The sequence below is a fragment of the Streptomyces sp. NPDC050564 genome, assembly GCF_044457265.1.
GTDB lineage: Bacteria > Actinomycetota > Actinomycetes > Streptomycetales > Streptomycetaceae > Streptomyces.
Map to the genome: position 1 here is coordinate 111,112 of NZ_JBITGS010000012.1, position 56,173 is coordinate 167,284.

Sequence of the window (56,173 nt, forward strand, 5' to 3'; positions counted from 1 at the left end):
GAACCGCCGGGTGGTGACGTACCGGGGTGGTGACGTACCGGCGTGTGCGCTCTGTGACGGGCGTGGGATGCGGAGCGTGGGGCGTGAGGCTGAGTGGTGGGCGCCGCTCGGCGCTGGGCCGGTGCGGGGTCGGTGACCGTTGTATCCGTTATGGATGGCCGTACTGGCTGGTCGTGCTCGTCCGCGCCGGTCATTCGCACCCGTCAGGGAGCGTTGGCGGCGACGGTCATACACGCCTGTCGGGGATTACGGGCCGTCCCCGACAGCGACAGTCATGCGCGCCCGTCAGTTACCGGCGCGTCCGGCGCGCTCGGTTTCCTCGACTCCGGCGGTGGCCCCGAAGGCGTCCTCGAACGACGGCGAGCCGTCCTCACCACCGCCCCCCGCACTGCCCCCACGCCCCCGCCGCTCCAACAACTGGCGTACGAGCCGCACGAGTTCGGCAGGCTCGAAAGGCTTGGCGAGAAAGGCGTCGACACCCACGCCCAGCCCGCTCTCGACCTCGTACTGAGTGCAGGCACTCACGATCGCGAGGGGAAGATTTCGGGTAAGGGGATCGGCACGGAGCCGAGCGGCGGTCCGCAGCCCGTCCAGCCGAGGCATCACCACATCGAGGGTCACGACATCGGGCCGTACCTGATGCACGATGTCCAGGCACTCGGCACCGTCGGCCGCGGTCACGACCTCGAGACCCTCCAGTTCGAGGTTGACCCTGATCAGCTGCCGGATGACCTTGTTGTCGTCCACAACAAGCACCCGACCGGACGCGCCTGGCACAACTCGAGAGTAGGTCCGCGCCCACCGCCGCGTCCGGGTTTTCCCCACTTCCGCCCCGTGCGGGGGTCAGGTTCCCACCCGCATGGGGGTCACGCACTGGGCTGCCCGCGCCGCCACGACCACTCCACCCGCGCCCCGCCACCGCTCCGCCCGGACCAGGCCCTCACTCCGCGAACAGACCCACCGCCCCCTCCCCAGAACCCCACCCCGCCCCACCAAAACCCGTGGCAATCACCCCGGAAAGAGCTGGTAGGGTTCTACCCGTCGCCGCGAACACCGCGCCCGACACGCCCCCGTAGCTCAGGGGATAGAGCAACGGCCTCCGGAGCCGTGTGCGCAGGTTCGAATCCTGCCGGGGGCACCCTTCATGAGGTGCCCAAAGACCCCGCCATCAGCGGTTTCGCTGAGAACGGGGTCTTCGCGTATGTGCAGCCATATGCAGCCCTGCGCGGCCCTACGTCGGCATCTGTGGACTATTCGTGGACAGGATCTTCGACCGTAGACCCAGGTCAGAGCCAGGCGTCGGGCAGGTCGAGCCACGTGCCAAAGAGACTCTTCCCGTCAAAGCGGTCCACGATCAGCTTGGCGAGAGCGTTCGACTCGATGATCGAAGGCGCATCGATGACGAGGAACTCCGGACGCTCCGGGTCGACATGGAATCCGCACCCAGTCTCGCGGAGAAGAGGTTGCAGCCACTCGGCGCGTTGACGATCAAGAGCCGCATAGACGACAGGCAGATCTGCCCATCGATGTTCCGAGATATGCCCTCGACAGCTCGCAACCGGAACGCCGCCAACGTAGGAGAGCGCATGAGAGAGTGCGGCGACTCCGACCTCCAGACCTCCGAGGTCCGCGTAATAGTCGTCAGTCTCTTCGGAAAGACTCGGAATCCTCTGCAGGAGTTGGTGGCGGAGACCCTCGTCACGGACGCCTTCGACGAGGCCGGTGTCACATGCGCTGGCAACCTGCTCGAACAGGGCCGGAGTCTCAGCCAGGTCTGCAATGACCTCAATCTGGTCGCTCTCCAGCACGACCATTGAACTGGCCTCCTCCGCCGTGACACCCAGGATCATCCAAACGCCTCGGAAATATCCGATCCCTTCGTCCTCGGGAATCTCCTCTTCGGAGGGCATCCAGAACGTGGCTTCGACAGGAAGGTCGCACGAGCTGGAATCCTCGCTACGCGGAATCATGGTCCCCCAGATCTTGACCCTGCCCCTAGCGGCGTCCTCATGCTGTCCTGCGAGGCGGCGGATGAGCAAGACGGCGTACCCGTGCGAAAAGGCCCAGGTCATGGATGACCTGAGCCGATTCACCACAGCACGTAACCGTGCAAGTAGACCCAACTACGCCCTATCGATCAGTCTCCTCTGAGCCTCACTCATACTCGCGCAACAGCTCTTCGATCTTGCGGTTGGCGATCTCCTGCCGGCCGTCGATGCACTTCACATAGCGGCTCAGCAGGACCTCAACGCTGTTACCCGCGCGTTCAGCGACCTCAGTTGCGTCCACGCCGGAGTTGAGCCAGGTCGACAGCGCCGAGTGACGCAGGTCGTACGGACGCGCTGCGAGCGGGGAGGCGACCGCAGCCGGCGGGAGCGCCACCGCACGGGCCTCCTGCCACACGCGGTAGTACGTGGACGAGCCGACCACTCCCCCACGCTCGTTGGTGAACAGACGACCGTCGTCCGCAGTGCCGAACGTGTCGAGGTGCTCCCGGAGGATCCTGACGAGCTGAGGCGGGATAGGGACGGGGCGGACCTCTTCCACGGGCCGATTCTTGAGCCCGCGGTCATCGTGCGTTTTGCCAGAGTCGGTCCACCGCTTGCCCACGCTGGGGCGAGTGCGATTCAGCAGTGCCGTTCCCCAGCCCGTTTCCGGCAGCTTCAGGTCTGCTTCCTTGAGGCCGACAGCTTCGGCCGGGCGGAAGGCTCCGTAGTACATACAGGCGAACAGGCCGACGAGTCGACGGCCGCGCGCCCGGCCAAATCCGCCGATGTACGAGACCGCCGTCAGCAGGGCGCGAGCCTGTTCCGGGTTGGCCACCACCCTGGGGTCGACTTCTTTGACCACCTTCGGTTTCTTCCAGCGGACCGACGTAATCGGGTTCTCTTTGAACTCGCCGAGATCCACCGCATAGTGCATCGCGTTGACGAGTGTCCGCCGCTTACGCCGTACGGTCTCCGCCGCTGCCGCCGTGCCGTCGAGCTTGAGTTTCAGCGAGTCGAGAACGGCGCGGCCGAGTGCTGCATCGGCAAGGTCCGAGAGGGGACGCGATGCCCTGGCCACCCAGTGCAGCGTGTTCGCGACCTCTGTCGGCAGCTCGCGGCCATCGGGGCCGGGGAGGACGAAGGCCCACCTTCGGAGAGCCTTCCTGAGCAGATCGTCGGATGGCCGTCCCGGGCGATCATCGAGGAGAGCTACGGTCACGGCGGTCAGCGCCTCGTTGATCCCGTCTCGCGTGTTCGGCGCAGCGTGCGGCCACTTCATGGCAAGGTACTTCAGGGCGAAGGCGTACCACGTCATCGAAGGCGCCTTTTCGACCATCGAGTCAGGCAGCCCCGTTGTCGTGTCGAATTCCTCGCCATCACGCGCAGCGCGGAGAAGCTTGGAACGGTAGTTGTCCGCAAGCCCCTTGGTGCGAAACGATTCGGAGAACACCTTCCCGGCAACAGCCCATCTGACGTCATATGACGGCTTCTTGGTGTCCCTCTTCCGAACACCCCAGACCTTCACGTCGAGTGACTTCATGCTGCCGCCCTTTCTCGGCTGTTCAACCACGCCGTGAAGTCACTCCGCCACACCCTCAGTTCGCCATTGGGCAACTTGAATGCCTGCGGAGCTTGCCCCAACTCGCGCCAACGGTAGAAGGTCCGGCGTGAAATGCCTTTGAGCTCAGCGAGGATTTCCGGAACGGTCATCAACTCGTCTTTCACGTCGTCTCTCCCCCCAAGGCTCGGTTGTCTTGCAGGGCTTCGCGGGCGGTTTCGCGATTGGTGCGGATGCCGTCGGCGATGGTGGCCGCGAGGGCAGATTCGCCGGAGGTGTGCCCGTGGCCGGCGTAGCGCCAGTGGGCCAGGACGAGAGTCGTGCCGGGGTCGGGCAGGCCGAGCGCTTCTCTTTGCTGGCAGGCGCGGTAATTGGCGCGGGTCTGGCGGAGTGCGGTGAGGGTGGTCGAGTAGCGGCGGGACTTGGTGGAGAAGTGTCCGCGGAAGCCGAGCATGTGGGCCCAGCGCGCCAGCATCCTTTTGGGGTAAGCGAGTTGGAGATCAGCGCAGGCCAGCATCAGGCGGCGGATGTGGTCGGGGACGTCGAGCGCGTCGAGGTTCTGGCCGATGCCGGTGCCCTCGCAGGTGCGGCAGTGCACCGGGGCGCCGTCCTTGCGGTGGATGGTGGGGAAGCCGCCGGTCCCGCGGCAGGTGCGGCAGTGCACGGGCCGGTCCGTGGCGCCGGCGGTCTCCGCGGCCTTGGTGGCGTACTTGGCGACATAGGAGGCCACCGCCTGTTCCGTGATGTCGGTGCCGCCGCCGAACGCCTTGATCGGCCGGATGTCGAGCTGCGCGCCCCAGCGCAGGGTCCGAGCCGGCTGTGTGTCGATCGCGGGCACGGTCACCGTCACGTACGGGTGGGCGATCGCGGCACGGATGACGTCGGTGAGCAGCTCGACCGTGGCCCACGCAGGCGGGGTGCTGTCCGGGCCGTCGGGTCCGTCGAGGCGGATGACCGCGTGGAAGTGGATGGCTCCGCGCTTTTGGAACTCGGCGACCTTGCCGTAGGACAGCCGCAAGTGGTCGCAGAGCTCCTTCTGTTTGAGGCCGGCGCGCTGGGCGAGTTCGCGGCGCAGCCGGTTGACGAACCGGTGCCACAGGTCACCCGCGTGGTTGTTGAACAGCACCGCCGCCGCGTAGTCGTACGACTCGACATCGAGCGGCGTGCCGAGCGCGGGATCGTCGTCTCGGTGGCGGATGCCACAGCGGCAGCGGCCAATAGCGGGCCGGTTGTGGACGGGCCCGAACGAGGGCGCCGTCAGGGTGGCGAACACCCGCGGGTGATCCCGCACGGTGGCCGGGATGCCCTTGGCATCGTCCCCGGCGAGTCCGGCCCGAATGAGGTGGTAGGTGTCGCCCGCGTACAGGTAGGAGCACGGTTCGCAGCGGGAGGCGCGGCGGTTGCCGCAGGCGATGCGCAGCCGTCCGCCCGGCTCGCCCTCGGTCGAGTAGTGGTGCAGGGTGCGGCCGGTGGCCTGGTCCTGAACGACGCTCCAGCCGGTGAGGTGGACGGGGTTGGCACAGCCGCCCGTACGGTGGATCTGGTCCTGCCAGCGGTCGAAGTCGGGGGCTGCGGCCACCCGGAGCACGTCACCCAGAACAACCGGGTCCATGGTCAGCTCAGGCACCGGCGACCTCCAGCACGGAGGCGACCAGCGCCGGGGCGGGCGTCCACAGACCACGCTCGCCGCGGCAGTCGAGCGGCTTCGACAGGGTCCGGATGTCGGTGAGCTTCCAGTGCCATTGGCCGGGGGCGGACCACAGGGTGCACCAGCCGTCGTCCTGGTGACAGTCGGCCAGCCGGGCCACCGCGAGCACAGCACCCCGAGGCTGGGGACGGCGCAGGAACGGGCGGGTCAGCGGAACGTCCCAGGCGTGGCGGTCGGTGGTGCGTCCGGCATGGATGAGGACGATGCCGCGATAGTCGGTGGGCCAGGTGCGGTTTTCTATCCGCTTGGTGCCATACGCGATGCAGGAGGCCCAGGGCTGCCACAGGGTCAGGGCCCGCACCTCGGGGAACTCGGCGGTGGTCATGCGGCGACCTCCGCCCGGTGGTGGTCGAGGAACTGTTCGCCGAGGTGTTGGGTGTAGGCGGGCGGGATGGCTTCGGCGATCTCGCGGCGCACGTCGGTCCAGTCGATGCCCATCGCGGCCTGCCACTGGCGAACGGTGCCCTTGCCGCCGCCCTCGCCGTACACGGCGTAGTAGGGGCCCTGGTACCAGGTGCCGTGGCGCATGCCGGCGACGCGTCCGCGGTGGCGTAGGTGGGGCATTTGCAGGGTCGGGAAGCCGTGGATCTCGAAGTTGCGGTGGCGGATCACGGCCAGGCCGAACATCTCGCCGCACAGGGTCAGATCCCGGCGGATCGGGGCGCCCTGCACGTTCTCGATCACGTAGGGGCGTCCGGTGGCGAGCATCGCGGCACGGCCGGCGGGGATCAGGTCCGGGTAGGTGCGGCCCTGGTTGGTGCCTTTGGTCAGGGCGGTGTGGTGCTGGCACGGCCAGGAGGCGTGGATCAGGTCGAAGTCGGCTCCGTGTTCGGTGACGAAGGCGATCGCGTCCGCCTGGTGGAAGGTGAACGGGTAGTGGGGCTGCGGGTGGAGGTCGACGCCGACGACGTCGAAGCCGGCCAGGTGGTAGCCCATGGAGGCTCCGCCAGCTCCGCAGCACAGGTCCAGGACGCGCAGCCCAGCACGCAGAGCGGTGGTCATCCCTGCACCTCCGAAGTGTCCGCGGTCATGGTGTCCAGGAGGCCCGCGGCTTCCAGGGCTGCGGTGGCGAGGGCGCGCAGGGCCGCAGAGGTACCGGGGCGCGCGATGAGCGCGATCTCGACGAGGTCGCCACCGATGCGGAGGCTGATGAACGGTTCGCTGAAACGTCCTCCATCGGCCGCGAAGGCAGTGACTCGGGTCTTGGTGTCCGGCTCGATGTGCGCCGAGGTGGTGAGGGTCTTCATGCGGCCACCTCCCACTGGGCGGTGTTCAGGCGGGTGCGGAGCGGCAGCGTGCCGAGGCCGTGGCAGGCCTTGCAGTAGACCGGGATGGTGCGCAGGTGGCCGTTCTTGTCGCGTCCGCCGAGGGTGACGGCGGCGGAGGCGAATCCGTCGCAGTCCGGGCAGATGCGGGCCGGGGCCGGGGCGCGGTCGGTCATGATGGGGTTCCTTCCGGTTGAGAGATCGGGTAGGGGCACGGCGCCCGGAGCGGACGAAGTTTGGCGACAGAGGCCGCTCCGGGGGCCGGTCAGCGCTGCTTGGCCTGGGTGGTCACCAGAGAGCGGATGACCACGGCGCAGATCGCGACAGAGACGCCGGTGATGGCGACCGCGAGCAGCAGCGACACGAGGACCGCGCCGACGATGAGGACCACGGCCGTTCCGCCGCCGACGACGGTGAGCAGGGCGCCGGGGCTGAGCTGGACGGTGGGCCGGCACGGCGCCGGGGCAGGGGCCTGGTGCGGGCAGGCGCAGGCGGTCGCCGGCGTGTGGTGCTGTTCGATCGTGGTCGGGGTGACCACGGGCACCGGCTGTGCGGTCGGGGTCGGGTTGACCGGGATGCGGGGCTGGAACACGGCTGAACTCCCTTCTGAAGTCGGTTACTTGGTGGCGGTGTCGATGGCGGGGGCAAGGAAGCTGTCGGCCAGCAGGTAGCCGCCGATCAGCAGGACCAGGACGAGCCAGAGCGGTGGGCGGACGAGCTTGATGCCGACCCATCCGATGCAGGCGATGAACAGCCACAACGGCACGGACATGAGCTGATCTCCTCTCTTCGGGTCAGCGGACGCGGCAGCGGTGGCCCTGCGCAGCGACCATGGCGGCGGAGACTTCCTCGTACTCGGCCGACCAGCCGCAGTCCTCGGCGGCGCAGGCGGCGACGTAGGCGATCTGTCCGCGGCGTCCGTGTGCGGTGCCGACGGTGACGTGTCCGACGCGGCGCAGTTCGCGGAAAATCTGGTAGATGCCCATGGGTAGTACTCCTTTTGAGGTCAGGTGAGTTGGGCGGCGATCGCATCCGCCATCGGGGCGGGGACGCCGAGGCGGGCGCGCAGGGTGTCGGTGTCGATACGGGAACCGGTACGGGCCTGGTGGTCATCGGCGACCTTCCGGGCATGGGCCACCAGCGCGGCCGGAACGGGCGGACCCGGGTCGGCGGCGGACAGAGCCGGAGTGTCCTCGGCAGCGGCCGGAGGTACGGCCTGCGGCTCGGGGGCGGGGTCCGACCTGGAGGCGCGGGCGGTGGGCGCCGACGGAACCGGTACTCGGTCCTCGGCGGCGTTCGAGTGGGCGAGGAGGGTGCCGCCGAGGAAGGCGAGCGCGGGCCAGCCGGCGACGCCGAACCGCAGCCAGGCCGGGGGGTGTTGAAGGTCGAGAAATCCGGCGGTGGCGACGTTGGCGCCGAGCGAGGCGACCAGCGCGATCAGGAACCAGGACCAGGCCAGCCGCGAGGGACCGGAGTTGCGCAGCCGACGCCACGCGGCGACCAGGAGCAGGTCAACCGAGATCGGGTAGGCCCATGCCTTCCAGCCGTCTTGCCCGGCGGCTGCGGCCAGGTCGTGCAGGTGGGCGAAGGACAGGGCGCCGGCAATCACGGCCTGTACGAGGACAGCGTCCGGGCGGATCGAGCGCGTCATGTCTTCACCTCCTTTGCGGGGTGGAGCCAGGGCGGGGCGGGGATCAGGTCCGGCCGCCCCGTCCTGAACGGGTTTCAGTCGGTAGGGGCTTCGCCGCTGCCCCAGCAGGTGGTGCACAGGGCGGCTTGCTGATCGGTGGTGGCGCGGCTCTTGCGGACGCCGACACGGACGGTCTCTGTGATCTCGCCCTTGCCGTCGCAGTCCGGGCACTTCGCCGGTTCCGGCTTGGCACTCTTGCGGCGGGCGGTGGGCTTCTTCGCAGTAGCCACGCTCACCACCCCTCGCCGGGGTACTCGGGGCCCTCGTTGAGGTCGTAGCCGGGCGGGAAGATGCCGGGCGGCGGTTCCGGCAAGGACGCGGCCAGGCAGGGGCCCACGGCATCGATGAACGCCTGGTCGGCGCCGGTCTGGTCGGCGTAGACGGCCAGCGAGCCGAGCATCAGCACGGTGCGGTGGAAGTCCTCGCAGTGGTCGCACATGAGACGCGTTCTCCTTCTTCGGGCATGGCTCGGGTAGGGACGTGGCGCGAGTCGGTCGCGCCGGCCGGTGATGCGGGGATGAGGTCAGGCGGCTTCGGCCACCGCGGGCGCCTCGACGGGCGCGAGATCAACCAGGGGTTTGAAGCGGGCCAGTTCCGGCAGATCCGGAGCCAGATCGGCGTGCCGGTTGCAGGCGGAGACGGCTTGGCGCATGGAGGTGTGCGGGGTGCGGATGCGGACCCATTCGCCGGTGGAGTAGCCGACGACCGCCATGCCGCGGCGGGTATTGGGAATCTGCGTCGCGGCGAACACCGCGTGCGGAGAGATGTCGCCGAACGCCATCTTCGCGGTCGATTCGTCGTTGACGCGGTGCACCGTCCGGCCGGTCAACTGGGCGCGCAGCATGGTGATGCCGTCGCCGAGTTCGGAACCGAAACGTTGCCCGTAAATGTCGAGGAAGATGCCGGCGGCGCGGCCGAGCTGCGCCAGGCGGACCAGGGCAGTGATGATCCGGTCCCGGCGGGGGTCGTTCCTCTTGGTGCTCAGGACGAGTTCGGCGATCTCGTCGATGGTGACCACGATCGGCACCGGGCGCAGCTCTTCGGGCAGGTCCCAGATGTTCGCGGCGATCTCCGCGTCCGGGGTGTCCGCGCTGATCTGCTGCTCCCGGCGGATGGCGTCGTAGGTGCCCTCCATGCGGGACAGCAGGGCTTCGAGCAGATCGGCCGCATCGTCCTGGTTGTCCGCCAGGGCGGAAAAACGGCGGGCGAACGGGCCAAGTTCGAGCTTCTTGCAGTCGATGCCGACCAGCGCGACCGGCTGCGCGGCGAGTTCTTTGATCACGGTGCGCTGGAAGACGGACTTGCCCGACTGGGTAGCGCCGACCGTCACCGAGTGGGGGATCTCGCGGTAGTCGCGGTAGTGGACGGTGCCGTCCTCCACCAGCGCGACCGGGATCCTCAACAGACCGCGGTCAGTCCTGGCCGGCATCTGCACGTGCCTGAGCACGTCGTAGCCGGTCAGCGTGATCTCGACGACGCTGGGCTTCACTTCGCGGGAGGTGACCTGATGGACAGCGAAGGAGTGGCGCAGCCGGTCGGCTGCGGCGGAGAACTCGAACGCGTCCTGTCCGGGCCGCATCTTGATCCGCAGCCGGATCCCGGTCCGGGTCGGCTTGAGCCATAGCAGGTGGGGCACCCGCTGGCGGGGGATCTGCCACTTGAACATCCGCGCCACCGCGAGCCGGAAGCGGGAGGCCGGCACCGTGAGGTGGCAGGCGTCCATGACCGAGGCGTAGCGGAAGCGGATGCGGAGCGCGGCGAGCAGGATGCCGAAGGTTAGCCAGTACCAGGCGGGGCGGCGCCACTTCAGCAGCAGCGCCAGCCCGACCACGACCGCGAGAGCGATCAGTATCCGGCCCATGATCAGGCCGCCTTCGGCTTCGAGGCCATCTCGGCGAGCGAGGTCACGGCAACCGCGCGGTACGAGATGCCGTGCCCGAAGTCGTTCTCCCACGGGCGGGCCATCAGACCCGGCAGCTCCACCGGCATACCGGGGACCAGGTCCGGCTGAATGCCGTCCTCGGCGACCATGATGGTCACCGCGTCCGGTCGACCGTCCACGATCACGGCCACGTTGACGTTGTAGAGCACCTTGCCCGACTGCTTGTCCACGGCGATCTCACCGGTCTCCCGGTTCTTGACCTTCTTCTCGGGGACCTGGATCAGCATGACCGTCATCGCGGCCGTGTCGACAGGGATCTGACGCATCGTCTGTTCTCCTGATCTTGGAGGGAGTTGAACCCGCCATCGGCGGTGAGATCAGGAAACCGCGAGGGATAGTGGACGCATCACGGTCCGCATGGACGTTTGGGGACGTCTGAGGTACCGTCAAAACGTCCCTGATACGTCCCGGGAGAGGGCACGTCATGGCGAACGAGCGTCTGCGCGCGGCGATTTCGGCAAAGGGCGAGACGATCCAGTCCGTGGCTCAACACGTCGGGATCGACCCGAAGAGCGTGGAGCGTTGGATCACGACCAGCCGCACTCCGCACCGTGGCCACCGTTGGAAGGCAGCGAGTTTCCTTGGCGTCGACGAGGTCTACCTCTGGCCCACCGTCGAGAAGCAGGCAGAGACGGCGAGCACGTCCGAGCTGATCAACTACTACCCGCACCGGGGCGCCGTTCCGGCGGCGCTGTGGCCGTCACTGTTCGAGAAGGCCACAAGTCAGGTCGACATCCTCGTGTATGCCGGGCTGTTCCTCTTCGACGGACATCCCGACCTGCCCGAGCTGCTGGGCGAAAAAGCCAACGCCGGAACTCAGGTGCGCATCCTGTTGGGCGACCCGGACTCAGACATGGTGCGCCAGAGGGGCGAAGAGGAAGGCATCGGCGACGGTCTGGCCGCCCGCGCCCGGATAACCCGCAGCTACCTTCAACCAGTCGCCAAGACACCGGGCCTAGAGATCAAGCTGCATGACACGATCCTCTACAACTCGATCTATCGGTTCGACGACGACGTGTTGGTGAACCCGCACGTCCTCGGAGCGCCCGCCGGGCAGAACCCAGTCCTGCACTTCCGCTACATCCCCGGCGCCCGGACCTTCCGGCACTACATGCGCAGCTTCGACTACGCATGGGACCGTGGACGGTCCGTATAGCCCCTACGGTCCGGCGGCCGGCCGTGCGACGCTGGACGCATGGCTCGCATCGACTACTTCAACGATCCGACCGCCCCGAAGGCGAACAGCATCGTCCCCTCAGTGACCGCCGTGGCCCTCAACGAGGCCGGGGAAGTCCTGTTGATCCACAAGACGGACAACGATCTGTGGGCGCTACCCGGCGGCGGGGTCGATGTCGGTGAATCGGTCGCCGATGCGGCCGTACGAGAGACCAAGGAAGAGACCGGGTTCGACATCGAGGTGACCGGCCTGGTCGGCCTATACACCAACCCCGCACACGTCATGGCGTACGACGATGGCGAGGTTCGCCAACAGTTCTCGATCTGCTTCACGGCGCGCATCGTCGGCGGCGAGCTGCGGACGAGCAGCGAGAGCAAGGAAGTGGCGTTCGTCGACCCGAGCAAGCTGGATGAGCTGAACATCCATCCATCCATGCGGATGCGGATCAATCACAGCTTGGCCAGCCGGCCGAAGCCCTACATCGGCTGACCACCGAGACGGACACGCGTCCGCTCGACAGCAGCGCCGAGATACGGCCGCGCCTTGCTGATCGCGGTGTGCACTTCGCTGCCCGGCTCGTACCGCTCCAGGATCTCATCAATACGTTGATCAAAGTCGAAGGGCTGTCCGGCCGGCCCGGTCGTCATGTCGGCGTAGATCAGCGCATCCATGAGCGGGGAGTCCTCACGCTCGTACACGGCCAACTCGTCAGTGAGGCCGCGCTGCTCCGCCTCGTACACGGCGCCAGAGTGATGAGCGACCAGCCGCACAAGCCGCATCGGCGCACCAAGCCGTTCCAGATGACGGGCGCCATCGACGGGGTGGAACCCCGTGTCTCGCAACTCCGGGGCGTAGCCGATGTCATGTAGCCAGGCGGCGGCGACGAGGAGATCACGATCCGCTTCGGTTACGGCCGCAGATGCCTCACGCGCACGGCCCGCCACCGCCTGAGTGTGCAACCAGCGGTTCCCGAGCGATGGCAACAGAGACTCGGCCAGCTCGGCCGCACCCTGAGGCGTGTCCAGTGCAGAAGGCATGAACCGCACGGTAGCCCAGCCGAGCGGGTTGCCGACAGCCCGGCACCGGACGTTCCGGATCATGACGCGGACAGACTTTCCCTACATCATCAAGGCTCGCTGCGCTCGCTCGTCCGGCGACCGACGGCGCTTGTCGATCATCGCCAACCCGACCGCCGCACACTCCGCCCAAGCGCATCAACGGCCGCTTGTGGCCCGCATGCCACCGCCACCACGATCCGGCCTCGGGAGGGGAAGGATCAACAGCAGCTAGACCCCAACGCCCCGCTTCAGGGGCCACGCCGCACCCCTTTCCACCCGGTTGCCTACACCAGTAGGTCGGATCAACCGAGGGCCGCGCAAGCGCGGCGGCGCCGGCCGGTCGCCGCCGCGCCGCCTCAATGTCTTCGCCACCGGCCGCACGTCGCCGCCCGTCCGTCGCCGCACACAGCGGCCATATCCCAACACGGGCACGGGGACGAGCCGTGATCCCCAACAGTGCAGCTCAAAGACGCTTTGCATTTCCGGAAGAGGCCGGATCGCGGTGGCGGTGGCATGCGGGTCGACGATGCCAGATGCGTGGACGTTCGTACGGCCCACTGATCCCGCACCAGGCCACCGGCCGGACGGCGAGCGCGGCTATGAGAGGGGAGAACCCCGCTGTGGCTGGGGCGGTCGGCTCCACGACTTTAGCCAGCCACTTTGGCGCGAGCCTCGAAGATCATGGCCCCAACGTCGTGCTTTACCGGGCAGGTCCACAGACTGCCCGACGCGCCGGAAGCTTACGGGGCCATGATCACTCGCGCCAAAGCAGCTCCCGGCCAAAGTCGCTACGCCGACCTCGGGATAGCCCACGCGGCCCTCACATCAAGATCAATCTGCGTCTCTAGCCGGACGTCAGATGTCCGCCCACGGCTCTTCTGGCCCGATCGACAAGTTGCTCCATTTGTTTGGTGCGGCGCCTCAAGAACTGTGCCCAATCGGCGGAATCGCGTATGTGCAGCTCTTCACCTCCTTGGCTCCCCTCCAAGTACTCCTTGAGCGCGTCCCATTCCGCCCATGTCGAGCCAGCTATCAACCTCGCAGCTTCAGCAACTTCGGGCGGCCCTTCAAGGTCGATGATGTGCATCGTCTTCCAGAGCTGATCCGCATGTTCCGTCAGTTGGCGCACTGCAGGTTCAGCAGGGGAGGGCAACGGCTCCATCCACAACTGATCCATGAAGCGGTGAGCCTCAGACAGTTGGTCAAGGAAACGTACGTAAACATCACGCCTCACCTCACGATGCCGCGCGAGGCGTTCGTCAAGTCGCCCCTCCCGTGCCTGTTCCCTCTGGCTCGTCGCCTGGGCGAGTGCCGCCCTATACGTGAAGGCACCAGCCAATCCACCGGCCGTAACGGTAGACAAAGCAGTGATCAGGGCTACAGCGACAACATCGTTCATGCCCGCAGTGTGCCGTCTGATCATCCGCAGAGTCGGTGCAGTACAGCACAGATGTACAGCAACCGTGGCCACCGTAGGTGACCGTCCAAAGTCGCCAACACCGTCGTGACCAGGCCGGATGACCTCAGTGACCCTCACGCCAGTAGGCCGGCGAGAGCGCCTTGACTCGGTCATTGCAGCTCCGCCAACCTCTCGCGGTAACTCCGCCCTGTGGTCGTCAGCGCTCCCAGTTGTCCCACCACCAGGGCCGACCGTGATCGGGTCCACTCCGTGCCCGGACAGATGCCAGGACTCGAACTACGGGTCTGGGCCGATCCAGAGCCCGGAACCGTCTTGAAAGCCGATGGCCAAAACACCGTGCTCACTGACATCTACCGAGGTGAGCGACTGACCGAACAGGGCTAGAACGGGGGCGAGGCTCACACCTACGCCAGGGTCCATCTCATGCCAGGCACCAGCAGTGTCCTGGAACAGAAACGGTGTCTCCAGCACCAGGTCGGCATCCAGGCGGTAGCCCTCGTCTGGGTCAAGGCCGCCGAGACTCAGCCGCACTTGGTGATCGAAGGCTATGCGCTCCACCCGGGCACCGATCAAGGCGGTAGGAACCTTCACCCCGCCCCCCACATCCACCGGCTACAGACCACGCTCGATGGCGCTTGACTCACCCATTGACACTCCGCCGACCGCGTGGCCACGAAAAGGCCGTCTGGGTGTCCGGAGCCTGTCGCCCTCTATGACTCTACCGAGGGCGCGCTGAGGAGAAGACTAGAATTTTCCTGAGCCTATTTCGCATAACATGTTACATAGAAAGCGGCATGTTCCGGATCGGTGTTAACCGCGTACGCCCTTCTGGACCCATAGGTCCACCTGCACGCTTCGTCCCAAGTGAGCTCACCCTTTTCTGTTATGGGCTTCGTAGACCCATCGGCGCTCACACATTTCCAGTCCCCGACCTTGTCAACCTCGTTCGGGTAGTTGGATCTCAGGAATCCCTTGGACCTACAGTAGTCCCCCGTGTCCACGCCCCCAAGCTGCGTTGGCGTCCGGTCCTCCCCAGAGTTTCTACCAGCTGCGACAAGCAGGAAGATTCCGAATCCGCAGAACAAGAGCACTGTCGCCGAAATTACTATCTTTCCCCTCCGGCCGGGATGGGGCCGAATTTCGAAATAGGTCAAGATGGGGACAATGGTCCCGCCGATTAGCAGCAGCACACCTACGACGGATTGCATGTCAGACCTCTACACTGCTGAGATCGAACTCTTACGCCTTGCCCGCTGCAAATCGTTCCCATAGTTGAATGCCTGGCGGATTTCAGCCACCAGTGCTGCTCCCGAAGTGTCGCTCGCCTTCACGGATCAACCGTATGCCTGGCGAGTCTCCCGCGCGACTGGGCTCGCAGCAGACAGCGATGAACGGCCCCGCTTGCTCTCAGCCGTTCCACCGCCTGGATGTCCTGGGGAGTCAAGTGCGCCAAGGGCAACGCTGTACAGCAGCGGAGTACAGCAACTACCGCGATCGCAACCACCCGTCACTGATCTCGGCCAACCGGCTGACCAGCTCAGCAGACCCTCAGTAACTGCCTCGCCCGTAGTTCGCATCGAGATGGTCACTGCAAGCCTCATCAACGGCCGGCGCATCCTCAGGAGTTGAAGCCAACCCAGTATTCGTCGTGACTAAACGCGAAGTCACCCGGACGCTCTAGCCGCAGTGCCTCTTAACGGACAGCAAGAACGTCTAGAGCTCACGGAGCGTCTTTAGGCCGCGGATGAATCTGCTTGGCGAGGACCTGTTGTCTGCAACCAAGGTTTGCTGCCGCGGACTACTCGATATGAGGCCGCTCCCGATCGAGCAGGGCGCCCCGGTCTACAGCGGGTACACACGGACACGCAAGACAACGGCCCCCGACCGATTTTCTTGGTCAGGGGCCGTCAAGCCTGTGCGGTGAGTGTGGAGTTTGAACCCACAGTGACTCGCGCCAGGACAGTTTTCAAAATCGTTCAAGTCTTGACTCGTCCATCAAAGACTCCGCCAACCTCGCGGTTTGCATCAGCACCAGCTCCCTCGAGGCGACCGAGTGGTCCACTAGCTGGAACTAGGCATAGTCCTCATCACTCGTACGCTTTCTAATCTCTTCCTCACTCAACAACCGGAACAGGTCTTTACTGTCCAAGTTGTCCAGGAACAGTCCAGGAAACCCAAGGTCGGAACTGACCCTGTGAACCAACTCGCGAACGTATGGGTGCAACGTCGCAAGGACGATTACATCTCCGTATGTCGATGCCATGTCGACCGTGACATCGTCTAGTTCATGTTCGTAGCCAGCCTGGAAAGCACATGAGATGCGGAAGACCTCCTGCTCTTCCGCCAAAGCCGTCACCTCGTACTGAACCTCGAAGGTGATGGTCTTCACCCCGACCGAAACATTCGGAGTCAATTCCGCGACGACATCATAGGGAGGCTCAAGCTTACGATTAATCACCTTCGCCTCAAGTGAATTCAATCGAATGCCGAGCAAGTTTGCGGACTCGTGCAGGGTGGACGCCAGACGCAACGATTCCGTGAATTCAGCAGGAGTCTGCATTTCTAGCGATTCACACCCTCACGCCGGAGCGAGTAAACGGCTGACGACCACACAGCACTCTCACTGAAGGTTGCATCGGCTTCGTCCGTAGACCATGCCACAGCCGTACCACCGGACTCTCGGTGAACAGCACCAACCGCATATGCGCTGCTAAAGCGCCAGTCCCCGCCATCATCCCTGAGGCGAACGTCCAGCCGACAACCTATCGACCTGGCATAGCGTTGCATTGTCGAGAGACGCAGATCAGTTCCCCCCGCTTCAAGCTCAGATACTGCGGACTGAGTTGTCTCCATCCTCTGAGCCACGGTGGCCTGACTGAGCTTACGCGCCTTCCTCCGGGCAACCATGCGGCGGAGAAGCGAACTCCGAGTACGCGCATCATCGAAGGCAGCCTCAAATTCGGGATTTACCAGCTCTTCCTCGATAAGAAGATCGAGGTCGTCCAGTTCGTCTCGATTCATGACACTCCTTAGAGTCTAGTCGCGTGTTTCCCAGTCCTTCAGTCGCTCGATCGCTAGATCTTTGGCTGCCTTAGGGAGCTTTCTATCTTTCTTGTTGATCACATGAAGCGCAAGGAGCACGTGATCATGACTGCCTACCGGAGAATAGAGAACCCGGTACGTGCAATCAGAAAAGAAAACTCGGACGGCAAAAATCCCATTACCGACCGACTCTTGCTCGTAAGGCATGTGTTCCTGCCTCACGACGCGCTTCATGGCATCAAGAATAGCCGCACGGGCCCCCACCCCAAGGCTCTTAAGATCCTCTCGCACAACATCTTTGTCGTTACGGGTCTTATAGAACCGCCATCGTCGACTGGTCAGACTGCCCCCTCCCGCGGACGCGACCCAACACCACGGAAGAGGTTGCACGACGGCGTGAACCCCAACCTTCGGTTGCGTAAGGGAAGTGTAGCTGTGAGTTACCTCCACGGAAGGGGCTTGTTGACTCTTTCGAGAGTATCGGCTAGGACCGATAGCTGCAAGCTACAGAGCGTTGATTTTCCCGCACTTAGAGTGGGCACCACTCGTGTGAGTGATCACGGAGGATCATGTCGACCGCGAACCTCCTGGTCGCACCGTTACAGCCCCGCTCAGCGGGCGGCGCACAAGACCCAAGGGGGCGAGGCTGCTACAGATCAGGGGGTAAGCCCATGAACCATTTGTGGACTAGTGGCCGCCAAGTGTCCAACTAGCAGTCCATGATCTGCGTGTACGTCTGGACCGAAGGGTCCTCCGGAGCGATTGCAATACGGCTGGGAAGCGCGTCAACTAAGCCGACGTCGACGATCCCATCCCCACTCGACCAGCCGAACAGACCCCAGCGCCCCTCCCTCATGGTTGCATCGAGGATCGCACCGATGGGGTTGACTGCAGTCATTGAGATTCCGCCGGCCTAGATCCAAACCGACCAGGCGCCTGCAACCGTAGCGAGCCCAAGACCAGCACCGGCGAGCCAAGCCGGGCCGCGTAGATCATCTATTGCCTGTTCCCATACAAGCCGCTGCGCCCACTCGTAGGTATAAGCGAGACGGCCCATGTTGAAGGCAGGTTCGCGAACTGCCCTCATCGCAGCCGACGGATCATCGTAGGTGCCCTCAGACGCTTGGATGATCTGATCGATTGCAGTGAGGTCGTCCACAAGACTCTTGTAGTCCCGACGGAGAGCGACACTTCCCCAGATGACTGCAACCAGCGGCAGGAGGCCCCCAAGGACGGTCACCAGGGTCAACGTCAGCTTCATGGCCGGACCTTAGCCCCACCACGCAGATCGCGGCAGCGATCACACAAACCCGCGCCCTCGCGTGCCCGATCAGTCGGGATTTGAACCTACGGTGATCCCCGCCATTACGCCTTTCACGATTGTTTGGGCAGTGGCTAGCCGAACGAGGCTCCGTCGATCCCGACCCGCTCGACCAGGAGAAGCACAGACGTCATTCGTCACACAGGTGCGCCTTAGCAGCATCCATGACTTCGCTCTTGTACAGGCCCAACCAGATTGGATCTTGACTCTCAAGATAATTCAGAATGCTGTTCTCTGATTGGCCGTCTTTAAGTTTGCCGCAGATGCCGTAGCCGATCTCTGTCATCTGCCGTTGGCCAGCCTTGTCTACCAGGTCAGATGGCAGGTCAGCGACGTAGTCTGCGTTCCGCTCCTCATAGCTCTTGGTTGGCTTCGAAGCCGCAGACCGCGTCGGCTTGCTGTCGCCGGTGCCGTTGTCGCCACCGCACGCGGTACCTCCCACGAGCAGGGCAGCAACCACTCCAACCCACAACGTCCGGTTTCTGCGCATACCCATGAGAGTGCTCACAGATGTGAGCCTAGTGCGCCACGACGCTCCGCATACAAGAATCAACTCGATCTGACTCACGGCCAGTTGTCGCCCCCGAGGAGCGTGCCAAAGCGCCTTTCGACGACTTACGCGCTGATAGTGGGCCACAGATACCGATTCACCCCGCACTGGGGGCGTACGCCATGCTCAACGTACGCCCCCGGGTTTGATGGGTCGTCTACCTACTGCTTGGGCCCTGTTCGTGAGAAGGCGCTTACTTGCAGGAATCGCTTGCCCCCGGTGCCGTCTGGCAGGTGTAGAGCCGGCGGCTCGTCATCTGTGGTGAACGGCTCCAGCTTCTGGGCACAGATTTGGGCGAAGTCGCAGGTGCGGCATTTCGAGGCGGAGCCACGCTGAGGGAAGTCCCCCTCGGTGATCCGGCCGACAGCCCACTCGACATTGGTGACGGCGGCATCGACCGCATCCGGATCGACGGGCACATTGACTCGCTGTCCGTCCTTGAGGAGGTGGACAGCACCTGTTCGGGCGTTGACTCCGTGGACCAAGTCGGCACCTCGGCCGTACAACTGTACTTGGAGAGAGAGGTCCTCCCAGTTCAGATCCGGATTGTTGGTTGGATCGTCCCCACCCTCCATGGTCTTGAAGTCGATCACCGAGGCCTCGTGGATCTGGTCAGAGTCATCGAGGCTGAGTAGAAGATCGATGGCCCCGGAGATCACGGCGCCTGTTACAGGCACCTCGAAGGGCAGTTCCACCTGACGCTTGCGTTCGAAATCGGTGCCGTACTTGTCCGCATAGTCGGAGACGATGTCGGAGGACTTCTGTTGCGCTCGCTCGTAGGCGCCCGGTCGGTTGACAGGGTCTGAGCTGGGCGCGACATGCTTGAGGTGGAAGAGGTTCTCGGCGATTGCCCGGGCTTCCTCTGCGCTAGGCGCCTTGTCCTTATAGGTCTGGTGCAGCTTCCCCACCGCGGCGTGCACGGCTCGGCCGAAGCCGAAGAGTTCGGGGATGGGCGGAGAGAAGCCGTTCACGACGCTCAGCTTGTACGCCTGGGGGCATCGCATGAACGTGTGGATTTGCGAGTAGGTCGTTGGCAGTACGGACTCGTCGCCTCGCCGGCGAGGTGTTGCCGGTCCGGGCGTCACCCGTGGTGGAGCGGCCGGGTCCAAGAGGTCTCGCCGGATTTCGGAGTGTGTCAGCCGGGCAGAGTACGGTGAGACCTTTGTGAGCCTCTTGCCGCCAGGAAGCTGCGCTGAACCGGTGACGTACAGGTAACGCTCGGCTCGGGTGATCGCCGTATAGAAGAGGCGTGCCTGATCCGGTGCTCCTGTTTGGTAGGAGCCGTTGTCGAGTGCTTGGCGGATCAGGGTCTCCGGGATCCATCCGTCGTAGCTTCGGCGTCGTCCCGGGAAGCGGCCCCCTTCGACGTCGACCACGAAGACCACCGGGAATTCAAGGCCCTTGGCCTTGTGGACGGTCGAGACCGTCACGGCGTCGGGCCTGGCCATCATCTGGTTGTCGGTCTCGTAGCCGTCGCCGGCTACGTTGGCCAGGAAGTTGAGGAGTTCGCCGAAACGCTGGCTGCCGTCGATGGACACGTACACCGTTTCGATGTCCTGGAGGATGCGGCTGAAGGTGCCCAAGTCCGCCATGACTCCGTCGTTGAAACCGCTGTTCGCGACGTTGAGTGCAGCAAGCAGGTCGTGCAGCAGCTGCTGTGGAAAGAGGCGTTGCCGTGGGACGCCCGGTGCGAGTGGGGTGTGGATGCGGCGTCCCCAGTCGGCAAACAGGCGCTTGAGTTGAGCCAGATCTGCGTGAGGGAAGGCCGGTTGCAGCTCCGTGTGGAAGAGGTGCTCAACTTGTGTGCGGTCGGGCGAAGCGTTGCGCATCAGCTCAAATGCGCTGCGCACGGCGGCTGGCTGGACTCGGTCGAAGAGCTGCCCGCCGGCGTTCAGGTCGTAAGTGATGTTGCGTGCGTCGAGGGCGCGAATGTAGGCGGTGTGTCGCTTAGTGTCGTCCTGCTCTGGCTGCTCGGTCGAACGCATGAGGATCGCGAAGTCCGCCGGAGTCAGGCCTCGGATCGTGCCGTCAGACTCCTCATACTCCGTACCGAGCAATTCGCTGATGCGTTCCGCTACGAACTCCGCCTCTGCTGGACGGTCAGGAAAGCTCAGGACGCCGAATTCACGCGGGTCGCGGTTGGCGTGCGCTTTAAGTTGCTTCGGCAGGCGGGAGGCGCCCAGTTCCTGAGCTGCGAAGTCACTTGCCGTTTCGACGATTGCGGGAGTGGAGCGGAAGTTGGTCAGCAGCTTGTGGACCGTTGCGTTCGGGTAGCGCCGGTCGAACTCCAGGATGTTGTTAACGTCCGCGCCACGCCACCCGTAGATGGCCTGATCGTCGTCTCCCACGACGAACAACGTGTCCGAGTTCTCGTGCATGAGCCCGATCAGGCGCTCTTGGACGACGTTGACGTCCTGATACTCGTCGACAAGTACGTGGCGGAGAGGTGCCAGCGCCTGCACTGCGCCTGGTTCACCTGCTTCCAGGGCCTCCACCACGAGTCGCTGCATCAGCGAAAAGTCGATGAAGTTGTCTTGCTCCATGTGCGCACGCAGCCGCTCCAGGGCCTCCCCCAGCGTGGGCTCCTCGGCAGCGATCTGGGCCGGGTCGAGCAGTTCGTCGTTCATCATCTGCCAGGCGCGGCTGAGCTGCTTCAGGGTGTCGAAGTAGCCCCTCGGCGCCCCCTTCGCCGTGGCGTGTTCGTTGCGCAGGGGATTGATGTTGAGCTTGGGATAGCGGGAGATGAGATAGACGAGGAACTGCATCTCATCCAGCACGTCGAACTGGCGATAGCGGGCATCCATGTCGCCCAGGACTCGGCGACACCAAGCGTGGATGGTCCCGATGTACATGCCGCCGACCAGGAGGGGGTCCAACCCGCACACCTGCAAGGCCGATGCCACCCGCGTCTTGATCTGGTCACCCGCCTTGTCGGTGAAGGTGAAGGCCACGATTGCTTCCGGAGCGGCCCCGGTAGCAACCTGATGGGCCACCCTTCCCGCAAGGGTTCGAGACTTACCCGATCCCGCGCCAGCAAGTGCGAGAACCTCGTGCTCGGGCGCGACGGCGGCTGCGTACTGCTCCGACGTGAGCCAACTGCCGAGCGCCTGCTCTGCGTCCACTCTCCTGCTCCCCTCCTGGAGTTCCAACTCGTACTGACACACTGCCAGGCAGGTCTGACAATTGCCCCTGACGTGCAGAAACCACTTCTGGCGCAGGCAGGACTCTGCTATGCGCATCGTGGGCAGACCTGGGCCCGAGTCGGAGCATGCGGATAGGCGTTGTTGAGTTCGACCCCAACTAGCGTTCAGGCGGCTTGAGTCGAGATCACGGAACTGCCGATGATGCATGACACTCGGCAAGTGTCGAGACCACCGACGTCAAGACATGCAGGTCAGAGGTTTCCCAACCATGCAGTAAACGTTTCATGCCTGACGACCCCTTGGTTCCTCTACTAAGGAGCTAGGCCTCTGCGACCAGGCACTGTCAGCGGTCGCCACTACTGTCGGTAGAAGATCGTCCGGTCTGGTCACATGGGGAGGTCCAACTGTGGGAGGCACATTGCGAGTCGGGCAGGTCTTTCGCTACGCGAGCGGCAAAGACCCGAAGCCGCCGACGTTGGATGGCTTCCCGAACTTCCATCACGTGACGCACTCATCAGGTCTCAAGCGGGCGCTCCTGGAGGCTGGCATCAACGGGATGGCCAAGGTCAACGCTCCTGACGGTGTCCGGCGTCCGTCGATCCTGATCCGGTCGAGTCCGTGGAAAGCCGGAACCGAACAGACGCCGTGGCACGACGTGTTCGACATGGACAACGGCCACATCCGCTACTTCGGTGATCACAAGGCTGGCCTCAGCACTGCACCCGGTACAACCACCGGCAACGCTGCACTGTTGGATGCCTTCGCCGGTCATCAAGGGCATACCCCGGAGGAACGCGCTGCTGCCACACCCCTGCTCCTGTTTCGCGCCGTTTCTCGAAATGGCAAACCGAAGGGGCACGTGGAGTTCTGCGGAGTAGGCGTCATCGAGCGGGCCGAGCGACTGGTGCAATGGGGCGGACGCGAGCACACGACGTTCGTCAACTACGTCTACGACATCGCTCTCATCGACCTGACCGCCGAAGACGACGCGGTCGCCTGGGCGTGGATCCACGCTCGCAGAGACAAGGACATGCCTCACTCCCAGGCCCTCGAACTGGCACCACGAGCATGGCGTGAATGGGTCAAGCACGGCAGCTCAGCCCTGCCGAGACTCCGCCGGCGAGTCGCCCGAGCCAAAGTCACCAAAGTACGGGACCAACGCCCCCAGCCCGGCAGCACTGATGCCGCGGACCTGGAATTGGTCCACAAGTACTTCGACGGACGCAAGCACGATTTCGAGGCGTTGGCCGCTGCCGTGGCGGCGCGTGTGCTTCGCGCGGGCGGACACAGTTACCTCGACGGCTGGTTGACTCGCCGCTCCGGCGATGGCGGAGCCGATTTCGTCGGACGGCTCGACCTGGGCAGTGGGTTGGCTGGCACGAGTCTCGTGGTGCTCGGGCAGGCCAAGTGCATCAAACCCGACACCCTCATCACAGCCGAGCAGATCGCTCGCGTAGTTGCACGGCTCCGTCGAGGATGGATCGGCGTCTACGTGACGACCGGGGCCTACTCGGAACCGGCTCAGACAGAGATGGTGGAGGATCAGTACCCGATCGTCCTCATCAACGGCATGGATCTGGTCCGCGAACTTCGGAGCATGGCTCGCGACGATCACGGCGGCGACCTGTCGGCGTGCATCGAGCACGTCCTTAGTGGCCAGGAGACCGCCGTCACCAACCGGCGCCCCGAAGAGATCCTGCTCCAGTAGTCGTCCACATAGGTGTGGACAGTACGCGGACGCGGAGAGGACACGAGACGGAACGCGGGCTTCTGACTTGCGCAAACCTCGTCAGTCACACCGGCCTCCGGAGCCGTGTGCGCAGGTTCGAATCCTGCCGGGGGCACTTCGCTTCAACCAGCCAGATCGTGCGGTTGACCAGCGCAGATGCCAAGCATGAAGAGCGGGATCCAGTCTCACTGGGTCCCGCTCTTTGTCGTTGGTTCGCACTGATCGCAATAGAACTGCGATAGGGCAGCCCGGGCGTCTCGCAGCGGCGCCCGGACAGCGCGAGGGCGCCCAAACGACATGAGCGCACCACGGATTCGCTCCCGTGCGCCCTAGGTGTATTGATCACGAGCGTTGTTGACACGAACGGGCCTTGATCATGGCGAAGACCTCCGGTGGTGTGGTGGAGCTGTCTAGGAACACACCGCACGGAGATCTTCGTGTCCCACCGTAGGCAGGCGGCTGCTGGTCGAACGTGTCTGCTCGGGCCGTCCGGTCGCCCATGTGGCCGCCGAGATGGGCATCTCGCGCGCAACCGCCCACAAGTTAGCGATGGCCGGTGTAGGGGGAGTTGGGGGCAGGCCAGTCCAGGCACAGAACGGTGGCGTCGTCGCGTGGGTCGTGGTTCGAGAGTTCCAGGACGGTTTCGGTGAAGAGGCGTACGGCGTCGCGTGGGTGCCAGTCGCTGGTCTGCTGAATCAGGTCGCTCAGGTCGGCTTCGGTTCCGTGGGGCTCCAGCATGCCGTCGGTGAGCAGGATCAGCCGGTCGCCTTGGCGCAGGTCGAGGCTCTGTAGGCGGTAGCCCGGGTTCGGGGTGACGCCGAAAGGCAGGTCGGCCAGGGGGGTGATCTCCTCGACCTGCCCGTCGCGCAGACGCAACGGCCAGACGTGGCCGGCGTTGACGAAGGTTGTCTGGCCGGTGTCGAGACTGACGCGCAGCAGTTGACCGGTGGCCATGACCTGGCCACCGTGCCGGATGATGGCCTGGCGTACCCGTTCCGAAGGGTCCGCGAACGCCTGGTGCGCTCGGTCTGCGTAGTCCGCGACGGCCTGGTGGGCTTCCTGGGCCTGGTCGAGGAGGCTGCCGCCCGCCCGGCGAGCGTTGCGCAGGGCTCCCACCACCATGGTCGCCACCAGCGCCGCCTGTACGTCGTGCCCCATGGCGTCGGTGAGAGACAGGTGCAGGGCATGACGGTCGAGTGTGTAGTCGAACGTGTCCCCGCCGATGTCGGCAGCTGGTTCCAGTGCTCCCGCGACGATGAACCGGCCGGTCTCGCAGGTGAAGGAGTCGGGAAGCAGACGGTGCTGGATCTCGGCGGCCAGCGACAGACGTGTGGTGCGCCGGCCCCATTCGTACAGATCGGTGAAGCGCCGGTTGGTGATCACCACGTAGGCGAGCACATGGGTGGCTTCGACAATGCGCTGCATCGTCTGGCGGTCGGGGCGGACGGGCACCGTCAGCTCCAGCAGACCAATCGCATCCCCGCGGTCGGACACCGGCGCGATGACCTGGATCGGGCCCGGTCCGCCTTTGCCCTCCCGCTCGCCGCTCGTCACGCGTACTTGCTGGGAACGGACCACTTGCTCGTAATCCGAGCCGCGCAGCTGGATCGGTCGCGGATGCTCCGGCCCGCCCTCCGCAGGGGCCCCGGTCAGCCGTACGACGGCCTTGCCGCCGTGGTCCGTGATCAGAAAGGACACCTCGGTCGCGGCAAGTTTTCCGGCCAGCAGCTGGGCCAGCACGGAGACGGCCATCTCCGGGGGTGCCGACTCCACTGATGTCAACAACTCGCCCAACCACGCCCGCTCATCTGCCACGCGGCGCACCTCCTCGGCGACCTCAGCCGACCAGTCGACCGGCCCCCGGTCAGGACCGCTTGGGACGGCACATCCATCACCGATCGAAGATGTTTGCCCTGATATGCGGAGAATATCCTCCTTGTGGTGCTAATGGTCGCAGCGTGGCGACCCCGAGTCGGCCAGGGGGCCCTCGACTCACCAAGCGCTTGGCGCAGGTTCGAGTCCCGCTGTCCTGTGCCCGCGAACCTTGACTGTTTGCCATCGAAGTCTGAGCGGTGGGGACCAGGCGCCCTCCGGCGAGCTGAGGATGTACCCAGGCGTGACGGCCCGGTCTACCTGACGGGGCCTTCATCTTCTCCTGGCTGTTCGTCATGCATGTCCAGGGTGGCCTCTCGGGTGTACTGAGGGCGCTCTGGGGGTGGGGCCACCCTAGGGACCATGAGTTCGGTGAGGAGCCTGCTCAGGTCATCCGTGGACAGCGCCAGGCCCAGGGTCTGCACGATGCGCAGAGCACAGTCCCGGATGGACTGAGCATCCTTCTCGGGCGCCGCCGTGCTCCTGATCTCGTCACACACTCGGCTGAACTGCTCAGCGCTGATCGTTGGGCGACTTACCGGTTGCGCCATGGTGCGCTCCTCCTGGAAGAGCGGGCCGTTTCCACCCGCTCCTCCAGGAAGCGCTGCGCCCACCCCAACGGCAACTGGAGAGAGCCAGCAAGACGCTCGACCAGAGCCGCTCAGACTCGTTGGCACGCGCTCAAAGCGCGCTGTCACAGGGACACCCGCCGGGGCCGCGCCAGAAGCCCTCAGAACGCGCCCTCACGCAAGTGATCGAACACATGATTGAATCCGAGGTATGGGCGCACAGGACGTTCCCACCCGAGTTGATGCAGACCCAGCGCAACTGGAACCGCACCTATGAAGCCCTCGCCCAGCAACCTCCTCAGACCACAGCGCGGCGCAGACGCTTGCAGGAGCTTTCCAGCCGGCTTGCCTCCCATCCGTACTGGCGCTCACAGACTGGTCGATCGCCAGCGGCCAAGGTGGAACTGCGTCGGCAGGTCCGGTCACGGGAGGAAGGGAAAGCGTCGTGAACGATCACCTAACCGAGCGCCAGGAACGCATCCTGAAGTGCATCAGAGACTGGATCGCCCAGCGCGGAGAAACGCCCCCGGTAAGGGAAATCGGCCAGGCTGTTGGCCTGTCGATGTGGCATACCAGCTCGACAGGATGGAACAGCTTGGGGTCATTGACCGGAGCGTGCGCCGTGCGAGAGGCCGAGGCATCTCGTCGCCGCGATAGTTGACGCGTCAGGTCTCAACGGGCATGGTCCGGAGGCGCATAACGGACCTCGGGGCGAGCCGCGCGCGGGTACCCGACACACCTCCGACACAGTCTGTGTCGTTGGCGCCCTCTGACGGACTCCGCCGCAGGTCAGAGAACTCTGGCCAAGACGGCCAACGCAACGGTCACACCCGCGATCACCTAACCTCGCTTCTCACGCGGTGCTCACTACGAGTCTCCCCCCAACGCATGAGCGCCCTTCCCGGCCGTCTGTTGGGGCCGTGGAAGGGCGCTCCATTGTGAGCAACGTCGACAACTGCCGACAGCTCAGCAGCGGGAGGCCATCGATCAGAAGGAGACGGAGACGCCGGCCTGGTGGTACTGGCCGGCGGCGCCCAGGGCCTCGCTCTTGACTGCGTCGACCTGAGCCAGAATGTCCGAGTCGCTGACCGCCGTGGGTCCGGCGATGACGCCGACGTGCGGGCTCAGGCCGCCGGAGACGTTGTCCAGCTCAGCATCGGAGATCTCAACGGTCTGAACCTGGGGAGCGGAGTTCATGGTGGGACTTCCCTTCGTATGAACGTTCTGCAAGGGGGGAGCGGCCCGTGTGGGGACAAACGGCGAGCCGCAGCCGCAGGCGCGCGACGTCCAGTTACGGGAACCTTCGTACGGCCCTGGCGGCGCAAAGGATCAAATCACGGAGCACGCCGAGCATCCAGTCAAACGGCATTCCCGCCGGGGCAGTTGAACGCGCGGGCTACGCATTCGTGCAGACCCGAACACGAATTGAGGGCAGCTTCTCTACAAGCTGCACGGGTTGGAGGATGACTGGTGCCCCCGCGGCGTTTCCGATTTGACACTCCGCACCGACCGAGCGTCATCCGGCATGCTCTTGTGCAGATCCGACGCCCCCCGTGTAGCGGTTGCGCATTCGATGTTCAGATTCAGGGCGTGGGCGTTCGGGATGCCCCGCATGTCCTGTCGCGTCGGCGAAGGGCGGAGGCCCCCAGGTCACCACGGGCCAATGACCACCCAGACCGTGAGGTGATCGAGTGCAGCGGCCGGAGGGACAGCGGACTGCAAAACGCCGGCACCCACGACGGACGTGCCGGACACGTGCCAGGTCGTGCGGGGAACCACGGGAGCGCGTACTGCCGCGATTCCTCCCACACTCGCCGGTGGGTGGAAGGGCCGACCACTCCCCCGCGTTCGTTGCCGAACGTGTGCCCTTCCTTGGCGGTCCCGAACTCCTTCAGATGGGCCCGGTGCCGCGAGGCGGCGCGGATGGCGTCGAGCGCGAACGGGAGCGGCGTCGGGAACACGCCGGTGGATGACCCTGCGTGAAGGATGGGTGCCTGCTTCGTAGCATGAGCCGATGATCACGTCCGACGGACAGCGTCCTCAGCAGCGGCACGAGCGGCAGAAGGCGGTGCGCCGTCACCGCCTGTTCGCCCTCGGCCTGGTCGGGACCGGTGTGGTGGCCGTTGCGGCGTTCGTGTTCCGTGTCGGCTCCGAGGGCGCAGTCTCCATCGGCTCCGCCCGGGCCCCCCTACGGACGACCGGGATCACGGCGTCCGGTGCGCCGGCGCCGCCGCGCCCTGCCGGCAATGTGCGGATCGCTGCCGTGGGGGACATCGTGATGGGTTCGCTGCCGGACGACCTGCCGCCGGATGGCGGCGCCTCGTTCTTCGACCCTGTCGACGATCTGCTCGCCGGCGATGTGGTGCTCGGGAACCTGGAGGGCACACTCACCACCGGCGGTTCCAGTAAGTGCGACGACATAGAGGGCCCCAACTGCTTCGCGTTCCGCGCCCCGCCGTCCTACGCCCGCTGGTTCAAGAAGGCCGGGTTCACGGTCATGAACACGGCGAACAATCACATCGACGACTTCGGGGCGGAGGGGCGGAGCGAGACGTTCGCCGCGCTGCACTCCGTGAACCTGCCGTTCACCGGCCGCCTGGGCCAGATCACCATCCAGCGGGTACACGGTATCCGGGTCGCGCTGATCGGGTTCGCTCCCGACCGAGGGGCGAGCGACCTCACGAACATCCCCGCCGCAAAACGGCTCACCGCCCGCGCCGCAAAGATGGCGGACATCGTGATCGTCACGATGCACGCCGGCGCGGAGGGCTCGGACCGCACCCATGTGGAGCCCGGCACCGAGTACTTCCTCGGCGAGAACCGCGGCGACAGCTACCGTTTCAGCCGTGCGGTGATCGACTCCGGCGCCGATCTCGTCGTGGGCAGCGGCCCGCACGTGATACGGGGAATGGAGTTCTACAAGGGCCGGCTGATCGCCTACAGCCTGGGCAACTTCACCGGCTACAAGGTGCTCAGCCTCGGCGGCACACTCTCAACCAGCGGCGTGCTGCAAGTCACCCTCCGCGCCGACGGCACCTACGTGTCCGGGCGCCTGCGCCCGACCCAGATCGTGGAGCCAGGCACGCCGGAGCAGGGCGGCGAGGCAATCGACCTCGTCTCCAGCGTGTCGGAGGAGGACTTCGGCTCGCACGCCGCCCACATCTCGGCGGACGGGACGATCCAGCGCCCGTAGTTGGGCGCCGTAGACGGCTGCCTCGCCGAGACCGGCCTGAGCATCAGACCCGCATGAGGCCTGAGCATCAGACCCGCATGACCTGTGCGACACCACGATCTCAACCTCAGTAACAGACCGAGTCGCCCTGTTGAAGGTCACCGCGCACTGATCGCGTGTGAGTGGCGTGTGAGCCAACGGACGGTGCGCGCAAGCCGCTAGTACACAACAGCTCAGGGGCCCTGTGGAGTGATCCGCCAGGGCCCCTGGCCTGCGCATACCGGTCTGTCCGCCCGGGATCGGTTCTTTAGGCAGTCGCCGGCACTCGTCTGGATCTGAGTGCAGTGAAGTGCGCCCAGACGATGACGAACGCGAGGATCAACTCCAGGGCGCCGAAAGAGAGGAATTCTGCCGGCCGACTGGGCAGGCCGTTCAGAGAGATGGAGAGCACCCGCCCGAGGGCCCCGAGGAAGATCGGGGCGGCAAGGAAGTAGATGAGGACCCCCTGCGAGCGGATCGTTCCCGCCTTCCCAGAAGAACAGGGGCGCCCAGCCGATGTAGACGCCTGCCATGAAGCGTGCACGTGGTCCGCGGTCACATCGTCCCCGGGGCTCCCTGCACCAGTTGCAGCCCGGCACCGGCGATGATGACGGCAGTTGTCAGCAGCAGGCAGACACGGACGATGGTCTGGGCTCTGGTGAGAGGGGCATTGGCAGCCATGGCGACTCCTTGTTTGTCGCGCGGTTGAGCACGGGACTTGGTGTTCAGACCTGCTCGGTGGGACGTACGAGCAGCTCGGCGACGGCCACGTGGCGGGGGCGCGTGACGATGTAGCCGACGGTGTCGGCGATGTCCTGGCTCTGCAGCCGCTCGATGTCGCCCAGGGAGGCCGCGATGTGCTGCTGGACGGCCGCCGGGTTATGCGCGCGCAGTTCGGTGTCGACGCTGCCCGGCTCAACGATGGACACGCGGACGTGCCGGCCTGCCAGTTCCTGGCGCAGCGACTCGCTGAAGGCGCCGACGCCGAACTTGGTGGCGCAGTACACGGCGGACATCGCGAAGGCGCCGCGGCCGGCGAGTGAACCGATGTTCACGATGTCGGCGACCTGACGCGGTGCCTCGGCGGCCGCCTTGACCAGGTGCGGGACGGCGGCGTGGGTGCTGTACATCAGGCCCATGAGGTTGATGTCGATCATGCGACGCCAGTCGTTCAGGTCCGCGCCGGGGGCGGGCCCGAGCAGCATGAGGCCGGCGTTGTTGACCAGGGTGTCCAGGCGGCCGAGGCCCTCGACGGTCCGCTCGACCGCTTCCGCGGCGGCCTGCGCGTCGGTGATGTCCGCGGGCACGACCAGGGCCTTTCCGCCGGCGCCCGCGATTTCCGCGGCGAGGTCGGTGAGCCGGTCCTCGCGCCGGCCGACCAGGGCCACGGAGGCGCCCTCGCGGGAAAGCTCCAACGCGGTGGCGTGGCCGATACCGCTGGAGGCTCCGGTGACCAGGGCGACGGTTCCTTCAAGACGACGAGTCATGGTTCAAGCCTTTCGATGAACGGCCACGTTGCTGCGGGCCGCACGGGATGGAGTAGGACGGCCCCATGGGTGGGGCCGTACGAGGGTGAAGGCCGCTCAAGTCCGGGCCGAGGGCACAATGGGGAAGTGAGCAGCACTGGGCAGAAGACCACCAACGCCGCACGTCAAGAGATCAAGAGCGGGGGAGAACTACCGCCCCGCGAACGTCTGGTCCGGGCCGCGTCGCGGCTGTTCTATTACGAGGGCGTCCGCGCGATCGGCGTGGAGCGGCTGATCGCCGAGGCCGGCGTGACGAAGGCGACCTTCTACCGGCACTTCGCCTCCAAGGACGACCTGGTCGTGGCCTATCTGCTGACCAAGGACGCCTACTACAAGGGGGTGGCCGAACCGCTGGCCGCCGAGCACCCGCCCGCGGAGGCGATCGACCTGATCTTCGAGGCGATCTCCGAGCACGCTCGCGAGCGCGGATTTCGCGGATCGCCGTTCCTGAATGCGGCCGCGGAGTACCCGGACGCCGACCATCCGGTCCGCGGCCTGGTGACCTCCCACCGGGACTGGATCCGCACCCTTTTCCAGGATCTGCTCATCCGGCTCGGTCATGCCGACCCGAAGTCGGCCGCCGGTGCGTTGCTGATGCTGTATGACGGCGCGATGGCAGCCGGCTACCTGGATGACTGGTCGGCCGCGCACAAGACCCTGTTGGACGCGGTCCGGCTGATCCGGTCGGGGGGCTGATCCGGTCGAGGGGGGCTGATCCCGTCGGGAGGGGCGCGAAACAGCGGCCCTCTGCGGGGCTCCGGCCAGGCCGGGGCGCGAATTGCTTTCATGGAACCTTTTGATCTCTCTTCGGCGTGCACCGGGGACCCACTGGCACTCCTGTGCCCGGAGGCGGCCCCGCACGGAAGTCCGAGAGCCAGCTCCCCATTAGGTAGGAAGACCGGTCGTTCTACCTCTCGAAGATAGCCTCCTTGGCGGCCTCGCGCCAGTGGTCGGGTCGCTTGTGGGATCCCTCACCAGAGTCGGGCCGCGCGGCGTATCCGCGGGACGGGCTTGGCAACCCGCAGCGAGCGAAGCCTTCTCAGCTGGGCAAACCTGCTGAACTGGGTCAGCCTCCGGAGCCATGGACCATTCGGTCTCCTCCGCCCAGCCAGTCATAGGGCTGTGGCCAGACCGCGCATGGATCCGCGAGTCTCTCGACATGGCGGTGAGTTCCTTGCCCTGACGATCTTGAGCCGAGCGCACAACGGGCGAGCCGCGTCCGACACACCTCCGACACACTCTGTGCTGCTGGAGTCCGCTGCCGGGCTCCGCCGCAGGCCGGCGGGAGGGCGAACACGCGAGTTCCTGCCAGGCCCGCGAGACGTCGAAGAAGCGACCACTCCCCCCTCGCGAGAACAGGCGCCCGTCATCGGCCGTCCCGAAGGTGTCGAGGGGTTCGCGAAGCATCACCACGAGTTGCGGCGGGATCGGGACGCGCACGTCCTCGGCAGGTCGATTCTTCAGCCGACGGTCGTCCGACGGTCGTCGTGGCTCTCCCCGGAATCCGATCAACACCCGCGCACCGGGCGCGCCGCCTATGCAGCGCGTGAGGGGGCTTCCGCCCTTTCTTCGAGGGCGAAGGCGATACCCCGGGATGCGACCCCGGGGGCAATCCCCGGGGGTTTCCCTGGGCCGACGGCGCGCGGGCTCAGCGATGGTGGACGAGTCGCGAGGGGATCGGCGGATTGCCGCCACGGATTCGGTCGCCGGGCCGTACGAGCGCTTCGGTGAGATGCAGCCCTCGAACGCCGTACCCATCCCGGGGTCCTCCCGCAAGAAATGCGCCGGCGTATGCCGCCGGCAGGTAAGAAATCAGATAGCAAGGAGACACAACATGTCTGTCGCCCCCCAGAATTCGGCGATCCGTCCGTTCACGTTCGAGTTCCCAGAGGCGGAACTCGAGGATCTGCGCGCGCGCATTGTGGCGACGCGGTGGCCTGAGAAGGAGACCGTCGCGGATCAGTCGCAGGGCACGCAACTGGAGACGATGAAGGAGCTCGCGCGGTACTGGGCGTCGGAGTACGACTGGCGCAAGGTCGAGGCGAAGCTGAAAGCTCTGCCGCAATTGGTCACCGAGATCGACGGGCTGGACATTCACTTCATTCACGTCCGCTCGAAGCACGAGAACGCGCTGCCGCTGATCGTGACGCACGGATGGCCGGGCTCGATCATCGAACAGCTGAAGATCATCGAGCCGCTCACCGACCCCACCGCCCACGGCGGGAGCGCCTCGGACGCCTTCCACGTGATCATCCCGTCGATGCCCGGTTACGGGTTCTCGGGCAAGCCCACCACGAAGGGCTGGGGCCCCGAGCGCATCGCCCGTGCCTGGGGCGAGCTGATGAAGCGCCTGGGCTACACGAAGTACGTTGCGCAGGGCGGCGACTGGGGTGCGATCATCGCGGACTTCATGGGTGTGCAGGAGCCCGAAGGCCTGGTCGGCATCCACACCAACATGGCCGGCGTGGTTCCGCCCGCCATCGACGCCGCGCTCGCCACGGGCAACCCGCTGCCTGCGGGCCTGTCGCTCTCCGACGAGGAGACGGCGACGGTCGAGCAGCTGGACTTCGTGTACCGGCACGTCTACTTCGCCTACCTGATGGGGTCGCGTCCGCAGTCGCTGACCGGGCTGGCGGATTCCCCCGTCGGTCTGGCGGCCTTCCTGCTCGACCATGACGCGGCCAGCCTGGCCATGATCTCCCGGGCCTTCGCCGGAGTCGACGAGGGGCTGACCCGGGACGACGTCCTGGACAACATCACGCTCTTCTGGCTGACCAACACGGCGATCTCCGCGGCTCGTCTCTATGCGGAGAACGCGACCTCGTTCTTCGGCGTCAAGGGCGTCAAGCTCCCGGTCGCCGTGAGCGTCTTCCCCGACGAGATGTACCAGGCTCCGAAGAGCTGGGTGGAGCAGGCGTACCCGAACCTCGTCCACTACAACCGGCTCCCCAAGGGCGGCCACTTCGCCGCCTGGGAGCAGCCGGAGCTCCTCGTGAACGACGTCCGCGCGGGCTTCCGCTCCCTGCGCTGACCGACCGTTGCCTGACGCCTGTACAGGCGTCGGCCCGGCGGGGCGGCCGAGCGGCCCCACTCCAGGTCCGCTCGGCCGCCCCGTACTCCCTCACCTGTACCCGGACGGTCCTTCGCTCCTCCCGTTCGCGGGTGCCCCACTAATCCGCGAGATGGCAACGTACGCGACCGCGACGCGCATGACCCACGACCGCGCCCACGCCGAGGACCTGGTGCAGAAGACGTATCTCCGAGCTTTCGAAGCGTTCGGGGCGTTGACCGCCGGAACGAGCCTGAAGGTCTGGCTGTTCCGACTCCTGGCCGACACTGCGCTCCACACCTCTGGCACGTGGCAGCGCTCGCCACGCTCAAGCCCCCCGACAGCGTGTCCCTGCCGCCCGTCGCCGGAAGAGCACCACCCGAGACTCGGTGACCCTCGGATGTCCCAGGCGCAGGCCTTGGACCGGCTGCGCGACCATGAGGTGGACGCCGCGCTTCGACACCTCCCCCAGGAGTTGGCGATCGTTGTCCATCTCGCGGACGCCGAAGACTTCTCCCCCACGGAGATCGCGGACATCCTGACCGTCTCCCAAGGCACCGCGACATCCCTATTGCTCTACGGAAGACACTGCTTGCTCCATGCGCTCACCGACGCCGCACGGCGGCACGGCTTTCTCGACTGACGAGCCTTTCGGGGTACTCCGACTGTCTGTGAGACCGGTTGCCATGCCGTCGGCCGGGTCGCCGACTGCAGTCCCTCCGCCATGCCCAGCGCCGGCCGGACCATGCCGCGCGGGGACAGCACCAGCGGGCGCCGCCTGGGCAGCGGCCCGCGCACCCAGCAGCCCAGGGCTCTCAGCATCGCCAAGTGGAACGCATCCGGAAGTGCATCAGGGATGGGATCGCCGAGCGCAACCGCCGCGCACGGAGAGACGCCCTCGGGGCGAGAGATCGGTCAGGCCGTTGGCCTGTCGAGTAAGTCGTCCGTGGCCTACCAGATCGACCGGACGGAACAGCTTCTGAGGGCTCCGCCACAGGTCAGAGAGTTGCGAGGGGTGATCGACGCAATCACTCCGTAGCCATGTGCGCAGGTTCGAATGCGGCCGGGGGTGCTCACCGAGGATCAGCACAGAACACCCGCTGACCAGGGCGAATGCCGAGGCAAGAGAGCGGGAGCCAGTCTCCCTGACGCCCGTTCCCTCTCGTCGTCTGTCACTGTGCGCAAGACGCCTGCGACACATTCCAGCAGGGTGGTCGATCGTTCAAGCGGAATTCACTTGCCACCCCTAGAGCCAAGGAGGCAGCTGTGCAGGTACAGTCCGACCACCTGTTTGAAGGAACATCCGCACGCATCGACTTCCGGCCCGCGGCCATCTGATCGCGCCAGTCAGCGAGTCCGTGCTCGAGGATGTTGAGTCGCCTGGAGCCCGCGAAGTGTCAGCATCGCCCTTGTCCGCTCGGTTGCGTACCGCAGCGGCACGCCTCCTCCTGCCCACGGTGCTCGCGTTGTCGTTCGCCGTTCAGGCAGTGGGTGCCCTTTACCCCAGCGTCCCCCTGCTCGTGGCCTCCACCGCTGTCGGGCTGGCGGCGGACATCGCCCTGCACCGGTGGCAGCGGAACATCACCACTGCCCTCGGGAAGCTGCACGCGACCGTGTTCGTGCGCCAAGTCGTCCGGGACCTTCTGCTGGTGACCGGCCTGATCCGCATCGAGGAACAGGACTACGAGACGAGGTACCTGGCTCTCGTCTGCGGTCTGCTGGTCTTCTACGCCCTGCATTTCACTTGCCAGGCGCTTGCGATCGTCGTACGCCGCACCCGCACCCTGCCCGTGGTGACCCGGAACATCGACGCCTCGGCACTGCGGCTGAGCCCCGCTCTCCCGGCGCTGCTGATGCAGCGCGCCGGGCAGCGGCTCCTCACGTTCGGTCTGCCCTCGACGGCCGGCCTGCTGATCACCGCAGTGACCGGCTCGGCCCGGTGGGCCGCCGCGGGAATCGCCCTCTCCGCTGCCTTCGCGGTGGTGGCCATCGGCATGCTGCTGCTTCGGCTGCTGCCGGGACGCAGGCCGGTGGCGAGCGAGCAGGCGCTGGAGTGGTTCGAGGCCTGGCTCGCGGAGTACCAGCCGACGGTGGGCATGTACTTCTCCGGCGGCACGAGCTCGGCCTATCAGGCGAACATGTGGCTGGAGCCGCTGGCCCGGCTTGAGGGCCGTCCGCTGATCGTGCTGCGTGAGCGCTTCATGGTGAGGCAGATCGCGTCCACCGACATCCCGATCGTCTGTCTGCCGAAGGTCGCCGATCTGATGAGGGTCGAGCAATCCACGCTGAAGATGCTGATCCACCCGTCGAACTCGGGGAAGACCTCGCAGGTGCTGCGCATCCCCACCATCAAGCACGCGTTCGTCAACCACGGCGAGAGCGACAAACTGTCCAGCTGCAATCCGTATGCGAAGGCGTACGACGAGGTGTGGGTGGCCGGTCCCGCGGCGCGCCAGCGGTACGCCCTGGCGGACGTGGGTATCGACGACAGGGACGTCGTGGAGATCGGACGCCCGCAACTGGACGCGATCGAGCCGTATGCCGGAGCGCCCGCGGGCCCGTACACCACGGTTCTCTACGCCCCCACGTGGGAGGGGTGGGACGGCAACCCGGGCAACACCTCGATCATCGAGGCCGGCGAGAACATCGTCCGCGCCCTCCTGGCCGATGCGGGGGTCCGGCTCCTGTACAAGCCGCACCCGCTGACCGGCTCGGTCGATCCCCGGGCGGCAACCGCGAACGCCCGGATCCAGGAGATGATCCGCGCCGCGAACGCTCTCCGTGCCGCGGAACACCCCGATGCGAGACCCGCGCCCTCCGCAGCGGCGGAACTGGCCCAGCGGACCGCCGAACTCGACCGACTGACCACGCCCTCGTTCCGGGCGGGCGCGGACGACGCGGAGCGGATGCTGCTCCAATCCGTCCCGGAACCCGGTCGGGCCGCGGCCGTGGCCGCCGCGACCGCCGCCTGGGAGGCCGCGCACTGGGCCTCGTTCCCCGCGTGGGAACACCGGATCATCGTCGGGGCACGGCCGACCGTCTACGCCTGCTTCAACGTGGCCGACCTGCTGGTCAGCGATGTCTCCAGCGTCATCTCCGACTATCTGGCGAGCGAGAAGCCCTACGCCGTCGCCAACACCAGCGGCCTTCCCGAGCAGGACTTCCGGGCAACCTTCCCCACGGTCCGGGCAGGCGCCGTCCTCACTCCGGACGCCTCCGGCATGCCGGCCCTGCTGGAGTCCGTGCGCCAACCCGAGAAGGACACCTGCGCCGAGGCCCGCACCGAGCTCAAGCTGCACCTGCTGGGCCCCTCCGACCCGCCGTCCGTCGTCCGCTTCAACGAGGCGGCCCGTGCGCTGTGCGCGGCGGCCGACGAGCACCGGGCGGGTATGGCGGTGCGAGCGCTCGCGGCAATCCCGAGTCAGCGAGACGCCGGGGCAACACTGGACAGCGAGCACGTCAGGGGCTGAGGCCGCAGGGTATGTCCGCCGGTGTCCCCGGAGCAGCCGGCATCCGCACCGACTCTTGCGGCGAGGGCGGGTTCGACCGCGAATCGGCGGGTGACCGCCACGGCGATCCCGTCGGTGCGTGTTCCGTGGGACATCCGCTTCCGCGGTGCGCAGCGATGGACCGGGGATCGGACACCGATCAACGCGGCGCTTGCCGCTGTTGAGTACGGCAGGACCGGAAACATGGTCCGCCCCGGCCGCGCCAGTGACGGGCACGGCCGGGGCGGGGTTCTTGGGGCACCTCAGACAGGTCGGCAGGCGGCACCCAGTGGGTCGGCTACGTGCTGACCGGCTGCGGATGGATTCTGGCAACGACGATCGTCACCGGCGTCACCCGCTCTCTCAACCGGCGGTAGGCAGAGGTCGGTGGCCAACGCAGGCCGCCGGAGTCCCCGACCCCGACAAGACCCAGGGCAAGAACAAGAAGAAGTAAGCCGTCCGCTTCGAGCCCCTGCCCGCGGATTCTCCGTTTCGAGCCCTGCCCGCAGTTTCTCCGCGGGCAGGGGGCTGTTCGCGAGGTCGAGCGGCTGTGGGCCGTCAGGCCCGTCCCGTGGACGGGCCCGCTTCGCGGGGGAGGAGGGCCGCGGCCGCCAGGCCGGCGAGGCCGACTGCCGCCAGGACGATCATCGCCGCGGCGTAGGCGCCCCTGGTGAGGCCGGAGACCAGGATGGTGCCGGCGATCGCCGTGCCGAAGGAGGAGCCCAGGTTCGAGATGCTGCGGGACAGACCGGAGATCTCGCCCTGCTGTTCCTCGGGGAAGCTCGACTGGACGACGTTCACCGACGGGGTCAGCATCACGCCCAGCCCGAGGCCGAGGAGCAGGAGACCGGGGGCGAAGGCCCAGGCGGTGGAGAAGCTGCCGGCCAGGGCGACCAGGACGGCCACGCCCACCACGGAGACGACGAAGCCGGTCATGATGAGCGTCCGCTGGGGTCGTCGCTGGGCGAGACGCTCGGCGGCCAGCGACGTGACGAGCAGCCCGAGCGTGGCCGCCGTGAAGATGACGCCGGTCTCGATGGCGTCATAGCCGCGTACGACCTGCAGATAGGCGGCCACCGTGAACGACGCGCCCATGAGCAGCAGCCACTGGACGTTCTGGGTCACGAGCCCCAGGTTGGAGGTGCGGTTGCGGAACAGGGCGAGCGAGAGCAGCGGCTCCTTGCCGGACGCCTCCCTGGCGCGTACCCAGTGGAAGAACCACCAGAGCATGAAGACGCCGAGGAGGAGCAGGCCGAGCATCAGCCACACGTTGTTGTCCGCGGCCAGGATGCCCATGACGATCAGGACGAGACCGACCGCGGACAGGACCGCCCCGACGGTGTCGAAGGGACGGTCCGGATCGGGCGGCAGCGGATCCTCGATCCCGCGGCTCAGAACGACGATCAGCACGATCACCAGAGCCTGGAACACGAAGGCCGCCCGCCAGCTGATGCCCGTCGTGATGAGTCCGCCGATCAGCGGGCCCGCGGCGGCCCCGATGCCGCCCAGCGCCATGATCACCCCGAACGCGCGGGCGCGGGAGGTCATGTCGGGAAAGAGGAGCGTCGTGAGGATGTAGACGGGCGGGATGAGCAGCGCCGTACCGACACCCTCCAGGATCGAGTTGCCGAGGATGAGAACGCCCAGGCCCGGAGCGACGGCGCTCAGCAGCGCGCCGACGCCGTACACGACGAGGCCCACCAGGAGGCACCGCTTGCGGCCGTAGCGGTCGGTCAGCTTGCCGCCGGGGATCATCAGGGCGGCCATGACCAGCAGGAAGATCGTGATCGCCACCTGCACGCCCTGCACGGTGGTGTCCAGGTCGTGGCTGATGTCGTTGATCATCACGTTCATGTTGGAGCCGGCGAAACTGCAGATGAACTGGGCGAGGGCGAGGGCCGCCAGCACCCGTCGATGCCCGCTCCGCTGCTGCGGCGCGACCCTCTCAGCCACCTGTGTCGCCTCGGCCGGTCCCGGTCTCGGTGGGCACCGTGTAGCGGTAGCGGTAGCGGGTCGTCGGGCGCCGGCCGGCGCCGTGTTCCGGCCCCGCCTCCGCCTTACCCAGCTGCTCGTCCAGTGCCATGGCGGCCGTGATCAGGGCGAGATGGGTGAACGCCTGGGGGAAGTTCCCGAGCTGTTCGCCCGAAGGGCCGATCTCCTCGGCGAACAGACCGACGTGGTTGGCGTACGTGAGCATCTTGTCGAAGGCGTACCGGGCCTGGGTGAGCCGGCCGGCGCGGGCCAGGGCCTCCACGTACAGGAAGCTGCACAGGTTGAACGTCCCCTCGGAGCCGCGCAGTCCGTCGGGCGAGGCCGCTGGGTCGTACCGGTAGACCAGACTGTCGCTCACCAGTTCCTCATCCATCGCGTCGAGGGTGCTGAGCCAGTCCGGGTCCCGCGGTGCGAGGAATCCGACCCGGGGCATCAGCAGCAGCGAGGCGTCCAGGACGTCGGTGTCGAAGTGCTGGACGAAGGCCTGTCGCTTCTCGTGCCAGCCCTGCTCGATGATCTGCTGGAAGACCGCGTCGCGGGCCTCGGTCCAGCGGGCGATGTCGGCGGGACGGGAGAAGACGGTGGCCGCGTGGACACCGCGCTGGAACGCCACCCAGGTCATCAGTCGGCTGTACGTGAAGTTCTGCCGGCCCCCGCGGGTCTCCCAGATGCCCTCGTCGGGCCGGTCCCAGTGGTCGGTGAGCCAGTCCAGCACGCCGCGCAGCGACTTCCAGCCGCGGATCGCACCCATGTCACCGGACACGACGAGCGCGTCGGAGGCCTCGCCGTAGATGTCGAGCTGGAGCTGATCGGCCGCCCCGTTGCCCGCGCGCACCGGCCGCGAGCCCATGTAGCCCTCCAGGTGGTCGAGGTTCTCCTCGGCCAGATGCGGGTCGCCGTCGACGCGGTACATGATCTGCAGCGGGTCGCCCGAGGCAGTGCCGCCGGCCTCGATGCGGTCGCGCAGCCAACGGCGGAAGGCGGTCGCCTCCGACTCGAAGCCGAGGTCGATCAGGGCCCTCACCGACAGCGAGGCGTCACGGATCCAGGTGTACCGGTAGTCCCAGTTGCGCTCGCCGCCGACCTGCTCGGGCAGCCCCATGGTGGCCGCGGCGACGGGCGCCCCCGTGGGCGCGTACGTGAGCAGTTTGAGCGTGATGGCGGAGCGGTTCACCACGTCCTGCCAGCGTCCGCGGTACGTGCACGAACGCAGCCACGAGTGCCAGAAGACCCGGCACGCCTCCAGCGCCTGAGCGATGCCGTCCAGCGTCGGCGGGGCCGGAGCGGCACCGCCACTCGCGGTGCTGGTCAGCACGATGGCGGCTACCTCACCGGCGTCGAGGGCGAAGCGGGCGGTGAGGTCGTCGCCGTCGGCCCGGAGGGCGACACCGGTGGTGGACTGCACCTGCAGATCCGTCCCGGGGCCGTGGAAGACGGCGAAGTGATCGTCGCCCCGGGTGAGCGTGTGCGAGGCGCGTCCGTAGTCGAAGCGCGGACGGCAGTCGAAGGCGAAGGACAGACTGCCCCGTACGACGCGGGCGATCCGGACCAGACGGTGCCGGTCCGTGGGCGTCGGGGAATCGGCCGGCTCCATGAAGTCGGCGACCTCGCCGACGCCGCCCGGTCCCATGAAACGGGTGACGAGGACGGCCGTGTCGGACAGGTAGAGCTGCCGGACCGTCATCCCGTTCCCGTCCGCCTGCTCGGCGGCGAGACGGCAGTGGCCTCCTCGTTCGCTGTCCAGGAGCGAGGCGAAGACGCTGGGCGAGTCGAAGCGTGGGGTGCACCACCAGTCGACCGTTCCGCCGGACGACACCAGGGCCGCCGTCTGGAGATCGCCGACCATTCCGTGCTCCGCGATGGGCGGGTACTGGTTCACGAGCCCTCCTCCGACACACAGACGCGCCACTCACCACGGCAAGCGCGTGTGACCGACCGGCACTGGACCAGCGTTCGCCCGAGCCGTCGCCGTGGCATCACCCGCCCCGGGTGAAACCGACTGGAGTCGCGCCGGTGGAGCGCCCGCCCGACGCCCTCCGCAGACCACGGCACTGCAGACCACGGCACTGCGCAGACGCTTGCACGAGCCGGCGAGCCGCCCGGGGAGCGCCCGACGAACGGGTCCGCTTCGGGCCCGCCCGGGGGGGCAGACCGCGGTCGGTGACGAGGGGACGCCCGCCGGCACGGCGCCTTGCCCGCAGTGCGCCGCGTGCGACGGCGCCGGCACGGCTCGTCGTACAGACCCGCCCCGGCACGTCGCGGATCCCGGGCTGACCACGGAACGGCGCGGCCGATGGGGGCCAGGCCCTCGCCGGCCTCCCGACGAGTCTGGGCTGATCCGCTGTACCGCTGTTCCGCTGATCCCGGTGCCGTGCTGGATGTGGGGTCGGAATCCGGCCAATTCGATCGAGCTGCGCGGCATCACTGTCCTCTTGCTTCACAACTCTTCACAGAATTCCCGCACGTTGGGGTCTGCGGGCGTCACGGGGAGGCCTTCGCGCGTTCCGGTGCTCTCGGGGCGCTTTCTTGCCATGTCCTCGACCAGATCTTGTCGGCTGCGCTCATGCCATGGCTAGAGTGACCAGACCCGGAGGGTTAGTCCAGACCAGACAACTCCAGGGTTTGACCATGCACGGGGGGAACGTTCCACAGCGCCGGGACCAGGCGCGATGGGACACCCCCTGCCCTGCAGCAGAAGGAAACAGGGGGAAACACCGTTGCGCCCTGCCAGACCCCTAGCCGCGCTCGCCGCCGCGGTGGCCTCGTTCGCCACCGTCCTCGCGACCGCGCCGTCCGCGTCCGCCGCGACCTCTTACGCGGCTGACGCGTGCAGTTCCGCCTACAACCGGGCCTGCTTCCGCATTCACTTCAACTCCCGTTCCGAGACGACGCAGTTGTCCCAGAGCGCCTGTTTCATCAGCAACAAGTCGATCAAGGACCACTGGGGTTACTCCCCGAACGGGGCCTCCATCGTCCGGTACACCTTCAGCGGATTCCCCGGCTACTACACGGACCCCGATGGTGACACCCACAAGGGCATGTCAGCACCGTGCGACGACACGGGCAACGGGCAGTACGCCACGGACAACGCCGCTTCCGCCTACAACCAGGACCCGTCCCACTCGTACACGGTCTACAGCAACGCCGGATACAGCGGCAGCAAGAAGACGATCCCGAAGTACGACGGCATCGCCCGCAACCTGGGCAGCGGCCTGAAGAACAAGAACTCGTCGAGCAAGAGGAACTAGCTATGACCAAGAAGTGGATACGTTCCGCTGTGCTGGCCGCCTCGTGCTCGGCGCTCGCTCTGACCGCCGCCTGCGGCACCCAACACGCGCAGGGACAGCAGACGGTGAAGACCAGGAGCGAAGCCGGCTCCCTGCCGGATGCCACAAGCCGAGCGAAGTGGCCGACGGCGCGGGTGGAGAGCGGCCTCGCGGCCGGGATGCGACTGCCGCTCGAGGACTACATGGTGTCGTACCCGGACGAGGTCGACGTCGAGAACGCCAAGGACAAGGTCAAGACCGCGTGCATGGCGCGTCTCGGGTTCACGTTCGCCCCGCCCGCCTCCGGCACGACCCCGGCCCTGTCGTACGACGGCATGAACATGGAGCGCCGTTACGGCATCACCGACGCCAAGACCGCGCAGACGTACGGCTATCAGGTGGCCGCAGCGGCCGAGGAACCCGCGGACGACACCGCCGCGGAGGAGGCCAAGGAGGGCCGCACCGACAAGTGGTACGACGCCTTGGAGAACACCTGCATCCCCGAGGCGAACAAGAAGGTCGGCATCCTGTACGAGACCGACATCGCCGGTGACCTCGCCGCCGAGTCGCTGGAGGCCACGAAGAGCAGCCTCAAGGTCCAGGCAGCCCTGAGCAGTTGGTCGGCGTGCATGGCCAGGAAGAGCTACAAGAACTTCCCCGAGCCGCTGCAGGCCGGCGAGGCCTTCGCCGAATCGACGGCAACGCAGCCGTCCGAGTCGGAGATCGACACGGCTGTCGCGGATGTCGACTGCAAGGAGTCCTCCGGACTGGTGAAGAACTGGTTCAGCGCGGAGACCAGTCGCCAGACGCAGCAGATCGACGACCACAAGGCGGAGCTGGAGGCCGAGAAGGCCCGCAACGCCAAGATGATCGAAGCGGCCAGGGCCGTCCTCGGCCAGAACTAGGGCCTGCCGTTCGGATCATGCCTGGGCCGCGGCAGTGGTGAGGCGCCGTAACCCGAAGTCGGCGTGATCCGAAAGCCAGGCCCCAGCCGCCGCGTCCTCGCTGGGAGAAGGCCTGTGCCCGGGGCGACGATCGGGCCGCGCACGATCCGGGGCGGGCGAACCGTTGGTAGCTGCGTTCGCGGTCGGCGCTCCGTCCATCCGCGCCGGGCGACCAACACCGTGAACGACTCGGGGCGGGTGGCATTGGCGCAGGGGGTGGACTTCTCGCAGTAGCGGCAAGGGCCTGCCGGGGGTGAGGGGGAATCGAGCGGCTGTCGACCGGCGAGAGCGGTCAGGGGCGGTCCCCCGTGGACCGCCCCTGACCGCGCTGGAAGCGAACGTCAGCAGGTCACGCCTTCGCCGCCGACGCCGCCGACGCGGCGTCCGATACGACGCCGGGCTCCGACCGCCCGTCGACCGCCGTGCGGGCGGGGATGAGGGAGGCGACGGCCGCGGCCGCGAGACCCACGCCGCAGCCGATCAGCATGGCGACGCGGAAGCCGTTCTCGGACGGCAGGGAGTAGACGCCGAACTTGGTGGTCATCTGGGCCAGGACCACGCCGATCACGGCGGCGGACACGGAGCTGCCGATGGAGCGCATCAGCGTGTTGAAGCTGTTGGCCGAGGCGGTCTCCGACTGGGGCACCGCGCTCATGATGAGGGCGGGCATCGCACCGTAGGCGAAGCCGACACCCGAGCTGCCGACGACGGTCACGAGCAGCAGGCCCCACGGGGAGCCGGAGCCGATCAGTGGCAGGGAGACGCCGTAGCCGAGGGCGATGACGAGGGCGCCGACGATCAGGGTGACCTTGGGGCCCTTCGCGGCCGACAGCTTGGCGCCGACCGGCGAGATAAGCATCATCATCAGGCCCGCCGGGGCCATCCACAGGCCCATGGCCAGCATGGACTCGCCCAGCCCGTAGCCGGTGACCTCGGGCAGCTGGAGCAGTTGGGGAACGACCAGCGACTGGGCGTACATCGCGAAGCCGACCAGGATCGAGGCCGCGTTCGTCGTCAGCACCTGCGGGCGCGCGGTCACCCGGAGGTCGACCAGTGGGTCTGCGATCCGCAGCTCCCACCAGCCCCAGGCCAGCAGTACGACGACGGCGGCGGCGAACAGGCCGAGCGTGGTGCCACTGCCCCAGCCCCAGTCGGCGCCCTTGGAGACGGCGAGGAGCAGACAGACCAGTGCGGTGCCCAGACCCAGCGCGCCGAGCAGGTCGAAGCCGCTCGGCGCGGTGCTCGCGTGGTCCGTGGGCACGAAGAACCAGATCAGGGTGCCGACCGCGAGGCTCAGCGCGGCAACGACCCAGAACAGCACCCGCCAGCTGGCGTTTTCGGCGATCGCCGCGGAGAACGGCAGGCCGAGCGCGCCGCCCACGCCCATGGACGCGCTCATCAGCGCGATGGACGTGCCGAGCTTCTCCGGCGGCACCACGTCGCGCAGCAGGCTGATACCGAGGGGCACCACACCCATGCCCATGCCCTGCAGACCGCGTCCGGCGATCATCGGGAGCACCGAGGAGGACAGGGCACACACCATCGAGCCGATGATCAGCGGGACCAGCGAGGCAAGGAGCATGCGCTTCTTGCCGTACATGTCCCCGAGGCGGCCGGCGACCGGCGTCATCACCGCGGCAGCCAGCAGCGTGGCGGTGATCACCCAGGAGGCGTTCGAGGCGCTGGTGTCGAGCAGGGTCGGCAGTTCCCCGATCAGCGGCACCACCAGGGTCTGCGTGATCGCGGCCACGATGCCCCCGAAGGCAAGGATGCCGACGACTCTGCCGGAGCCGCTCTCGGGCTTGGAACTGTCCACGGGTACTCCCTCGTGCTCTCTCAGATCCGTATGCACCATGCATTCGATATGCATAATGCATGTGAAGTGCATCATACACATGCGTGGTATACCTACTGGTAGGCGGTCTCTCTGAGAGGGAAGAGGGAGGCTGACCAGGAGCCGAAGGAAGCCCGCATGGACAAGCCCCTTGATCTGATCGAATTCGAGACCATGCTGCTCGGGCGGTACATGCACCTGCTGACACCGCGCATGCGGGACGGCGACCGGCGGCTCGACCGCAGCGCCTACCTTCTGCTCAGCCGCATCCAGGTGGACGGCCCGATGTCCATCGGCCAGCTCAGCGAGGCATTCGGGCTGGACACCTCCACGCTCAACCGGCAGACCGCCGCCATGCTGCGGACCGGTATCGTCGAACGCATCCCCGACCCCGACGGGGGCATCGCCCGCAAGTTCGCCATCACCGCCGAGGGCGAGCGCCGACTGGCCGCCGACCGCGCCGCGAACCTGCAGGGCCTGGAGAAGGTGATGGAGGACTGGACGCCGGACGAGGTGGCCGAGTTCGCCGGCTACCTCGGACGCCTGAACCGCGACATCGAGCGTCTGGACGGGCGCCCCTGGCCGCGCCGCTGACAGACAACGCCAAGGTGGTATTCGGCAACGGACTTCCGCTCCTGGCCGGTGGACCGGTTGCGGCGTACCGGGTGACCTCGGGGGCCGACGTCCGGCCTGAGGGTGTTCACCCCCTGCGCCCCTACCCCTCCCGTCCCTGGGGGCTGCGCCCCCAGACCCCCGCAGAGAGACTGCGCAGTTCCCCGCGCCCCTGAAAAGGGGCGCGGGGAACTGCGCGACAAGCCCCACGACCTCGCACGGCTCAGGCCGATGCCCGTTTCCGTGGTGCGGCCTTCTTCGCGGCAGTCTTCTTCGCGGCGGTCTTCTTGGTCGCCGTCTGCTTGGTGGCCGGCTTGGTGGCCGTACCGGCGGCCTCCTTGGTGGCTGTCTTGGTAGTCGACTTCTTCGCGGTGGTCTTCTTCGACGTCGACTTCTTGGCTGCCGTCTTCTTCGCCGCGGACGTCGACTTCTTGCCGCCGACCTCCTTGGGGGCCGTACGAGCGGACTTGCGGGCGGCCGTACGGCGGGCCGGAAGGGGCCTGACCTCGCCGGGCTCGCTCGCGTCCTCGCCCGCTTCCTCGCCGCGCGACTCCTTGGCCGCGCGCACGCTCTTCTCCAGGGCGGCCATCAAGTCGAGCACCTTGCCGCCGGGGCGCTCCCCCGCGGGGACGGCGGGCGCCTCGACGCCGGAAGCCTTGGCGGCGATGAGCTCCTCGACGGCCTCGCGGTAGTCGTCGTGCAGGTCTTCGAGGTCGACCTCGCCGAGGGTGTCCATCAGGGCATCCGCCAGGTCCAGTTCCTGCTCGCGAACGGTGACGCTCGTGTCCGGGGCGACCTCGTCGGTGGCGCGGATCTCGTCCGGCCAGAGCAGCCCGTGCATGGCGATCACGTCGTCGACCACGCGCAACATCCCGAGCCGCTCCCGCCCACGCAGCGCGAACTTCGCGACGGCGACCTTCTGGCTGCGTTTCAGGGCCTCGCGCAGAAGGACGTACGGCTTGGCGGCGGGCACGCCGTTCGCGGACAGGTAGTACGCCGTCTCCATCTGGAGCGGGTCGATCCGCTCGGCCGGTACGAAGGCCACGATCTCGATCGTCCTGGCGGTCGGGATCGGCAGCGAGGCCAGGTCCTCGTCCATGATCGGGATCAGCGTGCCGTCCGCGTCCTCGTACGCCTTGCCGATCTCCGGGGTCGAGACCTCGCGGTCCTCCAGTTCGCAGACCTTGCGGTAGCGGATGCGGCCGCCGTCGTCGAGGTGGATCTGACGGAAGGAGATCGAGTGGCTCTCCGTGGCGTTCACGAGCTTGATGGGGATGCTGACCAGGCCGAAGGAGATGGCGCCGTTCCATATGGATCGCACGTGCAGCACCTTCCTGACATCGATTCGAGAGGTGCGTGTGAAGCCAAGAAATTCAGGCTGAAGCCAGGCTAAACGGACGTTCGCGACGGCACATCCGCAGGCGCCCTCCCCCGGTGCCGCGCGCCCCGATTCCTTTCGGCGACACCGCTGGTCTTCATGGCCGAACGCCGGAACAACGAGAGGGAAAGACCATGACCAGCACCGCTCGGCGTCGTCCTGTGCGGCCCGAGAACCGGGCGCTGGACAGCTGGGTGCTCTCCGAGCAGGACGGGGCCTGGCGTGTCCGGGGCTTCCACAACTGCCCGGAGCACACGGCCTGAGCCGCACGACACGAGGGGGATCACACAACACGAGAGGGGATCAAGGAGACAGGAGACGTGGACATGGCCAGTACGCAGTCGGGCGCTGTGGCCAAGCCGTACACGACATGACTGGGTGCCCCAGCTGAGGACGACATCGTCCGGGACCTGTCTTTTTCGATCCCTTTTCATGGGATTCTCGATCCATGACCCCGATCACGGAGGTGGAGGGACACAGGCTCGCGCTCAGCAACCTGGAGAAGGTGCTGTACCCCGCGACCGGCTTCACCAAGGGCGAGGTGCTGCACTACTACGCGACCGTCGCGGACGCGCTCCTCGCTCACCTCCACAACCGGCCGCTCTCCTTCCTCCGCTACCCCGACGGGCCGGACGGGCAGGTCTTCTTCGCCAAGAACGTGCCGCCCGGTACGCCCGAGTGGGTCAGGACCGCCCAGGTCCCCCGCTCGGAGGGCCCTGCCCGTATGGTCCTGATCCAGGATCTGGCCTCGCTCATGTGGGCGGCGAACCTCGTCACCGAGTTCCACACGCCCCAATGGCAGGTGGACACCCCCGGCGAGGCCGACCGGCTCGTGTTCGACCTCGACCCGGGGGCGCCCGCGACGATCGTCGAGTGCTGCGAGGTCGCGCTGTGGCTGCGGGAGCGGCTGGCCGCGGACGGGATCGCGGCGTACGCGAAGACCTCCGGGTCGAAGGGGCTGCATCTGCTGGCGGCGCTGGAACCGACGCCGTCCAAGGAAGTCACCGCGTACGCGAAGGAGATCGCCGTCGAGGCCGAGCGTGTGCTGCAGGGGCGTGTCACCCACCGGATGACGAAGAACCTGCGGGGCGGCAAGGTGTTCGTCGACTGGAGCCAGAACGCTGCGCGGAAGACGACGGCGACGCCGTACACCCTCCGAGCCCGGGCCGAGCCCACCGTGTCGGCTCCGGTGACCTGGGAGGAGGTCACCCAGTGCACCACCGCGAACCAACTGGCCTTCCACGCGCCGGACGTCCCCCCTCGCCTCCAGCGGTACGGCGATCTCCTCGCGCCGCTCCTGAACCCCCGTCACGCCGGGCCGCTGCCCTGAGCCGGCGTGGGCGCGTGCGTGGGCTTTCGCCCCTCCGCCCCGACCTGTCCGGTACCTGGGGGCCGCCGCCCCCAGACCCCCGCTCAAAAGATCGCGCAGTTCCCCGCACCCTTGAAAGGGGTGGGGGCGCAGCCGCACGTTGGCCGTCAGCGCCTCACACCCGCGACCACGTGTAGCGGTCGCGGGCCATCGCGTGGAGGGCCTCCACGTCCGCGGGTTTCAGGACGCCGCCCAGGCGGGCCAGGGAGGCGAGGTCGGTGTCCTGGAGGATGCGGACCTCGCGTGGGGGTGCCATGACGTCCAGGTCGGCGGGGCCGGACACGGCGAGGACGGGGTGGACCTCGGCGGTGAGGGCGTAGGAGGCGCGGTCGGCGTCCGCGCGGACTCGGCGCAGGAGCGGGTGCGGCTCGTGACGGCCCACGGTGACCATGGGATCGGCGATCAGGACGCGTTGCCTGCGGCCGTAGAGGGTGCGGAGGCAGAAGAGGCCGCCTGGACCGATGAGCAGGTGGTGGATGCGGTCGCCACCGGGGAGCGGGATCGAGTGGAGGGTGTGCCAGCCCGCGCCGTCCAGCTGATCCAGGGCCTCGCCGACGGCCTGCTCGGCGGCCAGCGCACGGCGTCGCGGATCGGGACGCAGCCGGTGCGCCGGGCCGGGATCCCGGTCGAGTGCGATCACCAACGCCTCGCCGGGCCGGTTCGGCGCGAGGTCGTCGTCCGGGTGGAGGGTCAGCCGGGCCAGCTCCACCGGGGTCGGGACCGGCGGCGGCCCCACCGTCACCGGGCCGGTCAGGAAGGGGCCCAGCACATCGAGCACGTCCTCGCGCCGGTCCTCGCTGAGCAGGTTGACCCGGGCCCCCTCACGGTCGTACCAGGCGACGTTCCTCCCGTCCGCCAGGCAGACGTACAGCCGCTCCTGACCGTGCCGCCAGGACGGTATGACGCGCAGTCCGCTCATGCACCATCACCCCATGACCATGGGAACAGGCGGGGTGCTCCAGGGGCAAGAACCCGGTTACCTTTGAGAGGAGTTGGGGGAGTTGGGATTCGGTGGGAGGTGCCGTTGCGGACTCGCAGAAGGCAACCCGATGTGCCCGCTCCGGACAGCCCCTGGAGCGAGATCGTGCCCGGCTTGTGGATGGGCGGACACGCGTTCTCGGGCCGTTCCGGCGAGCCGGAATTCGCTGTCGTACGAGATGAGTTCGACCTGGTCCTGACACTGTTGCGGCTGCCGGGGCACGGCCCGGATCCCGGCGTCGAGCACCATGTGTGGCCCATTCCGGACGGACCCCTCGACGGTACGCAAATCGCGGGTGTGATGCGACTCGCGCGGGCCGCGGACGACGCGCTGGAGGACGGGCGCCGGGTTCTGGTGCGCTGCTATCACGGGTACAACCGTTCGGGACTGGTCGTCGCGCACGCGCTCGTCCTCGCCGGGCACACTTCCGAGGACGCGATACGGCTCATACGTGCCCGGCGCTCGCCGTGGGCGCTGCACAACGAGCTGTTCGTGGAGTATCTGCGGGCGGGGCTGGCCACGGCCCGCCTCCTCGAGGAACTCGCGGAGCCGTGACGCAACGGCCGAAGGGGCAGCACCAGCGCCATACAGCCGCACGAGCACCGCACGACCGTCGTGGCGTCCTACAGCCGCCGACGGGTGAACAAAAAGGACTTCCCTACGAATAAGGTGTACGGGGCCATCGACCGTCCGGAGCTGCGCCCGATCACCTGTGGTGGGCGGCCCCTCATGGACGGCCACCGCGCCGACAACATCATTCTCTACGCCGACCTCGAACAGTAGCGCCCTGCGGGGTGAGGACGGCCCGAACGCAGGAGTGCAGTGACCCCCAGCCGCCCCAGCCGCCTCGCGCGGGCAGCCGGAAGGCCCACGCGTGCGGTCCTCGGTGCCGCCGTCGCCGCCGTACTCGTGGCGACCCTGGCGGGCTGCGGCGACTCCGGCGACCTGCGGGCCGCGGGGGCCACTCCCACCGCCGTCGGCCCGACCAAGCTGTGGCCCGAGGTGCCGCCCGCCTCGACGCCCGCCCTCGACTACGGCGAGGCGGACACCGAGACGGTCAAGGGCATCACGGCACCGGGCGACGACATCCACCGGGTGGATCCGGTCGCCGTGGTGCGTGCCGAGGTCGCCGCGCACCCGGACGAGTACACCGGGCCGCACGCCGTGTACGCACAGACCGTCGACCAGCTGAAGGACTGCGGCAAGAAGGGCGCGCCGGGCAGGAAGTGCCCCATCCTCCAGGCGTACTACCGCGATCTCACCGGCGACGGGATGGACGACCTGGTACTCGGCATCCGCTTCCCCAAGGACCAGCTGGGGGTGCGTGTGTACACCTTCCTGCACCACAGGCTGGTACAGGTCATGGGCACCGCGGACAGCGTGGTCAGCGTGGAGCTGGCGGGCCGTGACGTGATCATCCGCTCGCCCTCGACACTGCCCGGATACGAGTTCCGTACGGTCTGGGCCTGGGACCCGCACCAGAACGCGATGCTGGCGACGCGCGACGAGATCCTGCGGGTGGGAACCACCCCGCCGAAGACGCCGGCCCCCACGCTCTCGCCCTCCGCGAGCGCGTCATGAGACAGGCCCTTCAGCGCCTCCCGCAGTGGACCGCCACCCTGACCTGGAAGGCGGCCGCCTTCATCACGGTGATGTGCTGCGGCCTCGCCGCGCTCCTCGGCATCCTCGTGCACGTCTCGGTGACCGACCAGACCGTCGGCGAGGCCCGCGGCCGCGCGCTGGACCGGCTCACCGACGTGACCACGCGGTACGAGGCGGGAGACCGGCTGCCGCCGGACGCGGGCGTCGACCTCCCCGGGCTGCCGACCGCGCTGCGCGAGCTCGCCGCGGACGGGAAACGCGGCACGATGGTCGGCGACCAGGACGGGCACCCCACCATGTGGGCGGCCGGGCCCGCGAACGGCGGACGCGCGCTCGCTGTCCAGTACGACTACGCGCAGGGCGCCCACACCATCGACGCCCTGGACCGGGCGATCGTGTGGTCCTCGGCGCTGGCGATCGGCGCGACACTGCTGGTGGGCTCGTTCGCCGTGACCCGGGTGACCCGCCGGCTGCACGCGACGGCACAGGTGGCGCGACGGATCAGCGCGGGCGACCTGGACGCGCGCGTCAACGACGCGCGTACGCAGGATCCGACGCGCCCCCAGGACGAGGTGGGCGCGGTCGCCGGGGCCCTCGACACTATGGCGTCCTCGCTGCAGAGCAAGCTGCTGAGCGAGCAGCGGTTCACCGCGGACGTGGCGCACGAGCTGCGCACCCCGCTGACCGGGCTGCACGCGGCGGCCGAACTGCTGCCGCCGGGGCGCCCGACCGAGCTGGTGCGCGACCGGGTGGCCGCGCTGCGCACGCTGACCGAGGACCTGCTGGAGATCTCCCGCCTCGACGCGCGGAGCGAGCGGCTGGAGCTGGACTCGGAACCGCTGGCTCCGCTGGCCGAGCGGGTGGTGCGGGCGTCGGGAACCGACACCGAGGTCCAGGTCGTGCGGGATGTGCGCGTGGAGACCGACCGGCGCCGGCTGGAGCGTGTGCTGGGGAATCTGGTGGCGAACGCGCACAAGCACGGCGCCGGGCCGGTGGTGCTGACGGTCGACGGCCCGGTCGTCACCGTGCGGGACCACGGCCGCGGCTATCCGGACTACCTCGTGGCGCACGGGCCGCAGCGCTTCCGTACGGAGGGCGGTTCGAAGGGGCACGGGCTCGGGCTGACGATCGCGCTCGGCCAGGCGGAGGTACTCGGCGCGCGGCTGACGTTCGGCAACGCGCCCGAGGGAGGCGCGCTGGCGACCCTGACGCTCCCTCAGTCCGACCTCTCCGAACAACTTTCCGGAGCATCCTGAACGACCCTCCGGAGCAAGCCCAACGCCCTTCGGGAGGGGCTCGAAGGGCCGTCCGGAGGACCCTGGGCGCCTCGGCGTCCCCGATGGCGCAGTGTGACCTGCGCCTGCCCACACCCGCTCCTAATGTGGCGATTAGTCAGGTTCGCCCCCTCTTGGAGGAGCTTTCCATGTTCCAGCGATCCACGTACGCACGTCTCGCCATAGCTCTCGCCGCGGGCAGCCTCGTCGCCCTTGCCGGCGCCACCCCCGCCGTCGCCGACGTGAGCCTGGACCCCGGGAGCGCCGACAGCCTCGAGTGGGACGACGGAGTGGTCAGTGGTGTCGACTTCTCCGGCGCCGACGGCGACGAACTCGACCCCTTCGCCGGAGGGGTCGACGAACTCGATATCGGCCCCACGACCAGGGGCAGGGTCGACATGAACGGCGGGCTGGCCCTGCAAAGCTCCCCGTTCGACGGCCGGCTGGTCCGTGTCGCACAGAACGGCGAGTTCGTCCGCATCGTCTGCAAGACCCGGGGCCTGCCGGTCAGCGGCGACACCCTCTGGTATCTGATCGACGGCAACGGCGTCTGGTCCTGGGGCCCCGCGCGCTTCATCCGCACCGCCGACTCTCCTCCCCGGTGCTGAACCGCCGACGCCGGCGCCCCCGGCAGATACACCGGAACAGCCCGTTTGTCATCACATAACGGGACATCAGGCCCCTTGCTTGCTACGTTCCGGTCATGATTCAGCCCGGAACGACAGCGACAGCGGCCCCGCCCGCGCCCGCTGTACGCCTGCCCAGGCGCCGCGGCATCGAGTTCACCCTCATCGTCGTGGCCGTCCTGCTCTGTGTGTACGGCTACTGCGCTGTCGGTTTCGCGAAGAACGGCACCGTCCCGCCCGGCGCCGCCGGTTACGGCGCCGGGCTCGGCGTGCTCGCGCTGCTCGCGCACCTGGCGGTGCGGTTGCGGGCGCCGTACGCCGATCCCCTGCTGCTCCCCATCGCCGTGCTCCTCAACGGCCTGGGCCTGGTGCTGATCTACCGGCTCGATCTGGAGACCCCGGGCGACCGCGCGGCTCCCATCCAGCTCAGCTGGTCGACACTCGGTGTCGCGCTCTTCATCGCGGCCGTGCTCTTGCTGCGCGACCACCGCGTCCTTCAGCGCTACACGTACGTCTCCGTCGTCACCGCGCTGGCGCTGCTGATCCTGCCGATCCTCTTCCCGGCCGTGAACGGCGCCCGCATCTGGATCCGGATCGCCGGATTCTCCATCCAGCCGGGCGAGTTCGCGAAGGTGCTCCTCGCGATCTTCTTCGCCGGATATCTGGCCGCCAACCGCAACGCGCTCGCGTACACCGGCCGACAGATCTGGAAGTTCAAGCGGCTCCAGCTGCCCACCGGCCGCGTACTCGGTCCGATCGTCGCGATCTGGCTGCTGAGCGTGCTGGTGCTGGTACTGGAGCGGGACCTGGGCACCTCGTTGCTGTTCTTCGGCCTGTTCGTGATCCTGCTGTACGTCGCCACCGGCCGCACCGGCTGGATCGCGGTCGGGCTGCTGCTGGCCTGCGTGGGCGCGGCGGCCGTCGGCTGGCTCGAACCGCACGTCCACAGCCGGGTGCAGGACTGGCTGCACCCCTTCGCCTCGATCCAGGCGGGCCGGGGGCCCAACCAACTCGCCCAGTCCCTCTTCGCGTTCGCCGCCGGCGGGATGCTCGGCACCGGTCTCGGGCTCGGCCACTCGATCCTCATCGGATTCGCCGCCAAGTCGGACTTCATCCTGGCGACCGCGGGCGAGGAGCTGGGCCTGGTCGGCCTGTCGGGGATCTTCCTCCTCTACGCCCTCCTCGTGGAGCGCGGCCACCGGGCGGGCCTGGCCCTGCGCGACCCCTTCGGACGGCTCCTCGCGATCGGCCTCGCGTCGATCGTGGCGCTCCAGGTCTTCGTGATCGCGGGCGGGGTGACCGGTCTGATCCCGCTCACCGGGATGGCGATGCCGTTCCTCGCGCAGGGCGGCTCCTCGGTCGTCACCAACTGGATCATCGTGGCGCTGCTGATCCGGATCAGCGACTCGGCCCGCAGTCAGTACGACGGGACGGCGGCGCCGTGAGTGTTCGGGAGGTCTCACCATGACCAAGTACATCCGACGGGCCGCGGTCCTGTGCGCCCTGCTGTTGGTGGCCCTCCTGGTCAACGCCACCCGCATCCAGGTCTTCCAGGCGCGGTCGTACGACGACAACCCCGCCAACCGCCGTCGCACGATCGCCCGTTACGACCAGCCGCGCGGCGACATCGTCGTCGGCGGCAGCACGGTCACCGGCTCCAAGGACACGGGTGAGCAGCTCCGCCATGAACGGACCTACCGGAACGGTCCGTTGTACGCGCCCGTGACCGGCTTCGCCTCGCAGCTGTACGGGACGACGTTCCTGGAGAACGCCGAGGACGACATCCTCGCCGGCACCGACCCGATGCTCGCCCCGCTCCCCCTGTGGAACGACATCACCCGCGCCCACTACCCGGCCGGCAAGGTGGTCACGACGCTCAACCCGGCCGCGCAGCAGGCGGCGTACAAGGGACTCGGCTCGCGGCGGGGCGCGGTCGCCGCGATCGAGCCGTCCACCGGCCGCATCCTGGCGCTGGTCTCCACACCGTCGTACGACCCCGGGGAGCTGTCCGGGACCGGCTCGGCTGTGACAGGGGCGTGGGCGCGGCTGAACGGGGACGCCGGCAAGCCGATGCTCAACCGGGCGATCCGGCAGACGTATCCGCCGGGGTCGACGTTCAAGGTGGTGACGGCCGCGGCCGCGCTGGACGCGGGTGTGGTGACCGATCTCGACTCTCCGACGGCATCGCCGGACCCGTACCGGCTGCCCGGCACGACGACGAGGCTCACGAACGAGATCCGGGGCTGCGAGGACGCGTCTTTGCGGGAAGCCTTCGAGTGGTCCTGCAACACGGTCTTCGCGAAGCTCGGTGTGGACGTGGGCCTCGACGACATGACGCACACGGCGGCGAACTTCGGCTTCAACGACCGGATGCTGAAGATCCCGTTCTCTGTCGTGCCCAGCAACTTCGACACGCAGCTCGACAACGCGCAGCTGGCCCTCTCCTCCATCGGGCAGTTCGACACCCGCGCCACTCCCCTGCAGATGGCGATGGTCTCGGCGGCCGTGGCGGGCGGGGGATCCGTCAAGTCCCCCTACCTGGTGGAGAGGACCACCACGAAGGGCGGTGCCACGGTGTCCACGACCGGCCCGAGGCCCGTCCACCAGGCGATGAATCCGACGACCGCGCTGCTCATGCGCGAGCTGATGACCGACGTCGTGACGGAGGGCACCGGCACGAGCGCCGCCATCCCCGGCGCCACCGTCGGCGGCAAGACCGGCACCGCCCAGCACGGCGTCGGCAACTCCGGCCTGCCGTACGCCTGGTTCATCTCCTGGGCACAGGCCGACGACTCCATGGAGCCCGCGGTGGCCGTCGCGGTCGTCGTCGAGGACGCGGCGGCCAATCGCGGGGACATCAGCGGGGGCGGGGACGCCGCGCCGATCGCGAAGGCGGTGATGAAGGCGGTGCTCGGGTTCTGAGGCCGGGGGGATGGGGCGCGTGGTGGCCCTGGGGGTGGGGCGGCTGGTGGAGCTGGACGCTGGGGGCGG

The 56,173-nt window shown here is 67.3% G+C and carries 55 protein-coding genes, 2 tRNA genes and 1 pseudogene; 23 read left to right on the forward strand and 35 right to left on the reverse strand.

The window, feature by feature from the left end:
- Positions 1-285 precede the first annotated feature (285 nt).
- Complete coding sequence (locus ACIBK0_RS20475; protein WP_399081605.1) at positions 286-777, reverse strand: response regulator; 492 nt, start codon at positions 775-777, stop codon at positions 286-288.
- A gap of 289 nt (positions 778-1,066) precedes the next feature.
- Here ACIBK0_RS20475 and ACIBK0_RS20480 point away from each other — a divergent pair.
- A tRNA-Arg gene (locus tag ACIBK0_RS20480) sits at positions 1,067-1,138 on the forward strand.
- 148 nt (positions 1,139-1,286) lie between these two features.
- On the opposite strand, the gene ACIBK0_RS20485 is transcribed toward ACIBK0_RS20480, so the two are convergent.
- From ACIBK0_RS20485 to ACIBK0_RS20560, 16 genes are all read right to left on the reverse strand, one after another.
- The gene (locus ACIBK0_RS20485; RefSeq protein WP_399081607.1) at positions 1,287-2,072 is read right to left on the reverse strand and encodes a hypothetical protein; all 786 of its coding nucleotides are present in this window, start codon (positions 2,070-2,072) and stop codon (positions 1,287-1,289) included.
- Positions 2,073-2,154: 82 nt separating this feature from the next.
- Positions 2,155-3,528 carry a tyrosine-type recombinase/integrase gene (locus ACIBK0_RS20490; protein WP_399081609.1) on the reverse strand — a complete coding sequence of 458 codons (1,374 nt, stop codon included), beginning with the start codon at positions 3,526-3,528 and terminating at the stop codon, positions 2,155-2,157.
- The gene (locus ACIBK0_RS20495; protein WP_030597040.1) at positions 3,525-3,698 is read right to left on the reverse strand and encodes an AlpA family transcriptional regulator; all 174 of its coding nucleotides are present in this window, start codon (positions 3,696-3,698) and stop codon (positions 3,525-3,527) included. Before ACIBK0_RS20495 ends, ACIBK0_RS20490 begins: the two co-directional genes overlap by 4 nt.
- A gap of 11 nt (positions 3,699-3,709) precedes the next feature.
- The gene (locus ACIBK0_RS20500) at positions 3,710-5,173 is read right to left on the reverse strand and encodes a replication initiator (protein WP_399081611.1); all 1,464 of its coding nucleotides are present in this window, start codon (positions 5,171-5,173) and stop codon (positions 3,710-3,712) included.
- Positions 5,166-5,579 carry an ASCH domain-containing protein gene (locus ACIBK0_RS20505; protein ID WP_399081613.1) on the reverse strand — a complete coding sequence of 138 codons (414 nt, stop codon included), beginning with the start codon at positions 5,577-5,579 and terminating at the stop codon, positions 5,166-5,168. The genes ACIBK0_RS20500 and ACIBK0_RS20505 overlap by 8 nt, the downstream gene beginning before the upstream one ends.
- Positions 5,576-6,256 (reverse strand): DNA methylase, encoded by a 681-nt coding sequence (locus tag ACIBK0_RS20510; protein ID WP_399081615.1) that lies wholly within the window; start codon positions 6,254-6,256, stop codon positions 5,576-5,578. Before ACIBK0_RS20510 ends, ACIBK0_RS20505 begins: the two co-directional genes overlap by 4 nt.
- Entirely contained in the window at positions 6,253-6,501 is a 249-nt protein-coding gene (locus ACIBK0_RS20515; RefSeq protein WP_399081617.1) for a hypothetical protein, read from the reverse strand. The genes ACIBK0_RS20510 and ACIBK0_RS20515 overlap by 4 nt, the downstream gene beginning before the upstream one ends.
- Positions 6,498-6,695: a hypothetical protein gene (locus ACIBK0_RS20520; RefSeq protein ID WP_399081619.1), complete on the reverse strand. Its 198-nt coding sequence runs from the start codon at positions 6,693-6,695 to the stop codon at positions 6,498-6,500. The genes ACIBK0_RS20515 and ACIBK0_RS20520 overlap by 4 nt, the downstream gene beginning before the upstream one ends.
- A gap of 89 nt (positions 6,696-6,784) precedes the next feature.
- Entirely contained in the window at positions 6,785-7,111 is a 327-nt protein-coding gene (locus tag ACIBK0_RS20525; protein ID WP_399081621.1) for a SpdD-like protein, read from the reverse strand.
- Between the two features lie 24 nt (positions 7,112-7,135).
- On the reverse strand, positions 7,136-7,291 hold the full coding sequence (locus ACIBK0_RS20530; protein WP_399081623.1) for a hypothetical protein: 156 nt from the start codon (positions 7,289-7,291) through the stop codon (positions 7,136-7,138).
- A 22-nt stretch (positions 7,292-7,313) separates the two neighbouring features.
- On the reverse strand, positions 7,314-7,505 hold the full coding sequence (locus tag ACIBK0_RS20535; RefSeq protein ID WP_399081625.1) for a mobile element transfer protein: 192 nt from the start codon (positions 7,503-7,505) through the stop codon (positions 7,314-7,316).
- 20 nt (positions 7,506-7,525) lie between these two features.
- Positions 7,526-8,170 carry a DUF2637 domain-containing protein gene (locus ACIBK0_RS20540; RefSeq protein WP_399081627.1) on the reverse strand — a complete coding sequence of 215 codons (645 nt, stop codon included), beginning with the start codon at positions 8,168-8,170 and terminating at the stop codon, positions 7,526-7,528.
- A gap of 74 nt (positions 8,171-8,244) precedes the next feature.
- Positions 8,245-8,439 (reverse strand): hypothetical protein, encoded by a 195-nt coding sequence (locus tag ACIBK0_RS20545; protein ID WP_399081629.1) that lies wholly within the window; start codon positions 8,437-8,439, stop codon positions 8,245-8,247.
- Positions 8,440-8,441: 2 nt separating this feature from the next.
- On the reverse strand, positions 8,442-8,648 hold the full coding sequence (locus ACIBK0_RS20550) for a hypothetical protein (RefSeq protein WP_399081631.1): 207 nt from the start codon (positions 8,646-8,648) through the stop codon (positions 8,442-8,444).
- Between the two features lie 84 nt (positions 8,649-8,732).
- Complete coding sequence (locus tag ACIBK0_RS20555) at positions 8,733-10,070, reverse strand: FtsK/SpoIIIE domain-containing protein (protein ID WP_399081633.1); 1,338 nt, start codon at positions 10,068-10,070, stop codon at positions 8,733-8,735.
- 2 nt (positions 10,071-10,072) lie between these two features.
- Positions 10,073-10,417, reverse strand: coding sequence for a hypothetical protein (locus tag ACIBK0_RS20560; RefSeq protein ID WP_399081635.1), 345 nt, complete (start codon positions 10,415-10,417; stop codon positions 10,073-10,075).
- 158 nt (positions 10,418-10,575) lie between these two features.
- Here ACIBK0_RS20560 and ACIBK0_RS20565 point away from each other — a divergent pair, with 158 nt between their 5' ends.
- Together ACIBK0_RS20565 and ACIBK0_RS20570 are read left to right on the forward strand one after the other, a co-directional pair.
- Positions 10,576-11,307, forward strand: coding sequence for an XRE family transcriptional regulator (locus ACIBK0_RS20565; RefSeq protein ID WP_399081637.1), 732 nt, complete (start codon positions 10,576-10,578; stop codon positions 11,305-11,307).
- A gap of 39 nt (positions 11,308-11,346) precedes the next feature.
- Positions 11,347-11,817: an NUDIX hydrolase gene (locus ACIBK0_RS20570; protein WP_399081639.1), complete on the forward strand. Its 471-nt coding sequence runs from the start codon at positions 11,347-11,349 to the stop codon at positions 11,815-11,817.
- Here the strand turns inward: ACIBK0_RS20570 and ACIBK0_RS20575 are convergent.
- The 9 genes from ACIBK0_RS20575 to ACIBK0_RS20615 form a co-directional block, all read right to left on the reverse strand.
- Complete coding sequence (locus ACIBK0_RS20575; protein WP_399081641.1) at positions 11,805-12,365, reverse strand: HD domain-containing protein; 561 nt, start codon at positions 12,363-12,365, stop codon at positions 11,805-11,807. The genes ACIBK0_RS20570 and ACIBK0_RS20575 overlap by 13 nt on opposite strands.
- 865 nt (positions 12,366-13,230) lie before the next feature.
- Positions 13,231-13,785, reverse strand: coding sequence for a hypothetical protein (locus ACIBK0_RS20580; protein ID WP_399081643.1), 555 nt, complete (start codon positions 13,783-13,785; stop codon positions 13,231-13,233).
- Between the two features lie 297 nt (positions 13,786-14,082).
- Complete coding sequence (locus ACIBK0_RS20585; protein WP_399081645.1) at positions 14,083-14,379, reverse strand: DUF6188 family protein; 297 nt, start codon at positions 14,377-14,379, stop codon at positions 14,083-14,085.
- 1,498 nt (positions 14,380-15,877) lie between these two features.
- Positions 15,878-16,366, reverse strand: coding sequence for a protein-export chaperone SecB (locus ACIBK0_RS20590; protein WP_399081647.1), 489 nt, complete (start codon positions 16,364-16,366; stop codon positions 15,878-15,880).
- 2 nt (positions 16,367-16,368) lie between these two features.
- Complete coding sequence (locus tag ACIBK0_RS20595) at positions 16,369-16,827, reverse strand: helix-turn-helix domain-containing protein (protein WP_399081649.1); 459 nt, start codon at positions 16,825-16,827, stop codon at positions 16,369-16,371.
- A 15-nt stretch (positions 16,828-16,842) separates the two neighbouring features.
- A complete protein-coding gene (locus ACIBK0_RS20600; RefSeq protein WP_399081651.1) occupies positions 16,843-17,298 on the reverse strand; it encodes a type II toxin-antitoxin system RelE/ParE family toxin in 456 nt (151 codons plus the stop codon).
- Between the two features lie 463 nt (positions 17,299-17,761).
- Positions 17,762-18,109, reverse strand: a complete 348-nt coding sequence (locus ACIBK0_RS20605; RefSeq protein ID WP_399081653.1) for a hypothetical protein — start codon at positions 18,107-18,109, stop codon at positions 17,762-17,764.
- Between the two features lie 190 nt (positions 18,110-18,299).
- Positions 18,300-18,677, reverse strand: a complete 378-nt coding sequence (locus ACIBK0_RS20610; RefSeq protein WP_399081655.1) for a DUF732 domain-containing protein — start codon at positions 18,675-18,677, stop codon at positions 18,300-18,302.
- Positions 18,678-18,880: 203 nt separating this feature from the next.
- Entirely contained in the window at positions 18,881-21,841 is a 2,961-nt protein-coding gene (locus tag ACIBK0_RS20615) for an ATP-dependent helicase (protein ID WP_399081657.1), read from the reverse strand.
- A gap of 427 nt (positions 21,842-22,268) precedes the next feature.
- Between ACIBK0_RS20615 and ACIBK0_RS20620 the strand changes: the two genes are divergently transcribed.
- A complete protein-coding gene (locus ACIBK0_RS20620; RefSeq protein ID WP_399081659.1) occupies positions 22,269-23,570 on the forward strand; it encodes a restriction endonuclease in 1,302 nt (433 codons plus the stop codon).
- A 35-nt stretch (positions 23,571-23,605) separates the two neighbouring features.
- A tRNA-Arg gene (locus ACIBK0_RS20625) sits at positions 23,606-23,703 on the forward strand.
- Between the two features lie 431 nt (positions 23,704-24,134).
- Here the strand turns inward: ACIBK0_RS20625 and ACIBK0_RS20630 are convergent.
- Positions 24,135-25,406 carry a PP2C family protein-serine/threonine phosphatase gene (locus ACIBK0_RS20630; RefSeq protein ID WP_399081661.1) on the reverse strand — a complete coding sequence of 424 codons (1,272 nt, stop codon included), beginning with the start codon at positions 25,404-25,406 and terminating at the stop codon, positions 24,135-24,137.
- Positions 25,407-26,477: 1,071 nt separating this feature from the next.
- Between ACIBK0_RS20630 and ACIBK0_RS20635 the strand changes: the two genes are divergently transcribed.
- Positions 26,478-26,693, forward strand: a complete 216-nt coding sequence (locus ACIBK0_RS20635; protein WP_399081663.1) for a LexA family protein — start codon at positions 26,478-26,480, stop codon at positions 26,691-26,693.
- 326 nt (positions 26,694-27,019) lie between these two features.
- Here the strand turns inward: ACIBK0_RS20635 and ACIBK0_RS20640 are convergent, their stop codons facing one another.
- Positions 27,020-27,229: a hypothetical protein gene (locus ACIBK0_RS20640; RefSeq protein ID WP_399081665.1), complete on the reverse strand. Its 210-nt coding sequence runs from the start codon at positions 27,227-27,229 to the stop codon at positions 27,020-27,022.
- Positions 27,230-28,046: 817 nt separating this feature from the next.
- Here ACIBK0_RS20640 and ACIBK0_RS20645 point away from each other — a divergent pair.
- Positions 28,047-29,225 carry a CapA family protein gene (locus ACIBK0_RS20645; RefSeq protein ID WP_399081667.1) on the forward strand — a complete coding sequence of 393 codons (1,179 nt, stop codon included), beginning with the start codon at positions 28,047-28,049 and terminating at the stop codon, positions 29,223-29,225.
- 573 nt (positions 29,226-29,798) lie between these two features.
- Here ACIBK0_RS20645 and ACIBK0_RS20650 read toward each other — a convergent pair.
- Both ACIBK0_RS20650 and ACIBK0_RS20655 read right to left on the reverse strand, forming a co-directional pair.
- Positions 29,799-29,924 carry a hypothetical protein gene (locus ACIBK0_RS20650; protein ID WP_399081669.1) on the reverse strand — a complete coding sequence of 42 codons (126 nt, stop codon included), beginning with the start codon at positions 29,922-29,924 and terminating at the stop codon, positions 29,799-29,801.
- A gap of 44 nt (positions 29,925-29,968) precedes the next feature.
- Complete coding sequence (locus ACIBK0_RS20655) at positions 29,969-30,730, reverse strand: SDR family NAD(P)-dependent oxidoreductase (protein ID WP_399081671.1); 762 nt, start codon at positions 30,728-30,730, stop codon at positions 29,969-29,971.
- Positions 30,731-30,856: 126 nt separating this feature from the next.
- On the opposite strand from ACIBK0_RS20655, the gene ACIBK0_RS20660 reads away from it, so the two are divergent.
- The 4 genes from ACIBK0_RS20660 (at position 30,857) to ACIBK0_RS20675 (ending at position 37,288) form a co-directional block, all read left to right on the forward strand.
- The gene (locus ACIBK0_RS20660; RefSeq protein ID WP_399081673.1) at positions 30,857-31,465 is read left to right on the forward strand and encodes a TetR/AcrR family transcriptional regulator; all 609 of its coding nucleotides are present in this window, start codon (positions 30,857-30,859) and stop codon (positions 31,463-31,465) included.
- Between the two features lie 1,138 nt (positions 31,466-32,603).
- Positions 32,604-33,800: an epoxide hydrolase family protein gene (locus ACIBK0_RS20665; RefSeq protein WP_399081675.1), complete on the forward strand. Its 1,197-nt coding sequence runs from the start codon at positions 32,604-32,606 to the stop codon at positions 33,798-33,800.
- Positions 33,801-33,951: 151 nt separating this feature from the next.
- Positions 33,952-34,461 (forward strand): RNA polymerase sigma factor, encoded by a 510-nt coding sequence (locus ACIBK0_RS20670; protein ID WP_399081677.1) that lies wholly within the window; start codon positions 33,952-33,954, stop codon positions 34,459-34,461.
- Between the two features lie 751 nt (positions 34,462-35,212).
- Complete coding sequence (locus ACIBK0_RS20675) at positions 35,213-37,288, forward strand: hypothetical protein (RefSeq protein WP_399081679.1); 2,076 nt, start codon at positions 35,213-35,215, stop codon at positions 37,286-37,288.
- 576 nt (positions 37,289-37,864) lie between these two features.
- Here ACIBK0_RS20675 and ACIBK0_RS20680 read toward each other — a convergent pair.
- Positions 37,865-39,259 (reverse strand): MFS transporter, encoded by a 1,395-nt coding sequence (locus tag ACIBK0_RS20680; protein WP_399081681.1) that lies wholly within the window; start codon positions 39,257-39,259, stop codon positions 37,865-37,867.
- Entirely contained in the window at positions 39,252-41,177 is a 1,926-nt protein-coding gene (locus tag ACIBK0_RS20685) for a glycoside hydrolase family 15 protein (protein ID WP_399081683.1), read from the reverse strand. Before ACIBK0_RS20685 ends, ACIBK0_RS20680 begins: the two co-directional genes overlap by 8 nt.
- An 838-nt stretch (positions 41,178-42,015) precedes the next feature.
- On the opposite strand from ACIBK0_RS20685, the gene ACIBK0_RS20690 reads away from it, so the two are divergent.
- A complete protein-coding gene (locus ACIBK0_RS20690) occupies positions 42,016-42,546 on the forward strand; it encodes a hypothetical protein (protein ID WP_399081685.1) in 531 nt (176 codons plus the stop codon).
- A 2-nt stretch (positions 42,547-42,548) separates the two neighbouring features.
- On the forward strand, positions 42,549-43,469 hold the full coding sequence (locus tag ACIBK0_RS20695; RefSeq protein ID WP_399081687.1) for a hypothetical protein: 921 nt from the start codon (positions 42,549-42,551) through the stop codon (positions 43,467-43,469).
- A gap of 388 nt (positions 43,470-43,857) precedes the next feature.
- Here the strand turns inward: ACIBK0_RS20695 and ACIBK0_RS20700 are convergent, their stop codons facing one another.
- On the reverse strand, positions 43,858-45,324 hold the full coding sequence (locus tag ACIBK0_RS20700; RefSeq protein ID WP_399081689.1) for an MFS transporter: 1,467 nt from the start codon (positions 45,322-45,324) through the stop codon (positions 43,858-43,860).
- 156 nt (positions 45,325-45,480) lie between these two features.
- Here ACIBK0_RS20700 and ACIBK0_RS20705 point away from each other — a divergent pair, with 156 nt between their 5' ends.
- Positions 45,481-45,936, forward strand: coding sequence for a MarR family winged helix-turn-helix transcriptional regulator (locus ACIBK0_RS20705; protein WP_399081690.1), 456 nt, complete (start codon positions 45,481-45,483; stop codon positions 45,934-45,936).
- A gap of 241 nt (positions 45,937-46,177) precedes the next feature.
- On the opposite strand, the gene ACIBK0_RS20710 is transcribed toward ACIBK0_RS20705, so the two are convergent.
- Positions 46,178-47,284 carry a Ku protein gene (locus ACIBK0_RS20710; RefSeq protein ID WP_399081693.1) on the reverse strand — a complete coding sequence of 369 codons (1,107 nt, stop codon included), beginning with the start codon at positions 47,282-47,284 and terminating at the stop codon, positions 46,178-46,180.
- A 182-nt stretch (positions 47,285-47,466) separates the two neighbouring features.
- Here ACIBK0_RS20710 and ACIBK0_RS20715 point away from each other — a divergent pair, with 182 nt between their 5' ends.
- Together ACIBK0_RS20715 and ligD are read left to right on the forward strand one after the other, a co-directional pair.
- Entirely contained in the window at positions 47,467-47,595 is a 129-nt protein-coding gene (locus tag ACIBK0_RS20715) for a hypothetical protein (RefSeq protein ID WP_399081695.1), read from the forward strand.
- 185 nt (positions 47,596-47,780) lie between these two features.
- Positions 47,781-48,662 carry a non-homologous end-joining DNA ligase gene (gene ligD / locus ACIBK0_RS20720; protein WP_399081697.1) on the forward strand — a complete coding sequence of 294 codons (882 nt, stop codon included), beginning with the start codon at positions 47,781-47,783 and terminating at the stop codon, positions 48,660-48,662.
- 154 nt (positions 48,663-48,816) lie between these two features.
- Here the strand turns inward: ligD and ACIBK0_RS20725 are convergent, their stop codons facing one another.
- Positions 48,817-49,620, reverse strand: coding sequence for a nuclease-related domain-containing protein (locus ACIBK0_RS20725; protein WP_399081699.1), 804 nt, complete (start codon positions 49,618-49,620; stop codon positions 48,817-48,819).
- Positions 49,621-49,725: 105 nt separating this feature from the next.
- On the opposite strand from ACIBK0_RS20725, the gene ACIBK0_RS20730 reads away from it, so the two are divergent.
- The 7 genes and pseudogenes from ACIBK0_RS20730 (at position 49,726) to ACIBK0_RS20760 (ending at position 56,104) form a co-directional block, all read left to right on the forward strand.
- On the forward strand, positions 49,726-50,235 hold the full coding sequence (locus tag ACIBK0_RS20730; RefSeq protein WP_399081701.1) for a dual specificity protein phosphatase family protein: 510 nt from the start codon (positions 49,726-49,728) through the stop codon (positions 50,233-50,235).
- 90 nt (positions 50,236-50,325) lie between these two features.
- A pseudogene (locus ACIBK0_RS20735) lies at positions 50,326-50,463 on the forward strand (class F sortase); the annotation flags it as partial.
- 39 nt (positions 50,464-50,502) lie between these two features.
- Positions 50,503-51,261, forward strand: a complete 759-nt coding sequence (locus ACIBK0_RS20740) for a hypothetical protein (protein WP_399081703.1) — start codon at positions 50,503-50,505, stop codon at positions 51,259-51,261.
- A complete protein-coding gene (locus tag ACIBK0_RS20745) occupies positions 51,258-52,538 on the forward strand; it encodes an ATP-binding protein (RefSeq protein WP_399081705.1) in 1,281 nt (426 codons plus the stop codon). Before ACIBK0_RS20740 ends, ACIBK0_RS20745 begins: the two co-directional genes overlap by 4 nt.
- A gap of 167 nt (positions 52,539-52,705) precedes the next feature.
- Positions 52,706-53,164 carry an SH3 domain-containing protein gene (locus ACIBK0_RS20750; protein WP_399081707.1) on the forward strand — a complete coding sequence of 153 codons (459 nt, stop codon included), beginning with the start codon at positions 52,706-52,708 and terminating at the stop codon, positions 53,162-53,164.
- A gap of 95 nt (positions 53,165-53,259) precedes the next feature.
- Entirely contained in the window at positions 53,260-54,627 is a 1,368-nt protein-coding gene (locus ACIBK0_RS20755) for an FtsW/RodA/SpoVE family cell cycle protein (RefSeq protein ID WP_399081709.1), read from the forward strand.
- 19 nt (positions 54,628-54,646) lie between these two features.
- A complete protein-coding gene (locus tag ACIBK0_RS20760) occupies positions 54,647-56,104 on the forward strand; it encodes a penicillin-binding transpeptidase domain-containing protein (RefSeq protein ID WP_399081711.1) in 1,458 nt (485 codons plus the stop codon).
- Positions 56,105-56,173 lie beyond the last annotated feature (69 nt).

Bases quoted from the DNA above. Each gene is read 5' to 3' on its own strand.
- ACIBK0_RS20485 (WP_399081607.1), bottom strand. From the start codon at position 2,072: ATGACCTGGGCCTTTTCGCACGGGTACGCCGTCTTGCTCATCCGCCGC.
- ACIBK0_RS20490 (WP_399081609.1), bottom strand. From the start codon at position 3,528: ATGAAGTCACTCGACGTGAAGGTCTGGGGTGTTCGGAAGAGGGACACC.
- ACIBK0_RS20495 (WP_030597040.1), bottom strand. From the start codon at position 3,698: ATGACCGTTCCGGAAATCCTCGCTGAGCTCAAAGGCATTTCACGCCGG.
- ACIBK0_RS20505 (WP_399081613.1), bottom strand. From the start codon at position 5,579: ATGACCACCGCCGAGTTCCCCGAGGTGCGGGCCCTGACCCTGTGGCAG.
- ACIBK0_RS20510 (WP_399081615.1), bottom strand. From the start codon at position 6,256: ATGACCACCGCTCTGCGTGCTGGGCTGCGCGTCCTGGACCTGTGCTGC.
- ACIBK0_RS20515 (WP_399081617.1), bottom strand. From the start codon at position 6,501: ATGAAGACCCTCACCACCTCGGCGCACATCGAGCCGGACACCAAGACC.
- ACIBK0_RS20520 (WP_399081619.1), bottom strand. From the start codon at position 6,695: ATGACCGACCGCGCCCCGGCCCCGGCCCGCATCTGCCCGGACTGCGAC.
- ACIBK0_RS20530 (WP_399081623.1), bottom strand. From the start codon at position 7,291: ATGTCCGTGCCGTTGTGGCTGTTCATCGCCTGCATCGGATGGGTCGGC.
- ACIBK0_RS20535 (WP_399081625.1), bottom strand. From the start codon at position 7,505: ATGGGCATCTACCAGATTTTCCGCGAACTGCGCCGCGTCGGACACGTC.
- ACIBK0_RS20540 (WP_399081627.1), bottom strand. From the start codon at position 8,170: ATGACGCGCTCGATCCGCCCGGACGCTGTCCTCGTACAGGCCGTGATT.
- ACIBK0_RS20550 (WP_399081631.1), bottom strand. From the start codon at position 8,648: ATGTGCGACCACTGCGAGGACTTCCACCGCACCGTGCTGATGCTCGGC.
- ACIBK0_RS20555 (WP_399081633.1), bottom strand. From the start codon at position 10,070: ATGGGCCGGATACTGATCGCTCTCGCGGTCGTGGTCGGGCTGGCGCTG.
- ACIBK0_RS20560 (WP_399081635.1), bottom strand. From the start codon at position 10,417: ATGCGTCAGATCCCTGTCGACACGGCCGCGATGACGGTCATGCTGATC.
- ACIBK0_RS20565 (WP_399081637.1), top strand. From the start codon at position 10,576: ATGGCGAACGAGCGTCTGCGCGCGGCGATTTCGGCAAAGGGCGAGACG.
- ACIBK0_RS20570 (WP_399081639.1), top strand. From the start codon at position 11,347: ATGGCTCGCATCGACTACTTCAACGATCCGACCGCCCCGAAGGCGAAC.
- ACIBK0_RS20575 (WP_399081641.1), bottom strand. From the start codon at position 12,365: ATGCCTTCTGCACTGGACACGCCTCAGGGTGCGGCCGAGCTGGCCGAG.
- ACIBK0_RS20580 (WP_399081643.1), bottom strand. From the start codon at position 13,785: ATGAACGATGTTGTCGCTGTAGCCCTGATCACTGCTTTGTCTACCGTT.
- ACIBK0_RS20590 (WP_399081647.1), bottom strand. From the start codon at position 16,366: ATGCAGACTCCTGCTGAATTCACGGAATCGTTGCGTCTGGCGTCCACC.
- ACIBK0_RS20595 (WP_399081649.1), bottom strand. From the start codon at position 16,827: ATGAATCGAGACGAACTGGACGACCTCGATCTTCTTATCGAGGAAGAG.
- ACIBK0_RS20605 (WP_399081653.1), bottom strand. From the start codon at position 18,109: ATGAAGCTGACGTTGACCCTGGTGACCGTCCTTGGGGGCCTCCTGCCG.
- ACIBK0_RS20640 (WP_399081665.1), bottom strand. From the start codon at position 27,229: ATGAACTCCGCTCCCCAGGTTCAGACCGTTGAGATCTCCGATGCTGAG.
- ACIBK0_RS20645 (WP_399081667.1), top strand. From the start codon at position 28,047: ATGATCACGTCCGACGGACAGCGTCCTCAGCAGCGGCACGAGCGGCAG.
- ACIBK0_RS20650 (WP_399081669.1), bottom strand. From the start codon at position 29,924: ATGGCTGCCAATGCCCCTCTCACCAGAGCCCAGACCATCGTCCGTGTC.
- ACIBK0_RS20655 (WP_399081671.1), bottom strand. From the start codon at position 30,730: ATGACTCGTCGTCTTGAAGGAACCGTCGCCCTGGTCACCGGAGCCTCC.
- ACIBK0_RS20665 (WP_399081675.1), top strand. From the start codon at position 32,604: ATGTCTGTCGCCCCCCAGAATTCGGCGATCCGTCCGTTCACGTTCGAG.
- ACIBK0_RS20670 (WP_399081677.1), top strand. From the start codon at position 33,952: ATGGCAACGTACGCGACCGCGACGCGCATGACCCACGACCGCGCCCAC.
- ACIBK0_RS20695 (WP_399081687.1), top strand. From the start codon at position 42,549: ATGACCAAGAAGTGGATACGTTCCGCTGTGCTGGCCGCCTCGTGCTCG.
- ACIBK0_RS20705 (WP_399081690.1), top strand. From the start codon at position 45,481: ATGGACAAGCCCCTTGATCTGATCGAATTCGAGACCATGCTGCTCGGG.
- ACIBK0_RS20715 (WP_399081695.1), top strand. From the start codon at position 47,467: ATGACCAGCACCGCTCGGCGTCGTCCTGTGCGGCCCGAGAACCGGGCG.
- ligD (WP_399081697.1), top strand. From the start codon at position 47,781: ATGACCCCGATCACGGAGGTGGAGGGACACAGGCTCGCGCTCAGCAAC.
- ACIBK0_RS20725 (WP_399081699.1), bottom strand. From the start codon at position 49,620: ATGAGCGGACTGCGCGTCATACCGTCCTGGCGGCACGGTCAGGAGCGG.
- ACIBK0_RS20745 (WP_399081705.1), top strand. From the start codon at position 51,258: ATGAGACAGGCCCTTCAGCGCCTCCCGCAGTGGACCGCCACCCTGACC.
- ACIBK0_RS20750 (WP_399081707.1), top strand. From the start codon at position 52,706: ATGTTCCAGCGATCCACGTACGCACGTCTCGCCATAGCTCTCGCCGCG.
- ACIBK0_RS20755 (WP_399081709.1), top strand. From the start codon at position 53,260: ATGATTCAGCCCGGAACGACAGCGACAGCGGCCCCGCCCGCGCCCGCT.
- ACIBK0_RS20760 (WP_399081711.1), top strand. From the start codon at position 54,647: ATGACCAAGTACATCCGACGGGCCGCGGTCCTGTGCGCCCTGCTGTTG.